Genomic DNA, 57,119 nt, shown 5'->3' on the forward strand with positions numbered 1-57,119 from the left:
GGGGGGGGGGGGGGGGGGCGGGGCCCCCGGGGGGGGGGGTTTCTGCGCCGGCCCGCCGGCCCGCCGGCCGCCGGGCCGGGCGGCACGGCCGCGGGGGGGGCCCCCGCCGGGCGGGGGGGCCCCCGCCACCGCGGCCCTGGCTCGGGACTGCGCATCCACGCGCGGCACCGAGCCGTCGGGCCGGGCGGGCGAGTGCGTCGGTGAGCAGCGTTTCGAGTTCCTCGGCGACACGGTCGAGCGGCCGCATGCTGTGCTTGGCGCGGCACGGGGCGATGGCTCGCTCGACGGCCGCCACGACGACGGCCGCGAGCCCGGGCGCCCGGTCGGGATCCGCGCCGTGCGCCGTCAGTGCCTCGGTCAGGAGCCGCTCCCAGTCCTCGAACGCCTCGGCGGCGGCGACCAGGGCCGGCCAGATCTCCTCGGACGGCGGCTCCTGGCACCGCACCTCAAGGCCAGCCCCGGGGACCGCGTCCTGGTCGTCGCGCGCGGCGGCATCGGGCCCTGTACGTCTGTGACATCGCCCGTGCGCTCGGTGCCTCCGAGGTCCTGTACGTCCACCCCGACCCGGAGCACCGTGAGATCGCGCGCGCTTACGGTGCCGCCACCGCCGAGACCCTCGAGCCCGTCCGGCACGGTTTCGACATCGCCGTGGCGGCGACCGGCCGTGTCGGCCAGTCGGCGCCGGCCGTCAAGTCGCCCGTGCCGGAGGGCATCTGCGCGGCAGCGGGCAACCACGGTGTCTGGTCGCCCACGACGACCAGGGCAACGCTGTGGCGGCGGTGACCGTGTGGTCGGCCGGACCGGGGAAACCCGGGTTGCTCGAGCCCATGGGCGTGCACCGGGCACATCGCGGTCACGGCTACGGCACGGCGATCACCGTCGCCGCGGCGGCCGCACTCCGGGAGCTGGGCTCGTCGAGCGCGATCGTCTGCACCCCGAGCTCCAACGTCGGCGCCGTCGCCACCTACACCTCGGCCGGCTTCCAGCCGCTCCCCGAGGTCCGGGACCGCCGCCGCGACGGCTGGGCCGTGCACCCCCGTTCCTAGGGCCGCGCGGGCCGGGCCTGGATGCCGGGGCGGAACTTCGGGACGCGGAGGGTGATCTTCGTGCCCGCTCCGACCCCGGTCTCGATGACGAGGCCGTGGTCGTCGCCGTAGACCTGGCGGAGCCGGCGGTCGACGTTGTTCAGGCCGATGCCGGTGGCGGGGCCGGCCGTGCCGCGCAGGATCGCGCGCAGGCGTTCCGGTTCCATGCCGATGCCGTCGTCCTCGATGACGACCCGGGCCTCGGTGCCCTCGTCCTCGGCGACGATCGTGACGCCGATGCGCTCCACGGCCCCCTCCAGGCCGTGTTTGAGGGCGTTCTCGACGAGGGGCTGCAGGCAGAGGAAGGGCAGCGTCACGGGCAGCACCTCGGGGGCGATGCGCAGGGTGACCTTCAGGCGGCGGCCGAAGCGGGCGCGGGCGAGTTCCAGGTACTGCTCGATGGACCGCAACTCCTCGGCGAGGGTGGTGAAGTCGCCGCCGCGGCGGAAGGAGTAGCGGGTGAAGTCGGCGAATTCCTGCAGGAGTTCGCGGGCACGCTCGGGGTCGGTGCGGACGAAGGAGGCGATGCTCGCGAGCGAGTTGTAGATGAAGTGCGGGGAGATCTGGGCGCGCAGGGCCCGGAACTCGGCCTCGTGGGCGCTGGTGCGGGCCCGGTCCAGGCCCGCGAGCTCGAGTTCCAGGGAGAGCCGGCGGGCCGCTTCCCCGCCGGCCCGGACGACAGCGGTCGACTCGTCGGCGGCGAACACGACGAGGGCGCCGGGCGCGCTGCCGTCGGCGGTGAGCGGCAGCAGGGCTCCCCAGCGGACGGGGCAGCCGGTGTAGTCGCAGGGCAGCGGGAAGGTCCGGGCGCTGGGCGGGTCGGCGAGCCGTGCCGACACCTGCGAGCGGTGGTGTTCGCCGGCGCCGTCCCAGGCGAGCACGGCGGTGTCGTCGGTGAGGGCGACGGCAGGGGTGCCGAGCAGGGGGCGCAGCCTGCGGACCGTCTTACGGGCGGTGTCCGGGGTGAGCCCGGCACGCAGGGGTGCCGCGGCGAGCGCAGCGGTGTGCAGCCCATGGGCGAAGGCGCGCGCGTCGTCGCGATCGGCCGAGTGCTCCTGTTGCCGGCGCGCCGCCCCGTGCCCGAGAGCAGCACCGAGCACGAACAGCCCGAGCCCCGCGAGAACGAGCGCCGCGGTACCGAGGACGGTCATGGGCGGCGCGGGTTCGGGCCGACGGGGTGCGTGCCGCTGGAGCGCCCGGGGGCGCCGCCGACCCTCGGGTGCCTGGACCGCCCGGGGGCTCCTCGGTACGGTCCAGGGCCGGGGGCTTGGCGGTGCCGGCGAGCGACGCCAACGGCCGCGTGCCCGGACCGCCCACAGCCTCCTCGGTACCGTCCAGCGCCGGGGGCTTGGCGGTGCCGGCGAGCGGCGCGGTCTTGCCGGTGCCGGTGAGCGTCGGGATGCAGTTGGTGACGCCCGGCGTCAGCATCCTGCCCTTGGCAGCCGGCGTCGGGGCCTTGCCGGTACCGGCCGGTGTCAGGCACCTCCCCATACCGCCCCGCGTCACGGTCATGCCGGTGTTGCGGAGTGGCGCGGTCTTGCCGGGCCGGGTGCCGCTCGTGCTCTCCTCCGTCCCGGCGACCGGCATGTGTGTCGGCGCCGCCGTCGGGGCGGCCGTCGGGTGTCCCGGCTCGTCCGGCTGTGTCGCTGGTCTGCACAACGGCTCCTCGGTCAAGTCGTCGCCGGTCCGGGGCGGGTGGGGACCGGGGGTTCGGGGAGGTGGAGGCGGGCCATGGTGGCGGCGGTGCCGGGTGGGACGCGGCTGCGGGTGGCCAGGGAGATCAGGACCATCGCGGTGAAGCCCACGGGGACGGACCACACCGCGGGCCAGGCCAGCAGGGTGTGCAGCCAGCCGGAGCGGGCGCCGCCGACGATGGTGGCCGTCACCGCGGTGAGCGCCGAGCCGCCGCCGAGGACGAGCCCGGCGATCGCGCCCGCCGGGGTCAGGCCGCGCCACCAGATGCCGAGGACGAGCAGCGGAGCGAACGAGGACGCGGAGACGGCGAAGGCGAGGCCGACAGCGTCGGCCACGGGCAGATCGCTGACCACGGCAGCCGCAGCCGTCGGCACCGCGATCGCGGGCAGCGTGGCGAGCCGGAAGTGGCGGACGCCGAGCGTGGGCAGCACGTCCTGGGCGAGGACGCCCGCGACGGACATGGTGAGCCCGGACGCCGTGGAGAGGAACGCCGCGCAGGCGCCCCCGGCGACCAGCGCGCCGAGCAGGTCCCCGCCGACCCCGCCGAGCAGCCGCTGCGGCAGGACGAGGACCGCGGCGTCGGTGTCGCCGGTCATGAGCAGGTCGGGGGCGTACAGGCGGCCGAGCATGCCGTACAGGGGGATGAGGAGGTAGAACGCGCCGAGCAGGCCGAGCACGCTCACGGTGGTGCGGCGGGCGGCGCGGCCGTCGGGGTTGGTGTAGAAGCGGACGACGACGTGCGGCAGGCCCATGGTGCCCAGGAAGGTGGCGAGGATCAGCCCGTAGGTGGCGTACAGGCCGTGCTGTTCGCGGTCCGAGGACAGCGGCATGGCCCAGCTGGAGGGCACGGCGCGGTCGGCCGCCCGGTCCGGCAGGGGGACGCGGGCGCCTGCCGGGAAGCGCAGGGCGGTCTCCGCGCCGATCCGGTGCCGGCCCTCGCCGAGCCGCAGCGAAACCCCGTGCACCGCGCGCCCGTCGACGGTGCCGGACGCGGTGACCCGGACCGGTTCGCGCACGGTGAGGGTGAGTTGCCGGTCGACGCGCACCTCGGTGGAGCGGTGGAAGACGGGCCGGTCGTCCCAGGCGGGTGCCGGGGCGTTGTCGCCGCGCCAGGCGAGCAGCAGGAACGCAACGGGCACCAGCAGGGCGGTGAGTTTCAGCCAGTACTGGAAGGCCTGGACGAAGGTGATGCTGCGCATCCCGCCGGCGGCGACGGCCGCGGTCACCACGGCGGCGACGACGAGACCGCCGAGCCAGCCGGGCGCGCCGGTGAGCAGCCGCAGGGTGAGGCTGGCGCCGCGCAGTTGGGGCAGCAGATACAGCCAGCCGATGCCGACGACCAGCACACCGGCGACCCGCCGCACCGCCCGGGATTCCAGCCGGGCCTCGGCGAAGTCGGGCAGGGTGTAGGCGCCGGAGCGGCGCAGCGGGGCGGCGACGAAGGCCAGCAGGACCAGGAAGCCTGCGGTGTAGCCGATGGGGAACCACAGCATGTCGACGCCCTGGGCGAGGACGAGTCCGGCGACGCCGAGGAAGGAGGCGGCGGACAGGTACTCGCCGCTGACCGCGCAGGCGTTGAGGCGGGGGGCGACGGTGCGTGAGGCGACGTAGAAGTCGGACGTGGTGCGGGAGATGCGCAGGCCGAGCGCGCCGACGAGGACCGTGGCGAGGATCACGGCCGTCACGCCCACGATGCCGTACGTCTGGTTCACCGGCCGGCCCCGGCGATAGGTCGGCGCATGGTCAGGGGTGTTCCGCGGGAGCGCCGGCGGCCGCGTCGGTCTCGTTGCGCTCGGCGCGGCGGACGTACCAGGCGCCGATGGCCAGCAGGGCGGGGTACGGCGCCACGCCCAGGACGAGCCATACGGCCAGGGGGACGCGGGGTGCGGCGTCGGCGAGCGGCAGGATGCGCAGGAGGACGGGGAGCAGGCCGAGCGGGAGGGCGAGGAGGGCCGTGGTGATGAGAGCGGCCTTCAGCTGACGCCGTATCAGCTTCTCTGGTAACACCTCGGACCCGGGGTACGGCGAGAGTGCCGGGCGGGGTGTGGTCGTACCACCGGCGGGGCGCGGCCGTCCGGTGACCACCTCTCTGCGAGGGACGGATTCCGCACCCATGACGCACTCCCCGACGCAGCGGTGATCACCTTTGTGCTGCGGCGAGTGTACGCAGCGGGCCGGGGGCGAGACAGCGGGTGGACGAGAATCGCCACAGGTCCGTCACCCGGCAACCGCTTGCCGTGCTCAACGGGCCCGGCCCGCCGCGTGTCTGGCCAGCAGGTCCCGCAGTTCCCGGGCGTTGCGCCGGCTCACGGCGAGGACGCGGTCGCCGATCCGTACGGTCACGTTGCCGCCGTCCAGGCGGAGTTCCTCGATGCGGCCGAGTGCGACGAGCCGGCTGCGGTGGATGCGCACGAACCCGCGTGCGCGCCACTGTTCCTCCAGGGTGGACAGCGCGACGCGCACCAGGTGACTGCCGTGCGGGGTGTGCAGTCGCGCGTAATCGCCCTGGGCCTCGACATAGGTGATGTCGGCGACGGGCACGAACCGGGTCACCCCGCCCAGTTCGACGCGGACCTGATCACCGAAGGCGGGCGCCTGCTCGGGCGCGGTCGCGGCGGGGGCGACGGCCGGCCGGGGGCCCTGCCCGGCCCGTACCAGCTCGGCGACCCGGCGTACGGCCTCGGCGAAGCGCTCCTTGCGGAGGGGCTTGAGCAGGTAGTCGACGGCCTTGAGGTCGAAGGCGCGGACGGCGAAGTCGTCGTGGGCGGTGACGAAGACGATCAGCGGCGGCGCGGTGAACCCGCCCAGCAGCCGGGCGAGTTCGAGGCCGTCGAGTCCCGGCATGTTGATGTCGAGGAAGACGACGTCGATGCCGTGCTCGCCGTCCGACCCGTCCGCCCCGGCCCGGCCGAGCCGGCGCAGCGCCTCGGTGGGTCCCGCCGCGGGCACCACGGCACCGACCCGGGGATCCCGCTCCAGGAGGTACAACAGCTCCTCGAGCGCGGGCTCCTCGTCGTCCACCGCCAGCACACGCAAAGGAGCGTCGCTCGCGCTCATCCCCACTGGCTCCTTCCCCTTTCAACCACTTACCCGGTGCATGGTGGCCTTCCCGGCCGTCCGCGTCGATACGCGGACGCCGGTGGTGTACGACGGCCGGCACCGGGCGAGGATCCCGAAGTCCACGGAGACGAGCGGTCCGAGGAGGCCCGGTGGCATACGTGAAGCGTGAGGAGTGGGACGCGCACTACGCAGGCGGCGGCCGGTTCGGGGAGCTCGGCGACGGTGAGCGGCGGCTGTTGGCGGAGCACGTTCCGGCGCCGGCCGGCGGGATCGCGCTGGACCTCGGCTGCGGGCTGGGCGAACTCGCCCGCCATCTGGCCGGATCCGGCTATCGGGTGGACGCCGTCGACTGGTCGGAGGCGGCGCTCGCGGAGGCCCGGAGCACCGGCGAGGCGGGCGTGACGTACCGACGCCTGGACATCGAGCGGGACGACCTGAGTCAACTGCCGCACCCTGCCTACGACTTGATCACGATCCGGCTCGGCTGGGCCTTCGTCCGCGACCGCACCCGGGTGCTGAACCGGCTGCGCGAGCGGCTGCGTCCGGGCGGGGCGCTGTGCGTGATCACGCCGGTCGCGGACGCGGTACCGGACGACCGGCGCGACATCGCCCTGGACGAGCGGGAGATCGGCCTGCTCCGCACGGGCTGGGCCTTCGCCGACCGGTACGACGCCGACGGCCTGGCGATGTTCATCTTGCGCGGCCCCTCCCCCACCGCGCCCGGGTACGCCGGCAGGGGCCGCCCCTGTCCGCACGCCCTGACCGGCGCCGGAGTCGTCGTCACCGACCGCGCGGGTCGGGTACTGCTGGGCTGGTCGGTTCGGGGAGTCTGGGAGTTGCCCGGCGGCAAGAACGACGCGGACGAGGACTTCGCCGCGGCGGCCGTCCGCGAACTGCAGGAGGAGACGTCCTTGACGGCCGACCCGGCCGGTGCGCGGGTGCGGGCGATCCTGATGGACTCGGTGCACGGCATCCCCCGGGTGACGGCCGCCGTCCGGGTGACCGCCTTCACCGGCGAACCCGTGGTCACCGAGCCGCGGCTGATCCACCGCTGGGAGTGGCACGAGGTCGAGGACCTGCCCTGGCTCGGCGGGCCGCTGTTCACGCCGAGCGCCCACGTCCTGGACGTCATGTGGCCCGGTCTGCTGCCGGGGCTCCCGGCCGTGCACCGGTACCCGGTGGCGGACGGCTGAGTGTCACTCCGGGACCACCAGCCGTGCCGCCTCCCCCGGGCCCACCGGAACCACCCGGTCGCGCAGGCAGACGTCGATGGGGGCGCGGTCGGAGTCCGGTACGGCGATCTCCAGCAGGCCGCTGCGCAGGTGCAGATGGACGCCCCAGTGGCCGTGGTAGCGGATGGCGAAGCCGTAGGAGGAGAGTTCGGGCAGTGGGACCGGGTCCAGGCACAGGGCGCCGTTGCGGGTCTCCAGGCCGGTCAGTCCGCGCTGGACGAGGTCGAGGGTGCCGGCCATGGCGCCGAGGTGGATGCCCTCGCCGGTGGTGCCGCCCTGCAGGTCGGCGATGTCGCCGCGCAGCGCCTCCTGGACGAAGGCCCAGGCGTCGGCGCGGCGGGCGCGGGTGAGGACCCAGCCGTGGACCAGTCCGCTCAGGGTTGAGCCGTGGCTGGTGCGGTGCAGGTAGTGGTCGACGGTCGCGGTCCAGGTCCGTTCGTCCAGGCAATAGCCCAGTCGGTCGAAGAGGGTCTTGAGTTCGGCGGCGGAGAAGAGGTAGCCGAGCATCAGCACGTCGGCCTGCTTGGAGGCCTTGTAGCGGTTGACGGTGTCGCCCTCGGCCTCCAGGATCCGGTCGAGGCGGCGGATGTCGTCGTACCGCTTGCGGTAGTCGTCCCAGTCGAGTTCGGCGAGGTCGCCGTAGCCCTCGAACTGGCTGATCACCCCGTCGTGGAAGGGGATGTGGAGGGTGCGGGAGACCTCCTCCCAGCGGGCGGGCTCGTCCTCGTCCAGGCCGATGCTCTCGCTGAGCTCGCGGCGGCGCGGCTCGGGCAGGAGGTTCAGCAGGTCGAGGGTGCGGGCGAGCACCCAGGCGGCGGTGACGTTGGTGTACGCGTTGTCGTCCAGGCCCGGCAGGGCCGCGCCGGGGTAGGCGTCGTGGTACTCGTCGGGGCCCATCACCCCGCGGATGCGATAGCGGCCGAGGCGGTCGTCGTAGCGGGCGGAGTCCGCCCAGAAGCGGGCGATCTGCAGCAGCATCTCGGCGCCCTCGCCGTGCAGGAAGTCGGTGTCCGCGGTGGCCTCGCAGTACTGCCAGATGTTGTAGGCCACCGCCGAGCCGACGTGGTGCTGGAGCCGGGAGTGGTCCGGCAGCCAGCGGCCGGAGCGGGGGTTGAGGTGGAGTTCCTGGGCCTCCTCGCGGCCGTCGCTGCCGCTCTGCCACGGGTAGAGCGCGCCGCGCCGGCCGAGTTCCCGGGCCGCATGACAGCCGGCGTCCAGGCGCCGGTGCCGGTAGTGGAGCAGGGCGCGGGAGACCTCGGGGAGGTGCAGGTTGAGGTAGGGCAGGACGAAGAGTTCGTCCCAGAAGACATGGCCTCGGTAGGCCTCGCCGTGCAGTCCGCGCGCGGGGACACCGGCGTCGAGGTCGGCCGTGTGCGGTGACAGCGTCTGCAGCACGTGGAACAGGTGCAGGCGCAGGATGCTGCCCGCCTCGCCGGGCACCTCCAGCGCGGTGCGCCGCCACAGCTGTTCCCAGGCCGTGGCGTGCGTCTCCAGCAGTGCGTCGAAGTCGGGGGCGGCGCCGACGCGGTCGACGGCCGCGTCCAGCGGGTCACCGATGGCGGGGTCGTGCGAGGTGTGCAGGGCGACCGTCTTGTCGACGGTGACGGTACGGCCGGGTGCCAGGCGCAGCCGCACGTGCTGGACGGCGCGCAGGGCCTCGTGCGCCGTCGCCACCGGCGCGTCGGCGGACAGCCGGGCCGCGAGGACGCATTCGATACGGGAGGTGCGGGTGTGGCAGCGCAGCCACATCGCGCCGTGTGCGGCGAGGCCGGTCCGGATCTGGGTGAGGTGCCGGCCGTCCAGGTCCCGGTAGCGGGCCACGCCGGCATTGGTGACGCGTCCGTCGAGGGCTGCCTCGACCTCCAGGTCGGTCCCGTTGCCCTCGACGGTGAACTCCGTGCGCAGCGCGCCGATATGACGGTCCGCCAGATGGACCAGGCGCAGCTGGCGCACGTGGAGTGTGGCGCCGCCGTCGAGGCCGTAGCTGGTGCGGCGTTCCAGCAGGCCGGGCTCGAGATGGATGGTCAGGTGGTGCTCGGTGACGGGGGCGGAGTCCGGGCTGAGCCAGGCGCGGCCCGCCGGGCGGAAGCGCAACGGCAGCCAGTTTGGGAGGTTGACCATGTCCTCGTTCTCGACCCGGCGTCCGGCGACCTCGGAGGTGAGCCGGTCGTAGCAGCCGGCCACGTAGGTTCCCGGGTAGTGGATGTCGTCCGCGGTGCACTCGGGCAGTGCCCCGCGGGTGGCGAAGTACCCGTTGCCCAGGGTGCACAGCGACTCCCGCAGGCGTTCCTCCTCCGGCCGGTAGCCCTCGTACTCCCAGGTCGGCCCCGTCACGGTCACCCCTCGGACAGCAGGCCGGCGAGGATCCGGTCGGGGGTGAGCGGCAGGTCGCGGAAGCGGATGCCGGTGGCGTGGTGCACGGCGTTGCCGATGGCGGCCGCGGTGCCGACGATGCCGATCTCGCCGATGCCCTTGCTGCCCATGGGGTTGAGGTGCGGGTCGTCCTCGGCGATCCAGTCGGCCTCGATGGCGGGCACGTCGGCGTGCGCGGGCACGTGGTAGGAGGCGAGGTCCGCCTCGGTGAAGTCGCCGAACGCACGGTCCAGGGTGCTGTGTTCGGTGAGGGCCATGCCGAGGCCCATGGTCATGCCGCCGGTGAACTGGGAGCGGGCGGTACGGGAGTTCAGGATCCGCCCGGCGGCGAAGATCCCGAGCAGCCGCCGTACCCGGGTCTCGCCGGTGACGATGTCGACGGCGACCTCGGCGAAGTGGGCCCCGAAGGCGTGCCGGGAGTAGGGGCTGTCGGCGTCGGCCTGCCCGGCGGTGTCGGCGTGGGTCTCGATGCCGTCGGCGGGCAGCGCTCCGGTGTGCGCGGCGAGCCGGGAGGCCAGCTCGGTACAGGCCTCGTGCACGGCCCAGCCCCAGGAGGCGGTGCCCATGGAGCCGCCGGCCAGCCAGGCGGACGGCAGGTCGCTGTGGCCGATCTCGGTGCGGACCCGGTCGAGGGGCGCGCCGAGGGCGTCGGCGGCGATCTGGGCGAGGACGGTACGGGCCCCGGTGCCGATGTCGGTCGCGTTGATCCGCACGATGAAGGTGCCGTCGGGCAGGGCCCTGGCGGTCGCGGTGGCCGGGACGGCCGCGGCCGGGTAGGTGGCCGCGGCCACGCCGGTGCCGATGAGCAGCGGGCCCTCGCGGCGGCTGCCCGGGCGTGGGTCACGCTCGGCCCAGCCGAAGCGGCGGGCGCCCTCGCGCAGGCACTCCACCAGGTGCCGGCTGCTGAAGGGTTTGCCGCTGTCCGGCTCGCGCTCGGGTTCGTTGCGGACGCGCAGCTCCACCGGGTCCGTGCCGAGGGCGCGGGCAAGTTCGTCCACGGCCGACTCCAGGGCGTACATGCCGGGCGCCTCGCCGGGGGCACGCATCCAGGACGGGCTGGGCACGTCGAGCGGGACCACCCGGTGGGAGCTGAGCAGGGCCGGGGTGGCGTACATGATGCGTGAGGGCACCGCGGCCTGCTCGACGAACTCCTTCACCCGGGAGGTGTGGGTGGTCGCCTCGTGCAGCACGGCGGTGAGCCGGCCGTCCGCGCTCGCGCCGAGGCGGAGGCGCTGCACGGTGGGGGCGCGGTGGCCGACGGTGGTGGGCAGGTAGCGGCGGGGGTAGGCGAGGGTGACGGGCCGGCCGGTGCGCCGGGCTGCCATGGCGGCGAGGACGACGTCGGGGCGCGGGGTGCCCTTGGAGCCGAAGCCGCCGCCGACGTGCTCGGTGACGACGGTGACGTGGTCCTCGGACAGCTCGAACAGCTGGGCGAGGATCTCCCGCACGGTCGTACCGCCCTGGCTGGAGGTGTACACGGTGAGCCGGTCCCCGTCCCAGTGGGCCGTGCTGGTGTGCGGCTCCATGGGGTGATTGTGCAGCGGCGGCACCCGGTAGGTGACGTCGACACGGACCTCGGCGGCGGCGTAGGCGGCCTCCGGGTCGCCGTGCTCGACGCGGCCCGGATAGCCGGCGTTGGCCTCCTCGGGCTCGTAGGCGTCCCGGTGCTCCGGATCGAGATCGGCGTGGTGGGGTTCGGCCGTGTAGGTGACCCGTACCGCCCCGGCGGCCGCGCGGGCCGTCTCCAGGGTGTCGGCGACGGCCAGGGCCACGCACCAGCCCCGGTGCGGCACGTGCGGGCCCTGCAGCACGGCGAGCGTGGCGTCCTCGGGTACGGCGAGACGTGGGGCGTCGTCGGGGGTGAGGACGGCGAGGACACCGGGCAGCGCGAGGGCGGCCGAGGCGTCGACGGCCGTGACCCGGCCCCGGGCGATCGCGGCGGGCACGGGCCAGGCGTGGGCACGGCCGGGCAGGGCGTACTCACCGGCGTAACGGGCCGTGCCGGTGACCTTCGCCCGCCCTTCCCGACGCTCGGCGGGGGCACCCAGGGCGCTGCCGGGGGCCGGCTGCCCTCCCGGCCGGGGCTCGCCGGAAGCCCCGGTGGGCGTAGCGGGGGCTGTGTTCCGTACGTCCGGGCGCTCTTCGGGCGCACCCAGGGCGCTACCAGGGCCCGGGTGCCCTCCTGGCCGACGCTCGCCGAAAGCGCCAGTGGGGATAGTGGCGGTCCGATTCCGTGCGTCCCGGCGCTCTTCGGGCGCACCCGAGCCGCTGCCGGGGCGCGGCCGCCCTCCCGGCCGGGGCTCGGCGAAAGGCCCGGTGGTGGCGGGGGTCGTGGGCCGTGCGGGGTCTTCGGGGGTGCCCGGGGAGTTGGCGGTCATGGGTTCCTCCTGCTCTGCTCGCTCCTGCCGTGCCGGCTCAGGCCACCGCCGGGGCCGGGGCGAGGCGGTTCAGGACGTCCAGGGCGAGGTTGCGGGCGAGGGGCACCTTGTAGGCGTTGTCCCGCAGCGGCTCGGCGTGCGCGAGTTCCAGCGCCACGGCTCCCTCGAAGGCGTCGGGCGTCGCGGGGGCGCCCAGCAGGGCCAGCTCGGTGTGCCGGGCCCGCCAGGGCCGGTGGGCGAGCCCGCCGAAGGCGATCCCCACGTGGTCGATGACGCCGTCCGCCACCCGCAGCACGACCGCCACGGAGGCGAGGGCGAAGGCGTACGACGCCCGGTCCCGGGCCTTGCGGTAGGCGGACGGGACGCCGGCGGCCGCGGCCGGGAGCAGCACACCGGTGATCAGTTCGCCGGGGCTGATCCAGGTGTCCCGGTCGGGATGCTCACCCGGCAGCCGGTGGAACTCGGCCGCCGGAAGGCGCCGGGCGCCCTCGGTGCCGTACAGCTCGACCTGGGCGTCCAGCGCGGCGAGGGCGACGGCCATGTCGGACGGGTTGGTGGCGATGCAGTGCTCCGAGTGCCCGAGGACGGCGTGGTCGCGGTGGACGCCCTCCCGGGCGCCGCAGCCGCTGCCGGGCTCGCGTTTGTTGCAGGGTTTGTCCAGGTCCTGGAAGTAGGGGCAGCGGGTGCGCTGCAGCAGGTTGCCGCCGGTGGTGGCGGCGTTGCGCAGCTGCCCGGAGGCGCCCGAAAGCAGCGCCTGGGACAGCACGGGGTAGCGGTCGCGGACGCGGGCGTCGGCTGCCAGGTCGCTGTTGCGGACGGTGGCGCCGACGCGCAGGGAGCCGTCGGGCAGCTCCTCGATGGTGCCCAGCGGCAGCCGGCCGACGTCGACGAGCAGCGCGGGGCGCTCGACGCCGAGTTTCATCAGGTCGACCAGGTTGGTGCCGCCGGCCAGATAGCGGGCGCCGGGGTGGGCGGCGTACGCCTCGACGGCCTCCTGGAGGCTGCCGGGCCTGAGGTATCCGAAGCCGTTCACCGGATCACGTCCTCCACCGCCTCGACGATGCGCGGGTAGGCGCCGCAGCGGCACAGATTGCCGCTCAGGCGTTCGCGGATCTCGGCCCGGTCCAGCGGGACGGGCCGGCCGGAGGGGGCCGCGGGGTCGGTGACGTGGGAGGGGTGGCCGGCCGCTGCCTCGGCGATCATGCCGATGGCCGAGCAGATCTGCCCGGGCGTGCAGTAGCCGCACTGGAAGGCGTCGCGGTCGAGGAAGGCCCGCTGCAGCGGGTGCGGCTCCTCGCCGTCCCCGCCGAGGCCCTCGACGGTGGTGATCTCACTGCCGTCGAGGGCGACCGCGAGCAGCAGGCAGCTGTTGACGCGGCGGCCGTCGGCCAGCACGGTGCAGGCACCGCACTGGCCGTGGTCGCAGCCCTTCTTCGACCCGGTGAGGCCGAGGTCCTCGCGGAGCAGGTCCAGCAGGACACGCCGGTGGTCGACGTGCAGGGTGTGGGGCTTCCCGTTGACCCGGAGGGTGATCTCCGACTCGGGAGAGAGCTGGTTTTCTCTGGTCATGGCAGGGGTGGCCTTCCGGACGGGCCCTGGTGTCCGTCCAGTCCGCGTATCCACGCGGCGGTGCCTCACACGTCAGGGAGGACGCCCCCTTCACTCACGGGTAGCGGGCCAGGTCCGCCACGTTGGACGAGGAGTTCGACGGTCCTCCCGTGTTGTTGATGACATGACCGATGGTGCCGGTGCCGCCGAGGGAGACGGTGACCAGGCTGGTGAAACGGACGCCCGGGGTGTCCGGCACCTCGAAGGCGCGGTCGGCCGTCACACTGGGGTTGGCGCTGAAGTAGCAGTAGCTGCCCACGCCGTACGCCTCGTGGCTGGTGACGGAGTCGGCGACCTTGTAGGCGGCGTAGCCGCGCGTGGAGCCGTTCGTCCAGGCGGACTGGTTCGGGGGGTCGTAGGGCATCTCGTTCTGGAAGAAGTAGGTGCGGCCGCCGTTGCCGTTCCAGAGCACCTGGTACTTCTGGAAGTGCTCCACGAACAGGCCGTACATCGTCACGTCGTCGCCGTTGACGACGAGCCCGGTGTCGGCGGTGTTGCTGGTCCAGCCGACGCCGCTGCCGTGGTCGGCCCGCCAGATCCACATGTGGTCGCCGATGACGTTGTCGCTGTTGACGACGAGGCTGGTGGCCGCCTTGCCGACGCCCGCGCCGCCGATGCGGAAGTAGACGTCGTGCAGGGAGGTCGGGTCGGCCGCGTGGGAGGCGGTGGAGCCGGCCGGCCCGACCTCGAGCAGGGTCTTCGAGCTGGTGGTGCCGGCGTCGAAGAGCAGGCCCGCGATCTTGACGCCGTCGACGTCGGCGACGGTCATCGCGGTGATGCCGTTGTCCGGGACGAAGGTGGCGAGCCCGAGGCCGAGGACGACGGTGTCGGGGCGGGTCACCTTCAGGGTCTGGTCGAGGTGGTAGACGCCGGGGGTGACGAGCAGGTTCTGTCCTGCCGCGAGGGCCGCGTTGATCTGTGCGGCGGTGGCGCCGGGCTTGACGACGTAGAATCGGCTCAGCGGCAGGGCGGTGCCCGACGGGCTGCCGCTCGCCCAGCTGGTGGCCGTCGAGTTGGAGCGCACCGACGGCACGAACACCTGGTAGTTCCCGGAGCCGTCGACGTACAGGAACGGCTTCTCGCGGGTCACCGGGCTCTGGGCGACGGTGGTGTACGGCGGGTTGGGGAAGCTGGTGGCCGGGACGCCCTGGCTGCCGACGAACACCATGTTCCAGTTGGACCCGGTCCAGCTGCCGAGCTGGGAGTTGCGGGTCAGCCACTGCTGCTGGGTGCCGGAGTCGACCTGTCCGTCGACCTTGCTGTCGGCGAGATAGCCGCCGGAGGACCAGCCGCCGTCGTCCAGGGCGAGGTTGCCGCGCAGATGCATCCGGCGGTACGGCGCGGCCTGCGAGACCGCCCAACGGTCGTTGCCGTTCGCCGGGTTGACCGAGAGGTTCTCGGCGCCGCGCCAGAAGTTCTGCGTGGCGTTGCCCTGGAACCAGTCGGCCTCGGCGTGCACGGCGCCGTTGACGGAGACCGCGTCCGGGGTCAGGCCGAGGCCGAGCACCTGGGTGTAGAAGCCGACGTTGACGTCCGCGCTGTAGGCGCCGGGCTTGAACAGGACCGCGTAGCGCTGGGAGCCGAACTGGTTGGTATCCTGCTGCTTGAAGATGCTGTCCAGCTTGCTCTGGATGGCGGAGGACGACATCGACGGGTCGAAGACGACGACGTTCGGACCGAGGTCCGGGTTCGTGGCCGACTGGGTCACGGGCACCACCTGGAAGCGCTGGGCGGCGGTGCCGTTGCAGGTGTACTGCTGGAGCTGCACGCTGTCGGCGGTCGAGGCGCCGGGGTCGTCCAGGCACTTGCCGCTGTTCCTGTTGACGAAGTGGAAGGCGCCGCCGCCGTCGTCCACGGCCTGCCACTGCTGGTTGGCGCCGCCGCCGTAACTCCACAGGTGCACAAGCGCGTTGTCGGCCGTGGACACGTCGCTGACGTCGACGGCCTGGTTGGTGTCGTTGCGGTTGTCGATGTGGACGTAGCCGTTGCCGGCGTCGGTGAGACTCCATTGCTGGGCGGTGGTGCCGTTGCAGGCGTACTGCTGGACGGCGGTTCCGTTGGCGGTGGCCGCGGCCTTGGCGTCAAGGCACTTGCCGCTCGCGGCGTTGATGACGGTTGCGAAGCCGGTGGGCAGGGCGGCGGCCTGGGCGGTGGCGGCGTGCGCGGGCCCGGCGCCGAGCAGGGGCGTGGGCGCGGCGGTGAGCAGGGCGGCGGCCGCTGCCGCGACGAGGGCGACGGCCGCCGGTCTGCGGCGTGGACGAGGAAACACGGGTTCTCCTGGTGGGGGGTGGCGGGGTCAGCCGGTGTAGGCGGCGAAGACGCGGGTGTAGTCCCAGTCGGACTGGGCGACGCCGGAGCAGCTGTCGGCGGGGCCGCCGGTGCACGGCCGGTCGCGGTTGGCGGACCAGAAGGTGAGCCGGGCGAGGTGGTGCGCCTGCGCGTAGGCCAGGATGGTCCGGAAGTCGTTCACCGTGACGGTCTCGTTGTTGTCGGTGACCCCGTTCATGGACGAGATGCCCATGTCCCGGTAGGCCTGGTCGTCGCTGTAGCCGTACGCGTTCTTCAGCGCGGTCTTGAGTCCCTCGGCCGCCTGGGTGGTCAGGTTGCCCATGTTCTGCCCGGCGCCGCCGAAGTCGAACGGCATGATGGCCCAGGCGTCCACGGTCAGCCCGGAGGACGCGGCCCGGTTGATGAGGCTGGTGTCGGGGCCGCTCTGCCCGGTGCCGATGGTGATGTACACCTTCAGACCCGGGTTGCCGGCCTTGACGGTCTTCAGCGCGTCCACGGTGCGCTGCTGCACGGTGGCGTTGCTGTAGGCGTCGGCCTCGATGTCGATGTCGATCGCCTTCAGGCCGTAGGCGTTGATGACCTTCTGGTAGGCGCCGGCGAGTTCACCGGCGCTGGAGCAGGAGCTCTCCAGCTTGTTGCCGCTGTAGCCGCCGAAGGACGGGATCACGTCTCCGCCGCCCGCCCGCACGGTGTTGACCGTCTGCTGGTCGACCCCGCCGGTCAGCGGGCGGCTGCCGTCCCACTGCGGGTTGCAGTAGCCGTTGCTGAGCACGAAGGCGAGGGTGAACCACTGCACGCCGGTGGCCTGGGTGATGGTGGTCGGGTCGGGCGGGCTGCCCCAGCCGTTGTAGAGGTACGGCGCGACGGCCATCGGCGCGGTGGGGGTGCTGTCGCCGGCCGCGGGCGCGTTCCACTTCTGGTTGGCGCCGCCGCTGCAGCTCCAGATCTGTGTCCGGGTGCCGTTGGCGGAGTTGTTGTCGGTGACGTCCAGGCACTTGTTCGCCTGGGGGTTGACGATGTCGTGGGCTGCGGTGACGGTCCACTTCTGGTTGGCGCCGCCGGTACAGCTCCACAGCTGCACCTTGGCGCCGTCGGCGGTCGAATTGCCGGTCACGTCCAGGCACTTGCCGAGGGCGCGGATGGTGCCGTCGGTGCCGACCGTCCACTGCTGGGCGTTCGTGCCGTTGCAGTCGTAGAGCTGGACGGGGGTGCCGTCGGCCGAGTTGGCCCCGGCGACGTCGAGGCACTTGCCGGCGAGCCCGGTGATGGCGCCGGTGGCGGCCTGCGCCGGGGAAGCGGTGAGCAGTCCGGTGGAGAGCGCGAGTACGGCGACGGAGACTGCCGCGGGCAGAGGTCTGGCCATGCGAGGGGCGGCCCTTCGTGTGGGGGGTGCGGCCCAACGCCAGTGGGAAGAATGGGCGTTGAGGCGTCCGCAGGCTTTGTTTAAGGCGTGAAACTAAAGGTACGGACCACTGGCGTCAAGTGATGTGACAGACGTTCACCACCGTGGGCCGCCGTGTCGCCCATCTCGCCCTACGTCAGGGCCGGTTGGCGCGCGACCCCGTCGATCCGCGGAAGATCGACGAGGTCCGGGGCGGTGGCCGGCCGTCTAGGTGGCGCCTTCTGCGGCACCACCGAGGTCTGCAGCGGCCTGGAGGGCAGACTCAACCGACCGCCACTTCGGCGTCCGGCTCCGCACGACCCGCGAACTGGGTCCGGTACAGCTCCGCGTACCGGCCCTCCCCCGCCAGCAGTTCCTCGTGCGTGCCGCGCTCCACGATCAGGCCGGACTCCACGACGAGGATCAGGTCGGCGGCCCGGACCGTGGACAGGCGGTGGGCGATGACCACGGCGGTGCGGCCCTCCAGGGCCTCGGTGAGGGCCTCCTGGACGGCCGCCTCGGAGGTGTTGTCCAGGTGGGCGGTGGCCTCGTCCAGGATGACCACGCGCTGGCGGGCCAGCAGCAGCCGGGCGATGGTCATCCGCTGGCGCTCGCCGCCGGAGAGCCGGTAGCCGCGCTCACCGACCACCGTGTCCAGGCCGTCGGGCAGGGACCGTACGACGTCGGCCAGCCGGGCGCGGCCGAGGGCGGCCCAGAGCTCCTCGTCCGTGGCGTCGGGGCGGGCGAGGAGGAGGTTGGCGCGCACCGTGTCGTGGAAGAGGTGGCCGTCCTGGGTGACCATGCCGAGCGTGCCGCGCAGGGAGGCGGCCGTCAGGTCGCGGACGTCGACGCCGCCGATGCGGACGGCGCCCGCGTCGACGTCGTACAGGCGCGGCAGCAGCTGGGCGATGGTGGACTTGCCGGCGCCGGAGGAGCCGACGAGGGCGACGGTCCGGCCGGGTTCGGCGCGGAAGGAGATGCCGTGCAGGACCTCGGAGCCGCCGCGGGTGTCGAGGGCGGCGACCTCCTCCAGGGAGGCGAGGGAGACCTGGTCGGCGGCGGGGTAGGAGAAGCGGACGGCGTCGAACTCGACGGCGACCGGTCCCTCGGGGACGTCCCGGGCGTCCGGCTTTTCCTCGATCAGCGGCTGAAGGTCCAGCACCTCGAAGACCCGCTCGAAGCTGACGAGCGCGCTCATCACCTCGACCCGGGCGCCGGCGAGCGCGGTGAGCGGGGCGTACAGGCGGGTCAGCAGCAGGGCGAGGGAGACGACCGCGCCCGCCTGCAGGGTGCCGTCCAGCGCGAACCAGCCGCCGAGGCCGTAGACGAGGGCCAGCGCGAGGGAGGAGACCAGGGTGAGGGAGGTGATGAACACCGACTGGGCCGTGGCCGTGCGCACACCGATGTCCCGCACCCTCGCGGCGCGGGCCGCGAATTCCGCCGACTCCTCCTCCGGGCGGCCGAACAGCTTGACCAGGGTGGCTCCGGGCGCGGAGAAGCGCTCGGTCATCCGGGTGCCCATGGCCGCGTTCAGCGCCGCCGCCTCGCGCTGCATGCGGGCCATCCGGGTGCCCATGCGGCGGGCCGGCAGCACGAACACCGGCAGCAGCACCAGCGCGAGCAGGGTGATCTGCCAGGACAGGGTGAGCATGACCGCGAGGGTGAGCAGCAGGGTGACCAGGTTGCTGACCACGCCGGACAGGGTGTTGGCGAACGCCCGCTGGGCGCCGATCACGTCGTTGTTGAGTCGGCTGACCAGCGCTCCCGTACGAGTCCGTGTGAAGAACGCGACGGGCATGCGCTGCACATGATCGAACACAGCCGTTCTGAGGTCGAGGATGAGTCCCTCTCCGAGCGTCGCCGAAAGGCGCCGGCCGAGGATGCCGAGCCCCGCCTCCGCGAGGGCGACGAGCGCGATGAGCAGGGACAGCCGGACCACCGTGCCGGAGTCGTGCCCCGCCACGATCGCGTCGACGACGCGGCCGGCGAGCACGGGGGTGGCCACGGCGAGCAGCGCGGTCACCACCCCGAGCACCACGAACCGGACGATGCCCGCGCGGCGGGGGCGGGCGAAGGCGGCGATACGGCGCAGCGTGGCGCGGGCGAACGGCCGGCGCTCGTCCTGCGCGTTCATGACACTATGCAGCTGCATCCATGCGGTGGTCTCCATGCTCATGGAAGAGAACGTAGAACCTCAAGCCTCGTTGAGGTCAATGTTCCCGCCTTTTCACCCGCCGTTGGGACGGCCCGGAGAACCTCTGCGGATGTGACTGCCGTCCCGCTGTCCCCGCCTCCCCGGGGACGACTCCCCCGTCGCGTCCCCGTCCGCCAGGTGCTGTGCCTGGTGCCGCTCCTGCTCGTCGCCGTGGTCGCCGTGCGGAACCGCTCCCTGCTCGCCGAGGGCTTCGGCCAGCTGCGCAGCGCCTCCTGGCCGTGGCTGCTCGCGGCGGCCGGCGCCACCTGTCTGACCTGGGTGGCCGCCGCGTTCACCCGCCAGGGCGCGGTGGTGCAGCCGCTGCCCAAGGGGCGGCTGCTGGCCACCCAGTTCGCGGCGGCCTCGGCCAACCACCTGCTGCCCACCGGGCTGGGCGCGGGCGCGGTGAACCTGCGCTTCATGACCGTGTGCGGGGTGCCGCTCGCCCGCTCCTCGGCCGCGCTCGCCCTGTATCTGCTGGCCGAGTCCGTCGGCCGGCTCGGTCTGCTGTCCGTGCTGCTGCTGGCCTTCCCCGACGCGCTGCAGCTCGGCCCCCTGCTGCCGGACGGTTCGGCCCTGCCGCTGCTGCTGGGCGCGGGCGGCCTGCTGGTGGTGGCGGCGGCCGCGGTGGCCCTCGTACGACCGCTGCGCACCCGCTTGTGCGCCTTCGTCCGGGACGCCCTCGGCGAGGCCCGTTCGGTGCACACCCGGCCGGCCCGCGCCCTGGCGCTGTGGGGCGGCTCGCTGGCGTTCCCCGCACTGCAGGCGGCCGGTCTCGCCGCGGTCGGCCAGGCGCTCAGGCTGCCGGTGCCGGTGGCGCACATGGCGCTCGCCTACCTCGCGGCGACCGTCGCGGTGGCGCTGGTGCCCACACCGGGCGGGCTCGGCTCGGTCGAGGCCGCCCTGATCGTGGCCCTGGTCGCCGTGGGCGGTCCGGCCGCGGTGGCCACGGCGGTGGTGCTCGCCTACCGCATCATCACCGTGTGGGTGCCGCTGCTGCCGGGGGCGCTGACGCTGGGTGCGCTGGTACGGTTCAAGGTCATCTGAGGCAGAGTGGCCTTCCGAACCAGAAACCGGAACAAGGAGAACCTCCCATGCCGGTCCGCGTGGAGCGCACGGAGTACGTCACCACGGTCGTCCTCTCCCGGCCGGCGGCCCGCAACGCGGTGGACGGTCCCACGGCCGCCGGACTCGCCGACGCCTTCCGGGAGTTCGAGGCGGACGACCGGGCCCGGGTCGCGGTGCTCTGGGGTGAGGGCGGCACGTTCTGCGCGGGGGCGGACCTGAAGGCGATCGGCAGCGAGCGCGGCAACCGTGTGGCCGAGGACGGTGACGGCCCGATGGGGCCGACCCGGATGCGGCTGTCGAAGCCCGTGATCGCGGCGGTGGCCGGGCACGCGGTCGCGGGCGGCCTCGAACTCGCCCTCTGGTGCGATCTGCGGGTCGCGGAGGAGGACGCCGTGTTCGGGGTGTACTGCCGCCGCTGGGGCGTGCCGCTGATCGACGGCGGCACGGTACGGCTGCCCCGGCTGATCGGCACCAGCCGGGCCATGGACATGATCCTCACCGGCCGTCCCGTACCGGCCCGTGAGGCCTATGAGATCGGGCTCGCCAACCGCGTGGTGCCGACGGGACGCGCCCGCGCCGAGGCCGAGGCGCTGGCCGCGGACATGGCCCGCTTCCCGCAGGCGTGCCTGCGCAGCGACCGCGTGTCGGTCCTCGACCAGGAGGGGCTGGACGAGGAGGCGGCGTTGCGGAGTGAACTCCGCTACGGCATGGGCGTGTTGGCCCACAGCGCGGAGGGCGCGGCCCGGTTCGCGTCAGGATCCGGGCGGCACGGTTCGTTCACCGATCTATGACGGGTCGCGCACGGCACCGGCAAGCCGGCCCGCTCAGCCCACGCTCACCCGCACCTCTCCGCCCTTCGGGTCGACCCGGCCCGTCCAGCGGGCCGTGAGGGTCAGGGTGTGGTTGGGCAGTGCGGTGCCGAGGCCCGGGCGCGCACGGTGCAGGAGGCGGCCGTCCTGGTGGACCCGGAGGACCGGGCGGGTCAGCGGGGCGTTGGTGCGCAGGACGTAACGGGCGGGCGGATCGACGGGGTTGACGCGGTTCGGGGCGATCCAGCGCAGCGGGGCCTCGACGACGAGCGGGACTCCCGGGCCCGGCCAGGGGGCACCCGCCAGGAAGTCCAGCACGGTACCGGCCACCCGAGCACCCTCGGCGGCCGCGGTGCCGGCGCGCTCGACGGCGTGCAGGACGTTGCCGGCGGCGAAGACTCCGGGGCGCGAGGTGTGCAGGCCGCCGTCGACGGCTGGGCCGCGGGTGCCGGGATCCAGGGCGAGGGCGCCGCGGCGGGCGAGTTCGTGATCGGGGACGAAGTCGCCCGTGAAGACGACGGTGTCGCAGGCCAGAACGGCCGTACGCCCGTCGCTTCGGCGGACGCGGACCCCGGACAGACGGCCGTGGCCGAGGAGTTCGGCGACCGTGGTGTGCGTCAGCAGCGGAATGCGGTCGCGCAGGCGGGCAGCCTGGGCGCGCGCCCGTCCGGTCTGGGCCCGCGGGTGTTCCGTGACCAGGGCGACGACCTCCGCGCCGGCCGCGCACACGGTGGCGGCCGCCGCGTACGAGACGTCCTCGGCGCCGACGACGACCGCGCGGGTGCCGATGTACTGCCCGAACAGGTGGACGGCCTGCTGGAGTTCACCGGTGGTGTAGACACCGGCGGGACGGGTGCCGGGCACCAGCCGGGCGGTGCGCGGGCGTTCACGGGCACCGGTGGCCAGCACGACGGCCCGCGCCTCAATGATCTCCGGCCCACCGGGTCCGACGGCGGTGAGTACGGTGCCCGGCCCCGCCTCGGACGCTGCGGCCGGCCCCGGGTCCGGGGCGTCCCCGGACGCCGGCAGCTCTGCGGCCGCCCAGTCCAGGACCGTCACCCCGGTTCGGACCACCGCTCCCGCCCGCACGGCGGCCCGTGTCAGAAGGCGGGCGTAGGCGGGGCCGGTCAGCGGATGCGTCCACGTGCCGAAGCCGCCGTGGGCGCAGTGCCGCGGGACTCCGCCCGCCTCGGTCTCCCGCTCCAGCACCTCCGCGTGCCCCGCCCCGGCGGCGGCCAGCCGTGCGGCGGCAGCGAGTCCGGCGGGGCCGGCACCGACGACGAGGACGTCGACCCGGCGATGGTCCGTCATGACCGCCCCCTGCCGAACCGCTCCCGTCGCCACTCCCGCTCCCCAGCACACGGCTCCCGCCGCACCGCCCCCTCACCGGCCGGCTCCTGCCCCCACTCCCGCTCCCCGGCGGAGACCTCCCGCCGCACCGTCTCCTCGCCCGCCGGCTTCCGTGTCGCCCCCTCGCCCTCCGCACGGCCCCGTTCGAACAGCTCCCGTACCGTCGCCCCGCAGTAGAAGCCCTGGCAGCGGCCTGCCCGGGCCCGGGTGCGGCGGCGCAGGCCCTCCAGGGTGCGGGGCGGGATCGTTCCGGCGAGGGCGTCCCGGATCTCGCCGCGGGATACGCGCTCGCAGTGGCACACGAGGGTGCCGTACTCGGGGTCGGCGGCGATGAGTTCGGGCCGCTGGTAGGGGCGCGGGAAGGCCTCGCCGAGGTCGGGCACGGTCACCGGCTCCGGCTCGCGCACCGGGCCGAGGTCGAGTCCGGTCCCGGCCAGCAGGCCGACGACATGGTCGGCGATGGCCAGGGACGCGGTCAGGCCGGTGGAGCGGATGCCGCCGACGGTGACGTACGCCTGCTCGGGGTGGGCGGCGATGCGATAGTCCTCCTGCCCGGTGGCCGCGCGCAGCCCGGCGTAGACGGCGGTGACCTCCTCGTCCAGGAGGGCCGGCAGGATGCGGCGGCCCTTGGACCGCAGTCCGGCCAGGCCGTCGGTGGTGGAGCCGGTGGCCCGCTTGTCGTCCAGGTCCTCGGCGGTCGGGCCGAGCAGCACGTTGCCGTAGACCGTCGGCGCGACCAGGACGCCCTTGCCGAGCGCGGTCGGTACGGGCAGCAGGATGTGCCGGAGAAGCGGGCGGGCGAACTTGTCGTACACGAGGAGCTGGCCGCGGCGCGGGGTGACCGTGAAGTCCTCGTGGCCGAGCAGCCGGTCGACGGTGTCGGCGTGCAGTCCGGCCACGTTGACCAGGTGACGGGCGTGCAGGGTCCCACGGGAGGTGAGCAGGCGGTGGCCGTCCCGCCAGCCGGCTTGCTCCACCTCGGTGTTCAGGTGCAGGTCCACTCCGGCGCGGACCGCCTGGGTGGCGTAGGCCAGGGTCGTCGTCCAGGGGCAGATGATGCTCTCGCCGGGCACGTGCAGGGCGCCGAGCGCGCCGGGGCCGAGGTGGGGCTCGCGGGCGTACAGCTCGTCGGGGCCGAGCAGGCGCGTCTCGTGGCAGCCGTTGCGCTCGGCCTTCCCGGCCAGCCGGGGCAGGGCGGCGAGCTGCTCCTCGTCCCAGGCGACCAGCAGGGCGCCGACGCGTTCGACGGGGATGCCGCAGTCGGCCGCGTAGGCGCCGAGCCGGTCGTAGCCCTCGCGGACCAGCCGGGCCTCCAGGGTGCCGGGGGCCGCGTCGAAACCGGTGTGCAGGATCGCCGTGTTGGCCTTGGAGGTGCCCTGCCCGATGTCGTCCTGGGCCTCGACCAGGGCGACGCGCAGGCGGGGGTGGCGCGCGAGTTCCCGGGCGATGGCGCAGCCGACGACCCCGGCGCCGACGATCGCGACGTCGTACGACGTCGTGGGCAGCGGGCCTTCCGCGGTGACGGTCATGAGCCGAGCAGTGCCGCGACGGCGGCCCGGAAGCCGGCGCGGCGTTCGGCGGCCTGGTCGGCGGTGATGCGGGGTTCGTACACGGCGGCGGGCTTCCAGTCGGGCAGGGCCTGTGCGACGCCCAGGGTACGGTCCGCGCCCAGGCGGGCGAGGGCGGCCGCGCCGAGTGCGGTGGCGTCGGGCAGCGCCGAGACCTCGACGGGGCGCTGCAGCAGGTCGGCCTGCGTCTGCATGAGCAGGGCCGAGCGGGTCAGGCCGCCGTCGACGCGGAGCGTGTCGAGCGGGCCACCGAGGTCGGCGGCGGCCGCGTCGGCGAGTTCGGCGACCTGGGCGGCGATGCCTTCGCACAGGGCGCGCACCAGATGGCCGGGGCCGGTGTCGAGGCCGAGTCCGGTGAGCGAGCCGCGCAGGTCGCCGCGCCACCAGGGGGCGGCGAGTCCGGCGAGGGCGGGGACGAAGGTGACGCCGCCGCTGTCGGGGACGGCGCCGCCGACGGGATCGAGGTCGGCTGCGCAGGAGATGACCCCGAGGTCGCGGAGCCAGCGGACGGCGGAGGCCGCGGTGTAGACCTGGCCGTCGAGGCAGTAGCTGGTCGCGCCGGCCAGCCGCCAGGCCACGCAGCTCACCAGGCCGGAGGTGCCGCGCCGGGGCCGGTCGCCGGTGTGCGCGAGCAGGAACGCGCCGGTCCCGTAGGTGCACTTGGCGGTGCCGGGTGCGGTGACGCGCTGGGCGAGCAGGGCGGCCTGCTGGTCGACGATCAGTCCGGTGAGCGGGATCTCGCGGCCGAACGCCGTTGTCGTGCCGATGTGTTGGGCGTTGTCGGCCGGGTGCGGGAGCCGTTCGTCCGCGAGGCCGTACATCTCCAGCGCCCTCGGCGACCACTGCGTGCGGTCCAGGTCGAGGAGCTGGGTACGGCCGGCGGTGGCGGCGTCGGTGGCGAAGGCGCCGGTGAGGCGGTGGACCAGCCAGGCGTCGGAGGTGGTGACGGCGCCCTCGCGGGTGAGGTGGCGGCGGATCCAGGCCATCTTGGGGGCGGCGAAGTACGGGTCGAGGGGCAGCCCCGTCAGTTCACGCAACTCCTCGGCGTGCCCGGCGAGTTCGGTGCACACGGTCTCGGCGCGCCGGTCCTGCCACACCAGGGCGTCGGTGAGCGGGCGGCCGTCGGACGGGTCCCAGGCGAGGACGGTCTCGCCCTGGTTGGCCAGGCCCAGCGCCACGACGTCCTCGCCGGCCTCGGCGAGCGCCTGCCGGCCGGCGTCGACCACGGAGTCGTACAGCTCGGCCGGGTCGGCCTCGACGAGCCCGCCGGGCAGGTACCGGGGGCGGACCTCCGCGAACCCGGAGCCGAGTACGCCGCGCTCCGGACAGACCACGAGGGCCTTGGTGCCGGACGTGCCCTGGTCGACGGCGAGCACCGGACCCGTCATCGCGCCTTACCCCGCTCCGCACCGAAGATCACCGCGCCAGCCTGCCGCCGCCCCGGGACGGCGTCAAGCGCCCCTCGACCGCCAACTGGCCGAATGCTTGGTTGAGTTGGTAACAATGGCACGGCGGAACCCACGCCTCTATAGTGACCGCCGACCAGCGCCCCACACCTCCGTCCGCCCGCAGGAGGGCTGTTGCCACGCCACCCCGCCAGCTCACCCGCGCCCCAGTGGCCCGGGGCAGTCGGCTGATGGCCAGAGAAGGACCCCGTCCCTCCTACGATCCCGCCGGCCCCGACCACGCCCTGCGCTCCGCACTCCAGGACCTGCGCACCGGCCGCTGGATGGCCATGCGCACGCTGCTCGCGGACACCCCACCCGGAGGGCGGTGGACCCAGCGCACCCAGGTCCTCGCGGCGGCCGCCGCCGGCACCGACGTGGTGCGCGCCTGGCTCACGGAGGAGCCGGACAGCGTCCACGCCGCGGTGATGCGGGCGCGGGTCGGGGTGGAACGGGCACTGCGCGCCCGGCGCGAGAAGCACCGCCGTACCCACGAGTTGTGGATCGAGGCCTGGGACGCCGCCCAGTCCGCCGCCGGGGTAGCCCCGCGGGACCCGGTGCCCTGGGTGTGTCTGCTGGCGCTGGCCCAGCTGGATCCGGAGCAGCGCTGGGAGGAGCACCGGGTGCCCGCGCCCGAGCCGATGCTGCCGCCGGGACCCTGGGGGCTGCTGGCGGAGGCCCACGCGCGCGATCCGTACAACCGCGAGGCCCACCACCGGATGCTCCAGTTCCTGTACGTGCGTGGCGGCTCGGGCCGGCTCGCACAGGCCGCGGGCTTCGCCCAGTGGGCCGCCGGGCAGGCGCCGCCCGGCTCGGCGCTGCACCTGCTGCCGCTGTACGTCCGTGTCGAGCGCTACCGGCGCGACAGCGGGCACGACGCGGCGCTCGACCTGCACTGGGTGGCGGAGGACGCGGCCCGCGAGGCGCGGCACGCCCTGCGCTCCTGGTTCGAGCACACCCGGCGCGACGAGTGCTCGCTGCCGGACCTCAACCACCTGGCCCACGCCCTGTGGGGGTCGCTCCGGTTCCCCGACGCGGCAAGGGTGTTCGACGCCATCGGACCGTACTTCACACCCCCGCCCTGGATGTACCGCACGCCCGACCGCGACCGTGCCGTGGAGGTCTTCACCCAGGCCCGGGACCGCTGCCGGGCGGCCGCGGACGGCTCGCGCACCTGAACGGCCCCTGTCCTCACCCCTCTTGACCCGGAGGTCCCCCGCATGTCCCCCACCCCCGAGCCCATGCCCTCGCCGGGCCTGCGCCAGCAGGACGAGGAGCAGCGGCTGCGCGAACTCGGCTACCGGCCGGTGCTGGCCCGCCGCATGGGCGGCTTCGGCAACTTCGCGATCAGCTTCTCGGTGATCTCGGTCCTGTCCGGCTGCATGACCCTGTACGGCTTCGGCCTGAACACCGGCGGCCCGGCCGTGATGCTGTGGGGCTGGGCGGGCGTCGGCCTGTTCGTGCTGTGCGTCGGCCTCGCGCTCGCCGAGGTCACCAGCGCCTACCCGACCTCCGGCGCGCTGTACTACATGGCGGACCGGCTCGGCGGCCGACGCTGGGGCTGGTACACGGGCTGGCTGAATCTGCTCGGTCTGCTCGGCGCGATCGCCGGTATCGACTACGGCGCCGCCCTGTTCACCGGCGCGTTCGCGAACCTCCAGTGGGGCTTCACGCCGACGCCCGGCAAGACGATGCTCATCTTCTGCGCCATCCTGCTGCTGCACGCGGTGCTGAACCTGTTCGGTGTCCGTCTGGTCAGCCTGCTGAACTCGGTGAGTGTGTGGTGGCATCTGGCGGGTGTCGCGCTCATCGTCGGCGCGCTCGCGATCGTCCCCGACCACCACCGGTCGGTGTCCTTCGTGTTCACGAAGTTCGTCAACGAGACCGGCTGGCACAACCCGCTCTACGTGGCGGCGATCGGCCTGCTGCTCGCCCAGTACACGTTCTCCGGCTACGACGCCTCCGCGCACCTGTCGGAGGAGACCTCGCAGGCCTCGGTGTCCGCGGCGCGCGGCATCGTGCGGTCCATCTGGGCGTCCTGGATCGCCGGCTTCGTGCTGCTCGCCGGTCTGACCTTCGCCATCCAGGACTACGACGCCACGCGCAACACCGCCACGGGTGTGCCGCCCGCGCAGATCCTGCTCGACGGCCTGGGCACCGGCGGCGCGAGCGCGCTGCTGCTGGTGGTGATCGTCGCCCAGCTGTTCTGCGGCAACGCCGAGGTCGCAGCGGCCAGCCGGATGGTGTTCGCGTTCAGCCGCGACGGCGCGCTGCCCGGCTCGCAGCTGTGGCGCAAGGTGAGCGGCCGCACCCAGACACCGGTCGCCGCCGTGTGGCTGTCCGTCGTCGTGGCGGGTGTCCTCGCCCTGCCGTCGCTGTACTCGGCGACGGCGTACAACGCGGTGACCGCCATCAACGTCATCGGCATCACCCCCGCCTACGCCATCCCGGTGCTGCTGCGGCTGCGCGCGGGCGACCGTTTCCGGCCGGGGCCGTGGCAGCTGGGCCGCTGGAGCCGGCCGATCGGCTGGATCGCGGTGATCTGGGTGGCCTGTGTGACCGTGCTGTTCTGCCTGCCGCAGGCCTCGCCGGTCACCGTCGACACGATGAACTACGCGTCGGTGGCGCTCGCCGTCGTCCTGGTCCTCGCGACCATCTGGTGGTACATCGCCCGCCGCTCGTACGGCACGCCCACCGCCGCCGCGTACGGCAGCGACCGCGACCAGGCCGAGCTCGCGGAGGGCATCGTCTGAGCCACCTGCCCGAAGAGCGCCGGTCCGGGTGCGAACCGGCGTTCCGGATACGGCAGGATGAGCGATCGCGCCGGTCACCGGGGTTTCTCCGGCCGGCGCGATCGCACATCCCGCACATCGAGCAGGTGACAACGTGACGAGACTTCACAACTCCGCAGCAGGCGCGCGCACCGGAGGTGACCGGTGAACCGCGCGCTGACCCTGGACGACCTCGTCCTCGCCGGTATCGCGGTGGCGGCGGGCCTGGTGCTCGCCCTCATGTCCCGCACCCTGCTGCGCTGGCTGGCGGGGCACGCCAAGCGGACCCGCTGGAGCGGCGACGACGTCATCGTGGACGCGCTGCGCTCGGTCGTGCCGTGGGCGGCGATCGCGGGCGGTGCAGCGGCGGCCGCGGCCGTGCTGCCGCTCACGCGGACCGTGCACCACCACACCAACCAGCTCCTGGAGGTGTGGCTGATCTTCGTGGTGACCCTGTCCGCGGCCCGGGTGATCGCGGGTCTGGTCAGCACGGTCACCCAGTCCCGCTCGGGCGTGGCGGGCTCGGCGACCATCTTCGTCAACATCACCCGGGTTCTGGTCCTCGCCATCGGCTTCCTGGTGGTCCTGCAGACCCTCGGCATCTCCATCGCGCCCCTGCTGACCGCCCTGGGTGTCGGCGGTCTGGCAGTCGCACTCGCCCTGCAGGACACCCTCGCCAACCTCTTCGCGGGCATCCACATCCTGGCCTCCAAGACGGTCCAGCCGGGCGACTACATCCGGCTCGGCAGCGGCGAGGAGGGCTACGTCGTCGACATCAACTGGCGCCAGACGACGGTCCGCCAGCTGTCCAACAACCTGGTGGTCATCCCCAACGGCCAGCTCGCCAAGGCCAACATGACCAACTACACGCATCCCGAGCAGCGGTTGACGGTGCCGGTGCAGGTCGGGGTGGGCTACGACGCCGACCTGGAGCACGTGGAGCGCGTGACCGCGGAGGTCGTCGCGGAGACCATGCGTGAGGTCGAGGGCGCGGTCCCGGAACACGAGCCCGCCATCCGCTTCCACACCTTCGGCGACTCCCGCATCGGCTTCACGGTGATCCTCGGCGTCGGCGAGTTCAGCGACCAGTACCGCATCAAGCACGAGTTCATCAAGCGCCTCCACCGCCGCTACCGCGCAGAGGGCATCAGCATCCCCGCCCCCACCCGCACGGTGACCCTCCAGCAGGGTGCGGCGGTGATCCCGCAGCAGCGCACCGGGGAGACGGCCGTCCCGGGCCCCGCCCGGGACGACCAACACCTCCGCTGAACAACCGGGCGCTGCCGGGGGCGGCCCTGCCGACGGCACGACACACCCGCTCGGCCCCGCGCGGTGACGCTCCGGCAAGGGCCGGCGGCCGCAGCGGCAGCGATGCCGTGGGCGTACTCCGGGCGCGCGGCCGGGACAGACAGCCGGAAGCGCCGACACACCCCGCCTCCTCGGCAGCGTCGGGGAGGGACAGGGCGGGCGGTGACGTCGCCGACCGGCGGTCACCTCACGTTCGCCGTCCAGCAGCGAGGCGTGGACGCCGGGCGGGTCGAAGCGCGGGGTGCACCGCCGGTCGGCGGTCGTGCCGGACGGCGCTGGAGCCGCGGTGCGGCTACGGGCTCTTGGCGGATTCCTGGCCCTGGACCACGCACAGGGCCCAGATGACGAAGCCGGAGACGGCGATCATCACGACGGACCACACCGGGTAGTACGGCAGGGACAGGAAGTTGGCGATGATCACCAGGCCGGCGATGGCAACTCCGGCGACGCGTGCCCACATCGACGGTCCGAACAGGCCGAAGCTGACGACCACGGCGATCGCGCCCAGGACCAGATGGATCCATCCCCAGCTCGTCAGGTCGAACTTGAAGACGTAGTTGGGCGTCGTGACGAAGACGTTGTCCTGGGCGATCGCCATGATGCCCCGGAACACGCCGAGCAGCCCGGCGATCATCAGCATGACGCCCGCGAAGGACGTCAGGCCGCCCGCCCATGCCTGCTTGGTGCTGCGGGTGTGGGCGCGGGAGGGGGTCGTGGTCATGGGTGGCCTCGATTCGTTCTCGTGGGCGCCACTCAGCGCCCGGTGGAGGTGTGTACGGTGTCGCCGCTCCGGGCCGGGCCGGCACCGCTGAGGACCAGCTCCTTCGCCCTGCGGAACTCGTCGTCGGTGATCTCACCCCGGGAGCGCATGGCGGAGAGCTTGGTGAGCTCGTCGGCGCTGCTGGTGCCGGTCGCACCCTGCGCGGTCTGCCGCACGTAGGAGTCGAAGGCCTCCTGCTGGGCGCGCGCCTGCGCCACTTCCCGCCGCCCCATGCCCTTGCCGCGGGCGATCAGGTAGACGAAGACGCCCAGGAAGGGCAGCGCGATCACGAAGAACGTCCAGCCGGCCTTGCCCCAGCCGCCCATGTCGTCGTCGCGGAAGATGTCGACGATGACCCGGAACAGCAGGACGAACCACATGATCCACAGGAAGAACACCAGCATGGTCATGAAGGCACCCAGCACCGGGTAGTCGTACGCGAGATATGTCTGCGCGCTCATGTCTTTCCTCCGTCCGGGGCACCGGCTCGCCGAGCCGGTCTCTGCCGTTCTCACCGTGCACACGACGAGGCGAGGGCGTCCTCACCCGATGCGGGTGATCGTGCCGGGGATCAGTCCGCGGAGTCGGGTACGCCCGGCGGCATGCCGCTCCGGCGCAGCGCGGCCCGCCACGCGAAGGCGGTCACCAGTTCGGCCAGGCCCAGCAGCACGAGCCAGAGACCGAGCAGCCGGGTCAGCGCCCGCGCCGACTCCGCGGGCAGCGCCAGCACCACGATCCCGGCGACGATGCCGAGCAGCGCGGCGCCCAGGACGACCCCGCGGTGCGGCAGGTCTTTGGCGGCGATCGCCGGGTAGAGGGTGAGGACGCCGGACGCCAGCCACACGAGCCCGACGATCAGCGACAGCGCGGTGATGGTCTGCAGCGGATGGCGCAGGCAGAGCACGCCCGCCAGGACGTACAGCACCGCGACCAGCAGAACTGTGAGGCGGTCTGCGTGATCCTCCCGCGCGAACGCCGTCCCGAACCGCATCGCGCCGATGAGCAGCAGGTAGAGGCCGATGAGCACGGCGAGGACGTGCAGTGTCTCGTCCGGCCAGACGAGGATCAGCACCCCCGGTACGAGCGTCACGATCGCCGCCCCGAGGATCCAGGTCCAGGAGCGGGCGATCGCCGTCATGGCCTGTGCGGGGCCGGTGGCCGCCTCGCCGGGCAGATACGACAGTCCGGCCCGCTGCGCCTGTCCACGCGGTTCGGTCATGGCTCCTCCTCGCGCGATGGGATCAGGCCGCTCACGGACTGTCGGCAAGGCGGCCCGCGGCCCCTCGAGCGGACAGCCTGCCCGGTGCGGCCGCCACGCCGGATCACCCGCCGCGGGTGATCCTTCCGCCCGGCCCGGGCGGTGGGGTGGACCCGACGGGTGCACAGCCCGTGTTCCTGCGCCCCGCGCGAGCCCGGTTCCGGCGGCGGACGACGGGCCGCAGGACCAGGAGAGTGGACCATGGCCGCACCCAGTGCCGTCACCGTCTCGTCGTCACCGGCCGACCGGGCGGCCCACGGCAGGCAGGCCCGCAGGCGCGCCCCGCGCACGGGCCACGGGGAGTTCGAACCCGCGCCGCACCGGCCGGACGTCGTCGACGTACTGGAGCACCAAGCGGCCGACCGGCTGCCGGAGTTGGTGCCGATCCGCTACGGCCGCATGCTCGCGTCCCCGTTCCGCTTCTACCGTGGTGCGGCGGCGGTCATGGCGACGGACCTGGGCACGCTGCCGGACACCGGGCTCCAGGTCCAGTTGTGCGGGGACGCGCAGTTGCTGAACTTCGGGTTGCTGGCCTCTCCCGAACGTCATCTGGTCTTCGACATCAACGACTTCGACGAGACGTTCCCGGGTCCGTTCGAATGGGACGTGAAACGGCTGGCGGCGAGTTTCGTCATCGCGGGGCGGGCCAACGGCTTCACGCAGCGGGAGCAGAACGACGCGGCGGGCACCTGCGTACGGGCGTACCGGGAGCGGATGCGGGAGTTCGCCGGCATGCGCACCCTGGACGTCTGGTACGCCCAGGACGACGCCGACGCGATGCGCGAGTTGCTGGCCTCCTCGATGGGCAGGGAGACCAGGCGTCGTACGGCCGAGGCGGCCTCGCGCGCCCGTGCCCGGACACATCTGCGGGCGTACGCCAAGCTCACCCGGCTCACGCCGGAGGGCCGGCGGATCGCGCCGGACCCGCCGCTGATCACCCCGCTGTGCGAGCTGCGCGGCGAGTCCTCCCGCGGGGAGGAGGACAAGGAGCTCCAGACCCTGCTGGAGGCGTACGCGCGAACCCTGCCGCCGGACCGGCGGCACCTGCTGCGTCACTTCCGGCTGGTGGACATGGCCCGGAAGGTGGTCGGGGTCGGCAGCGTCGGCACCCGGTGCTGGGTCCTGCTGCTGCTCGGCCGCGACGACGACGATCCGCTGCTGCTGCAGGCCAAGGAGGCACAGGAGTCGGTGCTGGCGGCGCACTCCGGCGGCGAACGGTACGACAACCAGGGCCGCAGGGTGGTGAACGGGCAGCGGCTGCTCCAGGCGGCCGGTGACATCCTCCTGGGGTGGACGCACGTCGTGGGTTTCGACGGGCGCGGCCGGGACTTCTACGTACGGCAGTTGTGGGACTGGAAGGGCAGCTTCCGGCCGGAGAACTGCGACCCGGATCTGCTGCGGCTGTTCGCCCGGACGTGCGGGGCGTCCCTGGCCCGGGCCCACGCCCGGTCCGGCGATCCCGTCGCCATCTCCGCCTACCTCGGGGACAAGGACCGCTTCGACCGTGCGCTGGCCCGGTTCGCGCAGGCCTACGCGGACCGCAACGAGCGGGACTTCGAGGCACTGGGCGAGGCCGCACGCTCGGGGCGGATCGTGACGGCCGACCGCTGAGAGACCGTGCGGTGAGCGGCGCTCACTCCGGCAGCTGCCGCATCTCCACGACCCGCAGGCCGAGCGACTGGCAGCGGTTCAGCAGCCCGTACAGGTGTGCCTCGTCGACGACGGGGCCGAACAGCACCGTCTGACCGGACATCTTCACGTGATCCAACTCCGGGAAGGCCTCGGTGAGGGTCTCCGACATGTGTCCATCGACGCGGATCTCGTAGCGCATGGGCCGTACTCCCGCCGCGGGCCGCTGCGGTCTTCCTGCGGACTTGCTGCGATCCTGCTCCGCCCGGCCGCGTCGGGCCTCACCCGGCACAGGTGATCCGGGGCGCCGGGCTTCAGTGGCTCAGCGCGATCTTGAACATGATGATCGCCAGGCCGAGCAGCAGATTGACCGCGGCGGTGCCCGCCACCAGGCGCCACGACGCTCCCGCCTGCCGTGCGCCTGCCGCGGACCAGCCCACCTGGCCGGCCACCGCGACGGCGACCGCCAGCCAGACCGCGCCGGCGACGTCCAGGCCGAGCAGCGGGCTGAGGGCGACGGCGAGGGCGGGCGGGACGGCCGCCTCGACGATCGGCCACTCCTCGCGGCACACCCGCAGGACCGTCGGCCGGTCCAGTGCCCGTTGCGCGAGCCGGGCCCCGAACAGCTGGGCGTGGACGTGGCCGACCCAGAAGACGAGGCTGGTGAGCAACAGCAGCATCACCAGTTGCAGGCGGGGAAAATGTCCCAGGCCGCCGGCACCGATCACCACCGACGCCGCCAGCATCGATCCGTACACCGCACCGGTGTAGTCGGCGTGGGCGCGTCGCTCGGTACGGCGTACCCGTGCCGTGGTGCCGCCGGTCGAGGACATCGCCGTGGCCTTCACGCTCACTCCCTGGCGCCGGCGACGCCGGCCGGTGCGCCACCCTGCGACGGCTGCGGGCGGCGGCCGGACGCGGTCGGCAGGTGCCGGGTGACGAGGAAGCTCGCCAGGGTGATGCCGCCGGTGGCGAGGATCGCCGACTTCAGGCCGTCGAGCTGTGCCGAGGCGTACGAGCCGGTGAGGGCGTCGACCTCGGACGGCGGCAGTCCGGCGTGCTGGGCGGCCGAGCGCACCTGATCGGTGGGCACGAAGCTGACCCCGGCCTCCAGGTGGACGCTGGTCTGCTGCCGGGCCTGGGCCGACAGCTGGGGGTTGCTCTCCACCTCCGTGCTGAACGCGCTCACCAGCGCGCCGATGAGCACCGAACCGATGAGCGCGGTACCCAGCGCCGAGCCGAGGTTCTGCGCGGTGAACTGCAGGCCGCCGACCTCGCTGCGTTCCGCCTCGCCGACGCTGGACTGGACGACGTTGCCCAGTTGGGAGGCGAGCAGCCCCATGCCGATGCCGAGCACCGCCATGGCGCCGGCGAACTGGGCGTCGTCGATCTGCGGTTCGATGGTGGCGAGCAGCCACACGATGGCCGCGGCCAGCGTCAGCAAGCCGATCCGGACGACCCGGCGCGGCCCGATGGCGCGGCCCGCCCGGGCCGCGCCGAGGGAGGTGACGAGCATGGTCACGGACACCGGAAGCAGCCTGAGCCCCGTCTGGAAGGCGTCGAAGCCCTGCACCACCTGCAGGTACAGCGGGATGGTGAAGAACAGGCCCAGCAGGATCAGGTTCTGGCTCAGCAGGGTGAGCAGGCCGGAGCGCAGGGGCGGCACACCGAACAGGGACAGGTGCACCAGGGGGTCGGCGCCCGCGGCCTCCCGCCCGCGGTCCCAGCGCACGAACAGGGCCAGTACGGCCACCCCGGCGGCGACGACGAAGAGGGTGGGCGCGAAGCCGAGGACGGTGAAGGGCGGGTTGCGCGGCTGGACCCAGCCCCAGGTGCTGCTCTGCAGCACGCCGAGCACGCCCAGCCCGAGTCCGCCCGCCGAGAGGACCGCGCCGACCGCGTCCAGCCGGGGCGGCGGTCCGGTCCGCGGGGCCTCCTTGATGACCCGATGGCACAACAGGACGACGAGGACCACCACGACCTCGCCCGCGAAGACCAGCCGCCAGGTCAGATACGTCGTCACCCAGCCGCCCAGCAGCGGACCCACGGCGATGCCGGCACCCGCCAGTCCGCCGATCACGCCGTAGGCGACGGCCCGGTCCCTGCCCCGGTAGGACTCGGCGACCAGGGCCGCCATGGCGGGCAGCACCATCGCGGCGCCGAGCCCCTCGATCACCGACCAGCCCAGGGCGAGCACCCACAGGGTGGGCGCCAGGGCGGTGAGGGCCGAACCGGTGCCGTAGACGATCAGGCCCAGCAGGAACAGCCGACGGCGGCCGTGGATGTCGCCGAGCCTGCCGCCGACGATCATGAACGCGGCCATGACCAGCGCGTACAGCGTGATGACGGCCTGGATGGCGGTGACCTCGGTGTGGAAGTCCTCGACCAGTTGGCTGATGGAGACGTTCATGACGGACGTGTCCAGGACCATCAGGAACTGGGCCGTGCCGAGCACCATCAGAGCGCGCCAATGTCCCACGGTGTCCACCACCTCGCCCGGGTGCTCCCGGCCGCTCGCGCGGTCCCGTGGCGACCGCCCCGGCCTGCCCGGCCGCCACCCTCATCGCAGCGGGGGCTGCCGTGTCCGCGCCTCACCCGTCACGGGCGAACCGGCCGGGCAGGGGTCAGATCAGCCCTTGGTCACGGGCCCGGCGCACCGCCTCGGCGCGCCCGTTCACCCCGAGTTTCCGGTAGGCGCTCTTGAGGTGGGTCTTCACCGTGTTGACCGAGACGTACAGGTCGGCGGCGATCTCCTCCGTGGACATCAGCTCGGCCAGCCTGCCCACGACCTCGCGCTCGCGTCCGCTCAGCTCCTCGACGACCAGGCAGGAGCCGTCTCCGGCCGCCCCCGGGCCGCCGGGCGGGGCGGGGTGGCCCGAGGTGAGCCAGCCCGCGGCCAGATCCTGCAGAGGAGGCGAGTCCAGCAGGTGCCGGATGCGCGGTCCGGCTTCGAGGAAGGGGCGCCGCAGCCGCTCCCGCCGGGCCTGCAGCAAGGCGCCGGCGAGCAGTTTGCGCGCGGCGGCGACGTCCGTCTCCTGGGCGGCCCCGGCACGCACCAGCGCGCACTGGACGGCCGCCCTCGGGCCGGTGTGCCGGTGCGTCCGTATGCTGTCGAGCAGTTCGAGCGCGGTTTCCTGGTTCCCCGCGGCGAACCGGGCCCAGGCCAGCTCCGCCGCCCACGCGGGCTCACCGTCCGAGGAGAGGTCGTCGAGCACCTTCAGGGCACTGTCCGTGCGGCCCTCGGCCAGATGGGCGGCGGAGGCGACGAGCGCCGTCTGGACCTCTGCCCACGGGGAGTCGACCAGGGCCCGCACGTCGAGGTCGGCCGCCGCCGCGGCGGCCCGTGGCTCCCCCCGCGACAGCAGCAGCCGGGACGTCGCGAGGGAGCGGCCGGCGGCCGTCACCGGATCTCGCGGGACGCCCGAGGCCGCCGCCGCCTCGTCCAACAGGGCCCGGGCCGCCCGCAGTTCGTCGCGGTCGACGGCCACGGCCGCCAGCACCAGCTGCCCGAGGCCCGCACCGGGGAAGCCGGGGTCGCGCAGGCCGAAGCGCTCCGTCTCCCTGAGGGCCGCCTGGGCCTTGCGTTCCGCCCGGCAGAGCCAGCCGTTCAGGTAGTCGATCAGCGCGAGCTGGCCGAGGGAGTCCTCGCGTGGCAGCGCCGTCGAGACGCCGCCGGGGCATCCGGCCACCGTGGACAGGGCGGCGCGCGCGTCGTCGAAGCGCCCGGCCCACAGCCGGGCCGACCCCACGTGGGTCAGCAGCAGGGCGCTGAACTCGGGGTGGCTGTCCAGCAACTCGGCAGGGACCTCGCCCCACAGTCGCTCCGCCGTCGCCACGGCCTGCTCGGCCATGCCGGGCGAGCCGGTCAGCCGGGCCGCCAGGGACTGCAGCAGCACAAGGCTCAGCCGGGTCGCGGCGTCCGGCCGGGCATCCAGGCGCTCCTCGGCCCGGCGCAACTGGATCAGGCCGCGTTCCACGTCGCCCCGGGACAGTTCGCGCGCGGCGCGCACCAGGTCCGCGGCCGCGCTCGTGGCCTCGGGGCCCATCCGGGAGAACAGCTCGGTGAGGTCGTTCGCGCGCAGGCCGGTGAAGAGCTGGCCGATCGCCAGGTCGTCGACGAGGGTCCGGGTGGTGAAGTTCCAGTCGCCGGCGGCCGCGCCGTGCGCCAGCGCCTCGGGCAGCGCGCCGGAGGCGTGCAGCCACTGCGCGGCACGGCGGTGCAGTTCGGTCTCCAGTCCCGGCGAACGGAACCGCAGGTGTGCCCGGAGTATTTCACCGAAGAGGGGGTGCAGGCGGTACCAGGAGTGCCCGAGGTCCTCCACGAACGCGTTCTGGCTGTGCAGTGCGGCGAGGATCGGCTCGGTGCCGCCGCGGCCGGTCAGCTCCGCGACCAGTTCGGGGGAGAAGCGCTCCACGACGCTGACCCGCAGCAGGAGGTCCTGCACCCGTACCGGCTGACGTTTGAGCACCTCCGTGAGCAGGAAGTCGGCGATCGTGCTCCGGCCCGCCTCGAAGTCCCGCAGATACGCCGACGGGTCCGGGCTCTGCCGGGCGGCCAGGGCGCACAGGCGCAGCCCGGCGGCCCAGCCCCCGGTGCGCTCCACCAGTGCGCGGACGGCGGCCGTGGGAAGGCGCAGTCCGTGCAGTTCCAGGAGCGCGGCGGCCTCCTCGACGGTGAAGGCCAGCTCGGCGCCCCGGATCTCGGTCATGGCCCCGGCCGCCCGGTAGCGGTGCAGCGGCAGCAGCGGCTCGGTGCGGGTGACGACGACCAGGAGCAGCCCCCGTCCGGCGTGGTGCAGGACGAACTCCAGCTGTTCCGCGATCCGTGCGGAGGTCACCCGGTCGAACTCGTCCAGCACGAGGATGACGGGCCGCTCCAGCCCGTTCAGTTCGTGCGCGAGACGGGAGAGCAGCCCGTGGTCCACGCGGCTCGCGTCGCCGGGGCAACCGATGTCGGAGGGCAGCGGTACTCCGGCGGCGCGCAGGGCCTCGAGCACATACGCCCAGAACACTCCGCAGCCCTGGTCCCCCGCCTCCGTGGTGAACCAGGCGACCGGTTGCCGCTGCCGGGCGGCCCAGTCCGCGACCAGCAGGGTCTTGCCCGCGCCGGCCGAGCCGTTGACCATCGTCAGCGGTGTTCCGAAGGCCTGGTCGAGGTGTTCGTCGAGCCGCGGGCGGCGCAGGAACACGGCCGGCCTGGCCGGCAGGGCGAACCGGGTCCGGAGAAAGGGTTCGCCCAGCGGATCGACGTGTGCGACGGCCGATCGCCTCGGGGTCTTCTGCCGCGTGGTCACAGGGTCACCGCCCTGTCGTCGGGCTTGCGGAGCGGGCTCCACCCGCTCAGGATCCCAGTTTTTCGGCCCCCGCGCAGGTCGGACAGGGCCGGTCGGCCCATCCATGGATCCCCGCAGCTCACATGTCCCCGCAGGCCGGGTGCTCGCGCCGGGGGCGCGCGTGGGCCGGCTCCGTGGAATGCCTCTGTCAGCGCTCGTCCCCGGCCGGCCGCGGCTCCCCGCGTGCCGCGTTCAACTGGACGCGCCCGGCGGCCGCCAGCAGGGCGAGCAGGGCCAGGACGCCGAGCAGCACGAGGACCAGCAACAGGACGGTGAGCACGGTCGGATGGTTCCAGAGCGCGAAGACGAGCGCGATGATCAACAGGACGAGGAGCGTGACGGCCCGGCGGTAGGCCAGCGCCCACGCGCCGACGCGCCCGGCGCCGACGTGATGGCCGGCCGCCCAGCGCGCCGCGGAGTCCGCCGTGTGGTCGGAGTAGCCCCGGACGGCCACGGGCAGCCGTCCCGGCCCGACGAAGTAGGCACCCAGCGCGATGACCACGCCGAGGACGACGGCCGTACGCAGGCTGACCCTCAGGAAGCGGAGCAGGGTGTCGAAGACGGCCCCGGCGGCGGCCTTGGACTGCACCTGGGGCGGCAGGTGGTCGAGGTAGTAGGTCCGCGCCACGACCAGGCCGATGGCCACGACCAGGCAGGCGAAGGCGGCGCCCAGCGCGGTGCGCGCCAGGGCCCGGCGCCGGTGGTGGGCCAGGAACACCCCGGCGGCGCCGAGGAGCACGACGATCACGGGGAACCAGTTCCCGACGATGTCGAGGAGGCGGGCGCCCTTGCGGAACTTGGCGAGCTGGTCGGAGTGGAACAGCACGAGTTGCTTGTTCACCTGCGGGATCTTTTCGGCGGGTTTGAGGCCGGCGTCGACCAGTTCCTTCTTGACCCGGTCGACGGCCGTACCGACGTCCAGGGTGACCGTGCCGTCGCTGACTCCGAACGCGCCGCGTCCCTTGCCGGTCAGCGCGTGCACGACCGCGTTGTGGGCGGCGCGGTTGGCATGGCGCCACACCGTCGCGAACGCGTCGCTGTGGACGACACGGGTGGCGATCTTGGTCACGGCCGAGTCCACGGCGGAGTCGATCTGCGGTCCGAGCCGGCTGACCGCGTCGGCGGCGATCGGCGGCAGGCCCTGGGACTGCAGCCAGGAGGCGATGTCCCCCGCGACCCGCTTGCCGTCCACGTGGGCGCCGACGGCGTCGGTGATCCGGTTCACCGCCGCGTCCTGGACGGCGGGTTCGGTGGCCAGCGGCTCGACAGTGGCCACATAGCGGTCGGTGTCGAGCGCGATGTCGTGCACCCAGGTGGCCAGCAGCGCGACGGGTACGAGGATGCAGGTCAGCACGATGAGCACGGCCGAGGCGGTGTTACGCGCGATCCGCCCCGCGGCGGACCCTGCCCCCGCGGAACGGCCCCCGGGCGGGCCCGCCTGCCCACCACCGGCCGGCACTCCCTGCCCACCACCACCGGCCGGCACTCCCTGCCCACCACCGGAGGGGCCTGCCTGCCCACCACCGGACGGTCCTGCTTGACCACCGCCGGGCGGCTTCCCCCGCCCTCCTCCGGAGGGGCCCGGCCGGCCACCACCGGGCGGCATTCCCTGTTCGCCGCCGGAGGGGCCCAGCTGGCCAGCACCGGGCGGCATTCCCTGCCCGCCACCGGACGGCATTCCAAACCCACCGCCGGAGGGGCTCGCCTGAGCATCGTCGGCCGGCTTTCCCTCCCCACCGCCGCCGGTGCTCGCCCGGCCGCCGCCGTTGGAGATCGGCTGCCCAGCGCCGCTCATGCCCGCGCGGTCCGGCGGATCCGGGAGCGGGTCGGGTCGACGCGCCTCCCGGGTCGGCCGATCCGCCTCGCCGCCCTGTGGGTTCGCGCCCGGATCCAGCGGACGTGCGGCCCGGTCCTGCCCGTGTGCCTCAGTCGGCCGGTGCGGGTCCGGCTCCGGTGACTGCGGGGCGGGCGGCCTGGTCATGGAACCTCCGGCGTGGTGGTTGCCTGGACAGCACCATTGGGTCAGCCCCACGGACGCTCCGCGCGCCGGGCGGTCCGGACGGGCGAACCCGGCCCCGGCCCCGGCGCGGCTTCACCGGCCGCCCGCTTGACGGTCGCGCAGTGGGGGCGGACTGCCGAGGCGTGCCGCCAGGAAGGGCTCCTGCGCCAGTACGGCGCCCACGCTGACGGCGACGGCCGCGGCGACGCACACCACGATCAGCCACGACAGGACCACGAACACGGACCCCACGGAACCGTAACTGGCCAGGGCGCGGTCGAGGGCCCGAGGCATGTACAGACGCGCGGTCACCGCCAGCGTGGTGAGCACGGTCGCCGTGACCACGGCAGCCGGCAGCAGGGGCTTCCAGCCGACCAGGCCGCCGAGCAGCAGATGCTGGGTCCACCACCACAGGCCCACCTGGCTGACCCAGGTGAGGGGGATGCCCAGCCAGACACCGGCTCCGAAGCCGTCACGCAACGGGCCCTGGAGCACCAGGACACCGATCCACAGGCCCAGCCAGGCCAGCCACCGCCAGGGGGCGATCCGGGTGCCGGCGCGCGGGATCTCCCAGGCTCGCTTGCACAGGCGTTGCATCGCCCGGCTGACAGCGGTGGCCGACAGCAGCACCATCAGTCCGCCCACCACGCCCGTGGTCTGCTTCAGGTCGTCGGACGTGGGCTGCAGCAGCTGCTCCAGCTGCGCCCGCGCCGCGCCGGTCAGCCCGAAGACCCCTGTCACGGATGCGACCAGCTCACGGCGCACCGCCGCCGGAGCGTACGCCGCGACGACGAACAGCAGCGGGACCGCCGTCAGAAAGCACTGCGCCGCGATGCGCGTACCGGAATCGAAGATGTTCACGGACACCATGCGGTCCGCGACGTGCGTGACCACGGGGAACCGGCTCTCCGCCCGCTGATGCACCGATTTCGCCCAGGCGATCAGCCGATGCGCGCGTCCTGCCGTCGCCATCAGGGCCCCAGGGGGGAACGCTGCGGGTACGCCCGCTCCCCGCCTGCTGACGGCACCCCGACGGTCGGCATGACCTCGCTCCCTTCGCTGCGTCCAGGGTGGAGGGCCGGGCGCCCCGCGGCACTTCCGGAGTCGTCCGGTGAGCCGCCGGCCCCGCTCGCCACCCGCAGCCGCCCACCACCACCGCCGCCCGCCCGATGTGCGGGCCCTCGCACCGCGTGGTGGACTGGAGGCGGGCCGGGCGAGCGGTCCCGATTCCCATGCGTCTCGCGAGGAGAAGTCATGGACGGCGTCGAAGAGATGGGGCCCGTCGACTACCTGGTCATCGAGTTCCCCGGCAACCGGATGACGGGAGAGGCGTTCCCGCTGCTGGTCGATCTCGTCGACCGCGGCATCGTCCGGATCATCGACCTGGCCTTCGTCCGCAAGGAGACCGACGGTTCGGTCGTCGGGCTGGAGGTGCAGGACCTCGGCGACGAAACCGATCTGACGGTCTTCGAGGGAGCGTCGGCGGGCGTGCTGGACCAAAGTGACCTGGACGAGGCGGCCAACGCGCTGGAGCCGGGCAACTCGGCCGCGGTGCTGGTGTACGAGAACCTGTGGGCCGCTCCCCTGGCCGCCGCGCTCAGGCGCAGCGGGGCCCAGCTCGTCGCGAGCGGCCGTATCCCGGTGCAGGCGCTGCTGGCGGCGCTGGACGCCACGGAGGAGACTGTGCCGCCCGGCGGCTCCACGGCGGCTTGACCGGCACCGCACCGGTCCCCTGCCGATCCCGTACCGATGCCATGGGAGATGACCGAACATGCCCGGACTGCTTCGCGGCGTCGCCCGCACAGCCGTGGTCGCCGGAACCGCCACCGCCGTGTCCAACCGTGTCTCGCGGCGGCAGGCCGGCCGGTGGGCGCAGCAGGACTACGAACAGCAGCAACAACAGTACGAGCAGCAGCAGTACGCACAGCCGCAGTACGCGCAACCGCAACAAGCGGCGCCGGCCGCGGCACCCGACGAGATGACCGAGAAGATCGACCAGCTCAAGCAGCTGGCCGATCTGAAGGCCCAGGGGGTCCTCACCGAGGAGGAGTTCCAGGCCCAGAAGCGCCTGCTGCTGGGCTGAGTCGCGTCGGGACGGCGTACGTTCCCACGTCGGGACGACGTACGCTCACCGCAGCATGACCACCTCGCCGGACCCCTCTGCCCTGGACGAGCGGCTGAACGCGCTCGCACTCCAGCCGTTCCGGGCGCGGTTCCACCTGCGCGGACGGGACCGGGCGACCGCGGAGCTCAAGGGGCCGGCGACGATCCGGTGGCACGCCTACGACCTGATCGCCAAGCGGCTGGCGCCGGCCGAGCCGTACAAGGACGGCAAGCAGACGCCGTACCGCGGCCATCCGGTCTTCGTCGCGCAGCACGCGACCGCCACGTGCTGCCGGGGCTGTCTGGAGCGCTGGCACGGCATTCCCGAGGGGCGGGAGCTGACCCGTGCCGAGCATGTGTACGTGGTCGACGTGATCTGCCGGTGGATCGAGCGGGAGATGACGGGCGGGGCAGGGAGCGGTCCCGGCCCCGCCCGCAGGGGCTGATCAGAGCGTGGCCGAATTCTCGTGCCAGTGGCCGCCGCGCCTGCTGTGCGGGGCCATGAGGGACGAGCTGACCGGGGTCACGGTCCAGTCGGGGTGGCCCGGCATGCGCGGGGTCCTCGTGCCGTACAGCCAGTCCCGCAGGAAGCCGGACAGGTCCTGGCCGGAGACCTCCGAGGCGACCGCGATGTAGTCCTCCGTCGACGCCGAGGAGTTCCGGTACCGGTCCAGGAAGCCGCGCTCGACGGCGTGGAAGACGTCCTCGCCGACGACCTGCCGCAGCGCGTACAGGACCAGGACGCCGCCGGTGTAGCGCTGGCTGTCGAAGAGGTTGACGGCGTTCGGGGCGGCGACCGGGCCCGAGTCGTGGCGCCACTGGTCGCCGAGGCCGTAGGTGTACTTCATACGGTCCTCGAAGGTGCTGTAGCCGAGTGAGTCGGTCCAGCCTCGCTCGTAGCGGTACAGCAGCCCGTAGTAGTCGGCGTGGCCCTCGTTCAGCCACAGGTCGGCCCAGGTGGCGGGGCTGACCAGGTTGCCGAACCAGGAGTGGACCAGCTCGTGCATCATGTGCGAGCCGATCTTCTTCTCCTCCTGGAGCAGGAAGTTCGGCTTGTACAGGGTGAGGGTCTGGGTCTCCAGGCCGGTGAAGTCGAAGGCCTTCGGGTCGTCGGAGTTGCACGGCAGCAGTCCGTACGTCTCGAAGGGGAACGCCCCGAGCCGCTGCTCGATCCAGTCCACCAGTCCGGGGGTCAGCGCGAGCGCCGGTTCGAGGGCGGCGGCGCGGGCGGTCGGGACGACGTCGCGCAGCGGCAGCCCGTGCGGGCCCTGGCGGTCCTTGACGACATAGTCCCCGACCGTGATCTGCACCAGCTCGGTGGCCATCGGCTCCCGGGACTCGTAGGTGTACGCGGTCCGGCCGCCGTCGAGGCTCTCCGTGCCGGTGAGGAGGCCGTTGGCCACCGCGCGGAGCCCGTCCGGGACCGTGAGGCGGAAGGTGAAACGGGCCTTGTCCGACGGGTGGTCGTTGCACGGGAAGACGGTGTGCGCGGAGTTCGGCTGCGGGCAGATCGCGAAGCCGTCCGGGGTGGGCACCCAGGCCGTGTGTGCGAGCGTGCGGTGCGGGTCGGCCGAGTAGGTGACACAGACGGTGGCCGCCGCGTCCGCCGGGAGCGGCCGGGCGGGGGTGATCCGCAGTTTCTCGTCCGCCTGCTCCCAGCCGGCCGTCCGGCCGCAGACGGACACGGAGCGTATGTCCAGGCCGAGCGCGTCGAGGGAGAACCCGGTCAGCGCCCCGGTGGTGCGGATCCGCAGGGTGGCGGTGGCATCCACCCGCTGGGCCGTGGGGTCGTAGGCGAGGTCGAGGTGGTACGACGACACACGGTAGCCGTCATTGCCGAGGGCCGGGAAGACCGGGTCGCCGAGGGTCTCCGGGCCCGGCTCCCCCGTCCGCCTCACCGTGCCGGCCGCCCACGCCGGGGAGCCGACGGTCAGCGCCGCGGCCGTGCCGATCAGGGCGGCCGCCGGGGCCGTCACTCTGCTGCGATATCTCATGGTCCGCCTCCGCTCGGGCGGCCGGGTGGTCGGTCCGGCCGCCGGTCGTTGACGATCACCGTGGTCGGTGGTGATCGCTTGTCATGACCACTAAAGGCGGCTGCCGGTTGCACCGGCGCGGCACCTTTTCCGGCCAGGACCCCTGTCGAGCGGATCCCGATCACGAGATATCTTGATGTCGAGCAATGTTGCAGACGTGGAGCGGAGCACCCGGTGACTGACTCGACCATCATCTACACCTACACAGACGAGGCCCCGGCCCTGGCGACGCATTCGTTCCTGCCGGTGATCCAGGCGTACGCCTCGCAGGCCGGCGTGCCCGTGACCACCCGGGACATCTCGCTGGCCGGACGCATCATCGCCCACTTCCCGGAGTACCTGAACGAGGACCAGCGCATCCCGGACGCGCTGGCCGAGCTGGGTGACCTGGCCAAGACGCCCGCCGCCAACATCGTCAAGCTGCCGAACATCTCGGCGTCCATCCCGCAGCTGCGCGCCGCCGTCGCCGAGCTGCAGGGCAAGGGCTACGCGCTGCCGGACTACCCGGACGACCCGAAGACCGACGAGGAGCGCGAGATCCGCGCCCGCTACGACAAGGTCAAGGGCTCCGCCGTCAACCCGGTCCTGCGTGAGGGCAACTCCGACCGCCGTGCCCCGGCCTCGGTGAAGAACTACGCCAAGACCCACCCGCACCGCATGGGCGCCTGGACCCCCGAGTCCAAGACCAACGTGGCGACCATGGGCGAGAACGACTTCCGCTCCACCGAGAAGTCCGTCGTCGTAGCCGAGGACGGCGCGCTGAGGATCGAGCTGGTCGGCGAGGACGGCACCACCACCGTGCTGCGCGAGTCCGTGCCGGTGCTCAAGGACGAGGTCGTCGACGCCTCCGTCATGCACGTGGCCGAGCTGGAGCAGTTCCTCGCCGCGCAGGTCGCCCGGGCCAAGCAGGAGGGCGTCCTGTTCTCGGTGCACCTGAAGGCCACGATGATGAAGGTCTCCGACCCGATCATCTTCGGTCACGTGGTGCGCGCCTTCTTCCCGAAGACGTTCGCGAAGTACGGCGAGACCCTCAAGGCGGCCGGCCTCACCCCGAACGACGGCCTCGGCGGCATCCTCAAGGGCCTGGAGAACCTGCCCGAGGGCGCCGAGATCAAGGCCTCCTTCGACGCCGAGATCGCCGAGGGCCCGGCCCTGGCGATGGTCGACTCCGACAAGGGCATCACCAATCTGCACGTGCCCTCGGACGTCATCGTCGACGCCTCCATGCCGGCGATGATCCGCACCTCCGGCCACATGTGGGGCCCGGACGGCCAGGAGGCCGACACCCTCGCCGTCATCCCGGACTCCTCCTACGCCGGTGTCTACCAGGCCGCCATCGAGGACTGCCGGGCCAACGGCGCCTACGACCCGTCCACCATGGGCTCGGTCCCGAACGTCGGCCTGATGGCGCAGAAGGCCGAGGAGTACGGCTCCCACGACAAGACCTTCGAGATCCCGGCCGCGGGCACCGTCCGCCTGGTCGACCAGGCCGGCACCGTGCTCATCGAGCAGCCGGTCGCGCAGGGCGACATCTTCCGCGCCTGCCAGACCAAGGACGCCCCGATCCGCGACTGGGTCAAGCTGGCCGTGACCCGCGCCCGCGCCACCGGCGACCCGGCGGTGTTCTGGCTGGACGAGAACCGCGCCCACGACGCGCAGCTCATCGCGAAGGTCAGGCAGTACCTGCCGGAGCACGACACCGAGGGCCTGGACATCAAGATCCTGTCCCCGGTCGAGGCCACCAAGCTGTCGGTGGAGCGCATCCGCCGCGGCGAGAACACCATCTCCGTGACGGGCAACGTCCTGCGCGACTACCTGACCGACCTCTTCCCCATCCTGGAGCTGGGCACCAGCGCCAAGATGCTGTCGGTCGTCCCGCTGATGGCGGGCGGCGGCCTGTTCGAGACGGGCGCCGGCGGCTCCGCGCCGAAGCACGTCCAGCAGCTGGTCAAGGAGAACTACCTGCGCTGGGACTCCCTCGGTGAGTTCTTCGCGCTGGTCCCCTCCCTCGAGCAGTACGCGGCGGCCACGGGCAACACCCGCGCCAAGGTCCTCGCCGACACCCTCGACCGCGCCACGGCGACCTTCCTCAACGAGGACAAGTCCCCGACCCGGCGCGTCGGCGGCATCGACAACCGCGGCAGCCACTTCTACCTGTCCCTGTACTGGGCGCAGGAACTGGCCCGGCAGACCGACGACGCCGACCTGGCCAAGGCCTTCGCCCCGCTCGCCGAGACCCTCACCGCGAACGAGCAGACGATCGTGGACGAGCTGATCACCGTCCAGGGCAAGCCGGCCGACATCGGCGGCTACTACCAGGTCGACAAGGCCAAGGCGGACGCGGTCATGCGCCCGTCGGCCACCTGGAACGAGGCGCTGGCGTCCCTGGGCTAGTGCCTGCGGCGCCAGTGCCTGCGGCGCCTGAACCGCTCACCCGAGTGACCTCCGCCCCGGCCGGTATCCCCGCCGGGGCGGAGGCATGTCCGGGCACCGCCCCCGTGCAGGAGAGCGGACGGGCCGTCATCACTCGCGGGTGGCGATCAGCTCCTCCGCGTCCGCTTCCCCGAAGCCGTAGGCCCGCGCGACGAACCGGAAGTCGCCGCCTATCTCCTCGCGGGCCACCGTCCCGATCCCGCTCCCGGCGGCCTCGAACTCCGCCTCCAGTGCGTTGAACTCCTCGGTGGCGGCCTGCGTCAGCCGGTACAGCGCGGTCAGGTCGGCGGGCCGCTCGGCCTCGATCCGCGCACACAGGGCGAGCAGGATCGCCCGGCCCTCGTCCACGACGTGGTCCGGGAAGTACCCGTCCCGGTACAGCCCGTCCAGGAAGGCGTGCTGCGCCACCTGGGGATTGCTGATCGGCATGCTCCGGCCCCGCCCCTCGACCGGTGTCGTCGTGACACCTTGATCCTGCACCAGACCACTGACAACGCCCCCGGAGCCACCTGTGTCCTCCTTCGAACTCCTCCCCGGTGCCCCCGCCTCCCCCGTCCTGCTGCACGTGCCGCACTCGGCCCGGGCGATTCCGCAGGACGCGCGCCGCGGGATCGTGCTGGACGACGCCGCGCTGGAACGGGAGTTGGACCACATCACGGACGCCCACACGGCCGAGCTCGCCGAGCGGGCCGGGGATCTGGCCGCCGTCACGCCCTGGCGGTTCGTGAACCGGCTGTCCCGGCTGGTCGTGGACCCGGAGCGGTTCCCGGACGAGCGCGAGGAGATGACGGCCGTCGGCATGGGCGCCGTGTACACCCGGACCACGCACCGGAGCGAACTACGGTCCGCGGACACCGATCCGGAGCCGCTGCTGGCGCGGTACTTCCGGCCGTACGCGCAAGCCATGAGCGAGGCGGTCGCCGGACGGCTGGCGGCGGCCGGGCGGGCCGTGGTGATCGACGTGCACTCCTACCCGGCCGAGCCGCTCCCCTACGAGCTCCACGGCACCGGGCCACGTCCGCCGGTGTGCCTGGGGACGGACTCCTTCCACACCCCGGAAGGGCTCACGGAAGCGGCCCGTGAGGCCTTCGCGGGCGTCGGGGGGACGAGGCTGGACAGCCCGTTCGCCGGGACGTACGTACCGCTGGAGTTCTACGGCACCGACGCCCGGGTCACCGCCCTGATGGTGGAGATCCGCCGGGACACCTACATGGCGGAGCCGGGCGGACCGGCCGGGCCGGGCCTCGACCGCCTGGCCACAGCATTGGCCGCTCTGGTCAACGCGGCCTGAGCGCCCCGAGGGCGCGGGGCCGTATCAATGTGCGGCTCCGCCGCGTGGGCGCGACCAACCGCGAACGGCGCCGCACACGACCGACGCCCCGGAGCGGCACCCCGGTAGGCGCAAAGCCCTCCACCTGGACTACTCCGACGAGACAGCCGCCGCTGCCCGTACCAGGGTGGTGCGCATGACCGAGGAGACCACGCTCACCGGCCACGCCCCGCCGCCCGTACGGGACTGGCCCACCCCCGACCTGGACGGAACCGACTTCGACCCGGTCCTCGCCGGCCTGATGTGCGAGGGTCCGCTGACCCGGATCCGGCTGCCGTTCGGCGAGGGCTGGGCATGGCTGGCGACCCGCCACGACGACGTGAAGCTGATCACCAACGACCCGCGGTTCACCCGTACGGAGGTGACCCGCCGTCAGGTGACCCGGATGGCACCGAACTTCGCGCCCCGACCCGGCTCGCTCGCCTGGGCCGACCAGCCCGACCACAACCGGCTGCGCAAGCCGGTCGCGGGCGCCTTCACGGTGAGCGCCATGAAGCGGCTGCGGCCCCGTGCGCAGGAGATCCTGGACGAGCTGGTGGACGGTGTCGTACGGGACGGGCCGCCGGCCGATCTGATCGAGCGGGTGCTGGAGCCGTTCCCGCTCACCGTGGTCAGCGAGGTGATGGGCGTGGCCGCCGCAGACCGGGCGCAGGTGCACGCCTGGACCCGGGAGATCATCTCCACCAACGGGGCCGAGGCGGCCGGACGGGCCAAGGAGGGCCTGTACGGGTGGATCACCACGACCGTCCGGGCCCGGGCAGAGAGCCGGGGCGAGGACGTCTACTCGATGCTGGGCGGGGCCGTGGCGCGCGGGGAGATCAGCGAGGAGGAGGCCGTCGGGCTGGCCGGACCGCTGCAGATCGGCGGCGAGGCCGTCACGCACAACTGCGGGCAGATGCTGTACCTGATGCTGACCCGGCCGGAGCTGATGGAGCGGATGCGGGCGCGCCCCGAGGCCCGCGGCCCCGTGCTGGACGAGCTGTTCCGGTGGATCCCGCACCGCAGCTCGGTCGGGCTCGCCCGGATCGCGCTGGAGGACGTGGAGATCGCCGGCCACCGGATCGCCGCGGGCGAGCCGGTCTACGTCTCCTACCTCGCCGCCAACCGTGACCCGGCCGTCTTCCCGGACCCGGACCGCATCGACCCCGACCGTGATCCGAACCCGCACGTGGCCTTCGGCAACGGCCCGCACTTCTGCACCGGCACGCTGCTCGCCCGGCTGCAGACCGAGCTGCTGGTGGACAGCCTGCTGGACCGGCTGCCCGGGCTGCGGCTCGCGGTGCCGGCCGAGGAGGTGCGCTGGCGGCACCGGACGATGATCCGCGGGCCGCGGACGCTGCCCGTGACCTGGCTCGCCTGAGCGGGTCACGCCCGCAGCCACTCCGTGACGATCACCTCCGCGCCGGTCCGCAGCCTGAGGGCGAACGGGCCGGCCGGTGGTGTGTCACTGGTGAAGCGGCCGAGGGTGTCGGCCGTGACCGGGCGGGCGGTCTGCGGGCCGCCGAGCACCTCGATGCGCGCGGACTGCGGCGGCAGCACCTGGCCGATCAGCCCGTCCTCGGTGACCTCGACGTCGACGGTGACCTCGCCCGCGCTGAACGTCAGCATCCGCGGGGCGTCCGGCACGCCCCTGACCGGCAGCGCGTCCACGAGCGAGTCGAAGGTCAGCTCGGCGATTCTCGCGTCCAGGTCGTGCAACGCGTAGGCGTCCAGGGCAAGTTGGAGCAGAACGTCCGGTACCGGGTCGAGGACCGCGGCCGTCTGGCGCAGCTCCTCCTCCAGCAGGGAGTCCGTCAACTCCTCGTCCGTCGCGCCCGGTTCCGGGAACCGATGGTCGTCGTTCACGCCGCACCCCGTGCGTCCATCCGGGCCCGCAGCCGGCGCAGACAGCGCTGGCGCAGCGGTCCGATGCTGCCGACCGCGATACCGAGCGCGGCCGAGATCTCGCCGTAGCTGGGCGGTGGGGAGGCCACCAGCACACGCAGCAGCTGCCGGCAGCGCTCCCCCATTCCGTCCAGCTCCTGCCACAGGCGGCGTAACCGCTCGGCCCGGTCCGCCGCCTCCTCCGAATCGATCACCGACTCCTCCGGGGTCCGGTCGTCGCTGGCCCGGTCCAGCACCCGCGGATCGTCCGTCAGGGTCAGCCGGGTCAGGCTCTTGAGCACTTTCAGGCACTCGTGGCGGGCCGTACTGGCCAGCCAGGCACCCGCTTTGTCGGGCTCGCGGATCCGGCCGAGGTGCTGGGCGAAGCGGAACCACACGGTCTGGTAGACCTCGTGCCCGTCGGCATCGGAGAGCCGGTGTGCGCGCACGACCGACCACACCAGCGGACTCATCCCTTCCACCAGCGCCTTCCAGGCCGCGGCGTCCCCGTCGACGGCGGACCGGACCAGCGCGCCGACCTCTGTTCGGTCCACGGCTCCACCCCTCGTGTACGGCACGTCATCGTACGCCGCGGAGTGGAGCGTTCCGCACCTCATGCGGGCACGGCCGGGGCCACGACCGGGACCGGGCGCCAGGTGGCCGGCCGGAGCGCCGGGACGAGCGCCCCGCGCACCTCGGCGGTGTCCGTCGTGGCCGCGAGCAGCCGGGTGAGCGCGGTACGCGGGTCGCGCTCCCCGTGCGCCGCCATCCGGGCGGCGACGACGCCCGCGGCGACCGGGGTGGCGAAGGAGGTGCCGCTCCACTGCGCGAGGCCGTCGAACATCACCTGGTCCGGCTTGGCCCCGGTGCTCTCCCGGTCCTCGCTCAACACGCCGGTGTGGCGCGGGAACTGGCAGGTGCACGGGTAGTCGAAGCCGAACCGGCAGGCGTCGTAGGTGGAGTGCTGGTAGACGTACGGCACGGGTGTGTCGAAGCCGGTGAGGGCGCTGGTGAGGCGCTCGCCGGGGGCGTGGACCCGCACCCAGGGGCCGTGGTTGCTGAAGCAGGCCTCGCCGTCGCCGTCCGCGCGCAGCGCGCCGACCGACAGCACGCTGTCGGCGTACTCGGGCAGCGCGGCGTAGGCGGCGGGCCAGAACGGCGTGTCGCTGGCGTTGTTCCCGGCGGCGGCCACCAGCAGGGTGCGCTGCTCGCGCAGTTCGCGCATGAAGGCGTCCAGGCCGATCGGTCCGTCGCCGCTCCCGGTCGTGGTGCCGGCGGAGAGGCTGATGATGTCGGGCCAGCCGCCCTGGTCGACCGCATCGAGGAGCCGGGCGCCGAACTCGGACTCCAGGATCGCCCCGGCGTCGTTCAGGGTGCCGCGGACGGTGATGTCGGTGCTGGGCGCGACGGCCGCGAGGATTCCGGCGATGAACGTGCCGTGGCCGACGTACTGGCGCAGCACTCCGTCGGCGTCGGTCTCGGCCGTCTGGGCGTCGCCCGTGGTGTGGGCGAGCAGCGGGTAGGAGCGGTGGTCGTGGACCAGGCCGGTGTCGATCACGAGGACACGGACGGCGGCGTCGGCGTCGTAACCGCCGTCGGCGGCGGCCGGGTTGGCCGACCGGGTGCGCGCGACGGGCACCGGCTCGTCGCCGGGGCAGGCGTTGACCGCGATGTGCACCACGTGGTTGCGGCCCACCAGCCGGCGGCCCCGGCGGTCCTCGGCCTCCCGCAGGGCGCGCAGCGCGTGCGGGACGGTGTCGTCGCCGGAACCCGGGTCGCCGGTGCGGATGCGGGTGACGCCGGTGCGGTTGCTCTCCGGGCCGTCCCGCCGCACGTGCGCGGGGTCCAGGCCCTCGGTAGCAGTGAAGTGGGCGCGCACGGCGTCCTCGACGACCCGGGCCTCCGCGCCGTCCCGGGCCAGGACGACGCCCTTCTCGTAGAGGAAGTGGGTGTCCTCCTCCGGCCCCATGGCCAGGGATACGTCCGGCATGGAGCGCTGGATGTGCTCGAACTGCTCGTGGAACCGCTGTGGAGCCATGACCTGTCCTCCCCCTGAAGACGGTGTTCGACAGTGAGAGCCGCGGGACCACCGTCTGATACAGCAGGCCACTACCATGCGAGACGTGACGGCGGGAAGCGAGTCGGTTCTCGAACTGCTGCCCCTGGTGTTCGCCGACCCGGGCGAGGCCCGGGCACGCGCGGAACAGGTGCTGGGGGCCTCTCCGCCGCCGCTGCACGCCAGCGTCGCCCACCAGGTGCTCGGCATCTGGCAGCGGGACTTCGGGGATCTGCGGATCGCGCTCAGGCATCTGCGCCGGGCCCGGGACCTGGCAGCGCGCGCCGAGTCGGCCGACCGCGAGGCGGACGTGCTCGCCACGCTCGGGGTCGCACTGGTGCACGCGGGGCGCACGCGACAGGGGCTCACCTCCTTCGAGCGCGGGGTCGCCCGGGGCAGCGGGCACACCCGGGCCCGGGTGCTGTACCGGCGGGCGTACGTGTGGTGGGTGCTGGGGCGTCACCGGGAGGCGCTGGAGGACGTACGGCGGGCGCTGCCGGTGCTGCGGCAGCTCGGCGACGACATCTGGACCGCGCGGGCGCTGACCCTGCGGGCCACCGTCCATCTGGCGCTCGGCGCGGTGGACCGGGCGGTCGCGGACTTCACGGCGGCGGAGGGGCTGTGGGACACCACCGGCCAGGAGCACGACAAGGCCGACGCCGTGGAGAGCCGCGGGCTTGCCGCGTTCCGGTCCGGGGACATCCCGGCGGCGCTGCGGCTGCTGGACGAGGCCGAGGAGCGGTACGCCAAACTCGGCACCCCCACCTACATGTTGTCCCTGCGCCGCTGCGAGGTGCTGATGGCGGCCGGGCTCGCCCCGGAGGCGCTGGCCGAGGCGGACGCGACGATCGCGCTGCTGGACCGGATCGGCGGGCAGTCCACCCGCAAGGCCGAGCTGCTGCTGGCCGCCGCGCGTGCCGCCCGCACGGTCGGGGACGCGCACACCGCCGTGGCCCGCGCCGCGGTCGCCGTACGGCTGTTCGCCGCGCAGCGCCGGATGTGGTGGGAGCAGCATGCCCGGCTGGTGCTGATCGAGGCGCGGGTGGCGGCCGGGCGCCGCTCGGGGCGGCTGGTGGCGGACGCGGCGGCGGTCGCCGGGAAGCTGGCCTCCTTCGGCTCGCCCGCCGCACCGGAGGCCTCCCTGCTCGCGGGCCGGATCGCGCTCGCGCTGGGCTGGACCGCCGACGCCGAACGGCATCTGGCGGTGGCCGCGCGCAGCCGGTACGGCGGCCCGCCGCCGGCCCGGGTGACGGGCTGGGCGGCACAGGCGCTCCGGGCGCGCGCGGCCGGGTCCCGGCGGGGCGTGCTGGAGGCATGCCGGCGCGGCCTGGAGGTGCTGGACGACCACCGGATGACGCTCGGCGCCCCGGAGTTGCGGGCGCACGCCACCGCGCAGGGCGCCGAACTGGCCGCGCTGGCCCAGGAGGTGAGCCTCGCGCACGGCTCACCGCGCCGGCTGCTGCAGTGGAGCGAGCGCTGGCGGGCGACCGTGCTGTCCGCGCCGCCCACCCGGCCGCCCGCCGATCCGGCGCTGCTCAGCGGCCTGACCGCCTACCGGGAGATCGCGGCCCGCGCCGAGGAGGCCCGGATGGAGGGCCGTCCGGTGCCCGCGCTGGAGCGCGAACAACGGCGCCTGGAACGGGCGATCCGCTCCCGCACCCACCACATACGCGGCTCCGCCCCGCACGAGGGCGACCGCTTCGACACGGCCCGGCTGCTGGACCGGCTCGGCGAGGCGCGCCTGGTCGAACTCGCCGTGGTCGACGGGCGGGTGCACGTCCTGCTGTGCGGGCAGGGCCGGGTACGGCGGTTCACCGGCGGCCCGCTGACCGAGGCGGTGGCGGAGGCCGAGTACGTGCAGGCCGGGCTGCGGCGCCTTGCCCACCCCGGCGCCGAGGCCCGGCTGCCGCTGGTGGAGGCCGCGGGCCTGCGCCTGCAGGAACTGCTGCTGGGCGGGGCCGTACCGCATCTGGGGTCGGGCCCGGTGGCGGTCGTGCCGCCGGGGGCGCTGCACCGGGTGCCGTGGGCACTGCTGCCGGCGCTGCGGGACCGGGTGCTCAGCGTGTCTCCGTCGGCGGGCAGCTGGCTGCGCGCCCGCGAGACCGAGCCGCCGCCGGGCGGCCGGCATGTGCTGGTGCGCGGACCGGGTCTCGCGTCCGGCGGCGCGGAGGTACCGGAACTGGCCGCCCACTACGGCGCGGCGACGATCCTGGAAGGCGACGACGCCCAGGTCCCGCGGGTCCTGGAACACCTCGACGGGGCGGCCCTCGCGCACCTCGCGGCCCACGGTACGTTCCGCGCCGACAGCCCCCTGTTCTCCGCCCTCCGCATGGCCGACGGCCCGCTGATCGTGCACGACTTCGAACGGCTCACCCGCAGCCCGTACCGGATCATCCTCTCCAGCTGCGACACGGCCCGCCTCGCCTCCGTCGGCGCCGACGAACTCCTCGGTCTGGTCACCGCGTTGCTGCCGCTCGGCACGGCCGGGGTGGTGGCGAGCAGCGCCCCCGTCAACGACGCGGCCGTGGTCCCCCTGATGCTCGCCCTGCACAAGGGCCTGGGCTCTGGACTGTCCTTGGCGGAGGCACTTCGGGACGCGCGCGCCACCCTGCCCGAGGACCCGGTCCACCAGGCGACGGGCTGGGCGTTCGCGGCGTTCGGGGCGGCGTAGGCCCTTACGCGGACTCGCACAGCCACGGCAGCGCTCCCCGGTCTCCCGTGCCGAGCCTGCTGTACGCGCTGTACAGGTGGTTCCCCACCGTCCGCACGGACAGGGTCAGCCGCTCGGCGATCTCCCGGTTGCTGAGCCCTGCCGCGGCCAGCGTCACGATCTGCCGCTGCCGGGCCGTCAGTTCACCGAGCACCAGCCCGGCCAGGGCGGGCGTCCGCGCCCCCTGGCACCGACGCGCGAGCGCGACCGCCCGGGTGCGGGACACCCGCACGGCCCGCGGATCCCGGTGGACCCGTACGGCCTGGGCGTACGCCTCGGCCGCGAACAGCCGGAAGCCACGCTCCGCCAGGCCCTCGGCGGCCCGGTCCAGTCCGGACCCGTCCTCCCGCGCCAGCGCTTCGGCGTGCCGCGCGAACACGCTGCCGGCGGGCAACTGCCCGGCGACCCGCTCGGGTTCACCGCGGCGTACGGCGGCGTAGCGGGTGTACGCATCATCGCCGCCCGTCTCCTCCACCTCGCCGCCGGCCAGTCGGAGCTCGGCAAGGCATCCCGGGTCTCCCGGCGCACCCCGCAGCCCCTCCCGAGCCCAGGCGGCGGCGTCGCGCACCTCTCCCCGCAGCCGGGCGAACCGGGCACGGACGGCGGCGTACCCGGCGGGGAGTGTGGCGCCCTCCCCGGCCAGCCACTCCCCCACCGGCGTCGGCACCGGCCGGACGTCCAGCCGCTCCATCCGCCCCACCAGGGCCTGCAGTTCGGCCTCCAGGGCCGGACCGTGGTCGTGAGGAGCGCTGGTCAACCGACGGGCGCGCAGGCGGCCGGCCGTGGCCCGCAGGGCCGGCCCGTGCAGGGGATCGGCGAGGGTGACGCCGCCCTGGTCGTCGACGTGGATCAGCCCGTCCGCCTCCAGGCGCTCCAGGACCTCCAGGTCGAGGTCTTCCCGCGACGGCGACAAGGGCAGCGGCTCGGCGAACGCCAGCCGTTCCAGCGTGTCCCGCTCTCCGGGGCCGGAGTGCTCCAGTACCGGGGCGAGTCGCTCCCGTACGGCCGCGGTGACCGGCAGCGGTCCCCGCCAGGCCCGCTCCTGCGTTCCCGGAACGGGAGCCAGCCGCCCGGCCGTGCCGAGCGCGGCGACCAGGTCGCGCAGCAGCCGCAGATCGCCCCGGCACATCCGGTGCAGGCGGCGGACGGTGAGCGGTTCCAGCCCGGCGGCGGCGAGCAGCTGGGCGACGTCCTCGCAGGGCAGCGGTTCGAGGGCCAGCCGGGGCAGGAGCTCCCCGGTCCACAGCCGGGACACCGCGCCGGGCGCGGGCACACCGTCCACCGCGGCCACGACCAGCCGGGTGCGGCCGTGCACGGCCAGCTGGTGGACGAGGGCGGCGGAGGCCTCGTCCAGCAGATGGGCGTCGTCCACGACCAGGAGCCGTACGCCGGACAGGATCCGCACCGCGCGGTGCAGCGAGACGGTGTCGGGCAGCAGGTGGGCGAACGCCGCGAAGGGCAGGCCCTGGACCTCGGGCGTGCCGGTGACCAGGGCGTGCTCCGTGCCCCGGACCGCCTCGGTGATCAGCCGGGTCTTGCCGTGGCCGGCCGGTGCGGTCACCACGATGCCGGGCCGGCCGCCGGCCGACGAGGCGCGCACCAGCTCCAGTTCGTCCTCCCGGCCGGTGAACGGCCAGGGCAGCTCCAGCGTCTTCGCGTCCTGCTCGTAGGTCCTCACATCATGCAGAGCGCGCGTACTCAGGTTTGATACAGGGCGACTTGAGTAGCCCCCGACTCAGGCGCCCGGCCGCGGTGGGCGGGCATGGTGGCCGCATGACCCGACGCCTCTGCTCGCTCCCGCGGCAGCCGGCCCCGTGCTTCGCACCGGGGCTGACCGCCGAACGGCTGGGCGCGCTGCTCGCCGGACGGCGGATGTGGGTCGGCGGCACGGTGCTGCACTACGCCTTCGCCGACGCGGGCGACGGTTCCGCGGCCTCGGTGATCCCGGTCCCGGGCACCGGTGAGCTGCGCCGGGTGCCCTGGGCCGGCGGCGAGGAG

General features: G+C 73.6%; 45 protein-coding genes and 2 pseudogenes (1 of these 47 only partly in view). 17 read left to right on the plus strand and 30 right to left on the minus strand.

The window, feature by feature from the left end; genetic code table 11:
• On the minus strand, positions 1–445 hold a 445-nt coding region (locus ACWGJ5_RS37155), incomplete at its 3' end, for an LmrA/YxaF family transcription factor (RefSeq protein ID WP_453314113.1).
• On the opposite strand from ACWGJ5_RS37155, the pseudogene ACWGJ5_RS37160 reads away from it, so the two are divergent.
• Positions 419–735: pseudogene (locus tag ACWGJ5_RS37160) on the plus strand (zinc-dependent alcohol dehydrogenase); the annotation flags it as partial. The gene ACWGJ5_RS37155 and the pseudogene ACWGJ5_RS37160 sit on opposite strands and share 27 nt — an antisense overlap.
• Positions 735–1,046, plus strand: a pseudogene (locus tag ACWGJ5_RS37165) (GNAT family N-acetyltransferase); the annotation flags it as partial. The pseudogenes ACWGJ5_RS37160 and ACWGJ5_RS37165, both read left to right, overlap by 1 nt.
• Here the strand turns inward: ACWGJ5_RS37165 and ACWGJ5_RS37170 are convergent.
• The 4 genes from ACWGJ5_RS37170 to ACWGJ5_RS37185 all read right to left on the minus strand — a co-directional run bounded on the left by ACWGJ5_RS37170 (position 1,043) and on the right by ACWGJ5_RS37185 (position 5,837).
• On the minus strand, positions 1,043–2,236 hold the full coding sequence (locus tag ACWGJ5_RS37170; protein ID WP_453314037.1) for a sensor histidine kinase: 1,194 nt from the start codon (positions 2,234–2,236) through the stop codon (positions 1,043–1,045). The pseudogene ACWGJ5_RS37165 and the gene ACWGJ5_RS37170 overlap by 4 nt on opposite strands.
• 519 nt (positions 2,237–2,755) lie before the next feature.
• Positions 2,756–4,492 (minus strand): sodium/solute symporter, encoded by a 1,737-nt coding sequence (locus ACWGJ5_RS37175; protein ID WP_453314038.1) that lies wholly within the window; start codon positions 4,490–4,492, stop codon positions 2,756–2,758.
• A 31-nt stretch (positions 4,493–4,523) separates the two neighbouring features.
• Complete coding sequence (locus ACWGJ5_RS37180; RefSeq protein ID WP_453314039.1) at positions 4,524–4,895, minus strand: hypothetical protein; 372 nt, start codon at positions 4,893–4,895, stop codon at positions 4,524–4,526.
• A gap of 126 nt (positions 4,896–5,021) precedes the next feature.
• A complete protein-coding gene (locus tag ACWGJ5_RS37185) occupies positions 5,022–5,837 on the minus strand; it encodes a LytR/AlgR family response regulator transcription factor (protein ID WP_453314040.1) in 816 nt (271 codons plus the stop codon).
• Between the two features lie 152 nt (positions 5,838–5,989).
• Between ACWGJ5_RS37185 and ACWGJ5_RS37190 the strand changes: the two genes are divergently transcribed.
• The gene (locus tag ACWGJ5_RS37190; protein WP_453314041.1) at positions 5,990–7,033 is read left to right on the plus strand and encodes a bifunctional class I SAM-dependent methyltransferase/NUDIX hydrolase; all 1,044 of its coding nucleotides are present in this window, start codon (positions 5,990–5,992) and stop codon (positions 7,031–7,033) included.
• Positions 7,034–7,036: 3 nt separating this feature from the next.
• Here the strand turns inward: ACWGJ5_RS37190 and ACWGJ5_RS37195 are convergent, their stop codons facing one another.
• The 7 genes from ACWGJ5_RS37195 to ACWGJ5_RS37225 all read right to left on the minus strand — a co-directional run bounded on the left by ACWGJ5_RS37195 (position 7,037) and on the right by ACWGJ5_RS37225 (position 19,271).
• Positions 7,037–9,406 carry a glycoside hydrolase family 65 protein gene (locus tag ACWGJ5_RS37195; protein ID WP_453314042.1) on the minus strand — a complete coding sequence of 790 codons (2,370 nt, stop codon included), beginning with the start codon at positions 9,404–9,406 and terminating at the stop codon, positions 7,037–7,039.
• A gap of 2 nt (positions 9,407–9,408) precedes the next feature.
• Positions 9,409–11,823 (minus strand): molybdopterin cofactor-binding domain-containing protein, encoded by a 2,415-nt coding sequence (locus ACWGJ5_RS37200; RefSeq protein ID WP_453314043.1) that lies wholly within the window; start codon positions 11,821–11,823, stop codon positions 9,409–9,411.
• A gap of 37 nt (positions 11,824–11,860) precedes the next feature.
• Positions 11,861–12,856, minus strand: a complete 996-nt coding sequence (locus ACWGJ5_RS37205) for an FAD binding domain-containing protein (protein ID WP_453314044.1) — start codon at positions 12,854–12,856, stop codon at positions 11,861–11,863.
• Positions 12,853–13,392 carry a (2Fe-2S)-binding protein gene (locus ACWGJ5_RS37210; RefSeq protein ID WP_453314045.1) on the minus strand — a complete coding sequence of 180 codons (540 nt, stop codon included), beginning with the start codon at positions 13,390–13,392 and terminating at the stop codon, positions 12,853–12,855. Before ACWGJ5_RS37210 ends, ACWGJ5_RS37205 begins: the two co-directional genes overlap by 4 nt.
• A gap of 94 nt (positions 13,393–13,486) precedes the next feature.
• Positions 13,487–15,700, minus strand: a complete 2,214-nt coding sequence (locus ACWGJ5_RS37215) for an RICIN domain-containing protein (RefSeq protein WP_453314046.1) — start codon at positions 15,698–15,700, stop codon at positions 13,487–13,489.
• A gap of 27 nt (positions 15,701–15,727) precedes the next feature.
• Positions 15,728–17,083: a lectin gene (locus tag ACWGJ5_RS37220; RefSeq protein WP_453314047.1), complete on the minus strand. Its 1,356-nt coding sequence runs from the start codon at positions 17,081–17,083 to the stop codon at positions 15,728–15,730.
• Positions 17,084–17,384: 301 nt separating this feature from the next.
• Positions 17,385–19,271 (minus strand): ABC transporter ATP-binding protein, encoded by a 1,887-nt coding sequence (locus ACWGJ5_RS37225; protein WP_453314114.1) that lies wholly within the window; start codon positions 19,269–19,271, stop codon positions 17,385–17,387.
• Between the two features lie 96 nt (positions 19,272–19,367).
• Here ACWGJ5_RS37225 and ACWGJ5_RS37230 point away from each other — a divergent pair, with 96 nt between their 5' ends.
• Together ACWGJ5_RS37230 and ACWGJ5_RS37235 are read left to right on the plus strand one after the other, a co-directional pair.
• Complete coding sequence (locus ACWGJ5_RS37230) at positions 19,368–20,342, plus strand: lysylphosphatidylglycerol synthase transmembrane domain-containing protein (RefSeq protein WP_453314048.1); 975 nt, start codon at positions 19,368–19,370, stop codon at positions 20,340–20,342.
• A gap of 47 nt (positions 20,343–20,389) precedes the next feature.
• Positions 20,390–21,154, plus strand: coding sequence for a crotonase/enoyl-CoA hydratase family protein (locus ACWGJ5_RS37235; protein WP_453314049.1), 765 nt, complete (start codon positions 20,390–20,392; stop codon positions 21,152–21,154).
• Between the two features lie 33 nt (positions 21,155–21,187).
• Here the strand turns inward: ACWGJ5_RS37235 and ACWGJ5_RS37240 are convergent, their stop codons facing one another.
• Genes ACWGJ5_RS37240 through ACWGJ5_RS37250 form a run of 3 tightly spaced genes read right to left on the minus strand, consistent with a single transcriptional unit; the run spans position 21,188 to position 25,478 of the window.
• Positions 21,188–22,483 (minus strand): FAD-dependent oxidoreductase, encoded by a 1,296-nt coding sequence (locus ACWGJ5_RS37240; protein ID WP_453314050.1) that lies wholly within the window; start codon positions 22,481–22,483, stop codon positions 21,188–21,190.
• The gene (locus ACWGJ5_RS37245) at positions 22,480–24,051 is read right to left on the minus strand and encodes an FAD-dependent oxidoreductase (protein WP_453314051.1); all 1,572 of its coding nucleotides are present in this window, start codon (positions 24,049–24,051) and stop codon (positions 22,480–22,482) included. The genes ACWGJ5_RS37240 and ACWGJ5_RS37245 overlap by 4 nt, the downstream gene beginning before the upstream one ends.
• Positions 24,048–25,478 (minus strand): FGGY family carbohydrate kinase, encoded by a 1,431-nt coding sequence (locus ACWGJ5_RS37250; RefSeq protein WP_453314052.1) that lies wholly within the window; start codon positions 25,476–25,478, stop codon positions 24,048–24,050. The genes ACWGJ5_RS37245 and ACWGJ5_RS37250 overlap by 4 nt, the downstream gene beginning before the upstream one ends.
• A gap of 248 nt (positions 25,479–25,726) precedes the next feature.
• Between ACWGJ5_RS37250 and ACWGJ5_RS37255 the strand changes: the two genes are divergently transcribed.
• From ACWGJ5_RS37255 to ACWGJ5_RS37265, 3 genes are all read left to right on the plus strand, one after another.
• Positions 25,727–26,713: a hypothetical protein gene (locus ACWGJ5_RS37255; RefSeq protein ID WP_453314053.1), complete on the plus strand. Its 987-nt coding sequence runs from the start codon at positions 25,727–25,729 to the stop codon at positions 26,711–26,713.
• Positions 26,714–26,755: 42 nt separating this feature from the next.
• Positions 26,756–28,288 carry an amino acid permease gene (locus tag ACWGJ5_RS37260; RefSeq protein ID WP_453314054.1) on the plus strand — a complete coding sequence of 511 codons (1,533 nt, stop codon included), beginning with the start codon at positions 26,756–26,758 and terminating at the stop codon, positions 28,286–28,288.
• A gap of 183 nt (positions 28,289–28,471) precedes the next feature.
• On the plus strand, positions 28,472–29,575 hold the full coding sequence (locus tag ACWGJ5_RS37265; protein WP_453314055.1) for a mechanosensitive ion channel family protein: 1,104 nt from the start codon (positions 28,472–28,474) through the stop codon (positions 29,573–29,575).
• A 331-nt stretch (positions 29,576–29,906) separates the two neighbouring features.
• Here ACWGJ5_RS37265 and ACWGJ5_RS37270 read toward each other — a convergent pair whose 3' ends face one another.
• The 3 genes from ACWGJ5_RS37270 to ACWGJ5_RS37280 form a co-directional block, all read right to left on the minus strand.
• Positions 29,907–30,335, minus strand: coding sequence for a DUF7144 family membrane protein (locus tag ACWGJ5_RS37270; protein WP_453314056.1), 429 nt, complete (start codon positions 30,333–30,335; stop codon positions 29,907–29,909).
• 32 nt (positions 30,336–30,367) lie between these two features.
• A complete protein-coding gene (locus tag ACWGJ5_RS37275) occupies positions 30,368–30,835 on the minus strand; it encodes an SHOCT domain-containing protein (RefSeq protein WP_453314057.1) in 468 nt (155 codons plus the stop codon).
• A gap of 110 nt (positions 30,836–30,945) precedes the next feature.
• A complete protein-coding gene (locus ACWGJ5_RS37280; RefSeq protein WP_453314058.1) occupies positions 30,946–31,593 on the minus strand; it encodes an HdeD family acid-resistance protein in 648 nt (215 codons plus the stop codon).
• Between the two features lie 240 nt (positions 31,594–31,833).
• Between ACWGJ5_RS37280 and ACWGJ5_RS37285 the strand changes: the two genes are divergently transcribed.
• On the plus strand, positions 31,834–33,243 hold the full coding sequence (locus tag ACWGJ5_RS37285) for a DUF2252 domain-containing protein (protein ID WP_453314059.1): 1,410 nt from the start codon (positions 31,834–31,836) through the stop codon (positions 33,241–33,243).
• 22 nt (positions 33,244–33,265) lie between these two features.
• Here the strand turns inward: ACWGJ5_RS37285 and ACWGJ5_RS37290 are convergent, their stop codons facing one another.
• The 6 genes from ACWGJ5_RS37290 to ACWGJ5_RS37315 form a co-directional block, all read right to left on the minus strand.
• The gene (locus ACWGJ5_RS37290) at positions 33,266–33,463 is read right to left on the minus strand and encodes a hypothetical protein (RefSeq protein ID WP_228619409.1); all 198 of its coding nucleotides are present in this window, start codon (positions 33,461–33,463) and stop codon (positions 33,266–33,268) included.
• Between the two features lie 112 nt (positions 33,464–33,575).
• Positions 33,576–34,094: a hypothetical protein gene (locus ACWGJ5_RS37295; RefSeq protein WP_453314115.1), complete on the minus strand. Its 519-nt coding sequence runs from the start codon at positions 34,092–34,094 to the stop codon at positions 33,576–33,578.
• 17 nt (positions 34,095–34,111) lie between these two features.
• On the minus strand, positions 34,112–35,749 hold the full coding sequence (locus ACWGJ5_RS37300; protein WP_453314116.1) for an MFS transporter: 1,638 nt from the start codon (positions 35,747–35,749) through the stop codon (positions 34,112–34,114).
• Between the two features lie 136 nt (positions 35,750–35,885).
• Positions 35,886–38,555, minus strand: coding sequence for a LuxR C-terminal-related transcriptional regulator (locus tag ACWGJ5_RS37305; protein ID WP_453314060.1), 2,670 nt, complete (start codon positions 38,553–38,555; stop codon positions 35,886–35,888).
• 187 nt (positions 38,556–38,742) lie between these two features.
• The gene (locus tag ACWGJ5_RS37310; protein ID WP_453314061.1) at positions 38,743–39,957 is read right to left on the minus strand and encodes a hypothetical protein; all 1,215 of its coding nucleotides are present in this window, start codon (positions 39,955–39,957) and stop codon (positions 38,743–38,745) included.
• A gap of 729 nt (positions 39,958–40,686) precedes the next feature.
• On the minus strand, positions 40,687–41,565 hold the full coding sequence (locus ACWGJ5_RS37315) for a YhjD/YihY/BrkB family envelope integrity protein (RefSeq protein WP_453314062.1): 879 nt from the start codon (positions 41,563–41,565) through the stop codon (positions 40,687–40,689).
• A 282-nt stretch (positions 41,566–41,847) separates the two neighbouring features.
• On the opposite strand from ACWGJ5_RS37315, the gene ACWGJ5_RS37320 reads away from it, so the two are divergent.
• The 3 genes from ACWGJ5_RS37320 to ACWGJ5_RS37330 are packed head-to-tail and all read left to right on the plus strand — an operon-like array spanning position 41,848 to position 43,142.
• The gene (locus ACWGJ5_RS37320) at positions 41,848–42,306 is read left to right on the plus strand and encodes a DUF6325 family protein (protein WP_453314063.1); all 459 of its coding nucleotides are present in this window, start codon (positions 41,848–41,850) and stop codon (positions 42,304–42,306) included.
• A 58-nt stretch (positions 42,307–42,364) separates the two neighbouring features.
• Positions 42,365–42,676 (plus strand): SHOCT domain-containing protein, encoded by a 312-nt coding sequence (locus ACWGJ5_RS37325; protein ID WP_453314064.1) that lies wholly within the window; start codon positions 42,365–42,367, stop codon positions 42,674–42,676.
• A gap of 55 nt (positions 42,677–42,731) precedes the next feature.
• A complete protein-coding gene (locus ACWGJ5_RS37330; protein WP_453314065.1) occupies positions 42,732–43,142 on the plus strand; it encodes a DUF4186 domain-containing protein in 411 nt (136 codons plus the stop codon).
• Here the strand turns inward: ACWGJ5_RS37330 and ACWGJ5_RS37335 are convergent, their stop codons facing one another.
• Positions 43,143–44,690: a M1 family metallopeptidase gene (locus tag ACWGJ5_RS37335; protein ID WP_453314066.1), complete on the minus strand. Its 1,548-nt coding sequence runs from the start codon at positions 44,688–44,690 to the stop codon at positions 43,143–43,145.
• A gap of 213 nt (positions 44,691–44,903) precedes the next feature.
• Here ACWGJ5_RS37335 and ACWGJ5_RS37340 point away from each other — a divergent pair, with 213 nt between their 5' ends.
• Positions 44,904–47,123, plus strand: coding sequence for an NADP-dependent isocitrate dehydrogenase (locus tag ACWGJ5_RS37340; RefSeq protein WP_453314067.1), 2,220 nt, complete (start codon positions 44,904–44,906; stop codon positions 47,121–47,123).
• Between the two features lie 129 nt (positions 47,124–47,252).
• Here the strand turns inward: ACWGJ5_RS37340 and ACWGJ5_RS37345 are convergent, their stop codons facing one another.
• Complete coding sequence (locus ACWGJ5_RS37345) at positions 47,253–47,591, minus strand: DUF5713 family protein (RefSeq protein ID WP_453314068.1); 339 nt, start codon at positions 47,589–47,591, stop codon at positions 47,253–47,255.
• An 82-nt stretch (positions 47,592–47,673) separates the two neighbouring features.
• On the opposite strand from ACWGJ5_RS37345, the gene ACWGJ5_RS37350 reads away from it, so the two are divergent.
• The gene (locus ACWGJ5_RS37350) at positions 47,674–48,453 is read left to right on the plus strand and encodes an N-formylglutamate amidohydrolase (RefSeq protein WP_453314069.1); all 780 of its coding nucleotides are present in this window, start codon (positions 47,674–47,676) and stop codon (positions 48,451–48,453) included.
• Positions 48,454–48,628: 175 nt separating this feature from the next.
• Positions 48,629–49,852 (plus strand): cytochrome P450, encoded by a 1,224-nt coding sequence (locus ACWGJ5_RS37355; protein ID WP_453314070.1) that lies wholly within the window; start codon positions 48,629–48,631, stop codon positions 49,850–49,852.
• Positions 49,853–49,857: 5 nt separating this feature from the next.
• Here the strand turns inward: ACWGJ5_RS37355 and ACWGJ5_RS37360 are convergent, their stop codons facing one another.
• The 3 genes from ACWGJ5_RS37360 to ACWGJ5_RS37370 are packed head-to-tail and all read right to left on the minus strand — an operon-like array spanning position 49,858 to position 52,393.
• On the minus strand, positions 49,858–50,337 hold the full coding sequence (locus ACWGJ5_RS37360; RefSeq protein ID WP_453314071.1) for a hypothetical protein: 480 nt from the start codon (positions 50,335–50,337) through the stop codon (positions 49,858–49,860).
• Entirely contained in the window at positions 50,334–50,972 is a 639-nt protein-coding gene (locus ACWGJ5_RS37365; protein WP_453314072.1) for an RNA polymerase sigma factor, read from the minus strand. Before ACWGJ5_RS37365 ends, ACWGJ5_RS37360 begins: the two co-directional genes overlap by 4 nt.
• Complete coding sequence (locus tag ACWGJ5_RS37370; protein WP_453314073.1) at positions 50,969–52,393, minus strand: S8 family peptidase; 1,425 nt, start codon at positions 52,391–52,393, stop codon at positions 50,969–50,971. The genes ACWGJ5_RS37365 and ACWGJ5_RS37370 overlap by 4 nt, the downstream gene beginning before the upstream one ends.
• 76 nt (positions 52,394–52,469) lie before the next feature.
• On the opposite strand from ACWGJ5_RS37370, the gene ACWGJ5_RS37375 reads away from it, so the two are divergent.
• Positions 52,470–55,082: a CHAT domain-containing protein gene (locus tag ACWGJ5_RS37375; RefSeq protein WP_453314074.1), complete on the plus strand. Its 2,613-nt coding sequence runs from the start codon at positions 52,470–52,472 to the stop codon at positions 55,080–55,082.
• A gap of 4 nt (positions 55,083–55,086) precedes the next feature.
• Here the strand turns inward: ACWGJ5_RS37375 and ACWGJ5_RS37380 are convergent, their stop codons facing one another.
• The gene (locus tag ACWGJ5_RS37380; protein ID WP_453314075.1) at positions 55,087–56,799 is read right to left on the minus strand and encodes a LuxR family transcriptional regulator AbsR2; all 1,713 of its coding nucleotides are present in this window, start codon (positions 56,797–56,799) and stop codon (positions 55,087–55,089) included.
• Positions 56,800–56,894: 95 nt separating this feature from the next.
• Between ACWGJ5_RS37380 and absR1 the strand changes: the two genes are divergently transcribed.
• Positions 56,895–57,119: the beginning of a beta-glucuronidase AbsR1 gene (absR1, locus tag ACWGJ5_RS37385; RefSeq protein WP_453314076.1), read on the plus strand. 867 nt of this gene lie beyond the right edge of the window; the window shows 225 of its 1,092 coding nt (coding positions 1–225); its start codon is at positions 56,895–56,897; its stop codon lies beyond the right edge, outside the window.

The sequence above is a fragment of the Streptomyces sp. NPDC054783 genome (assembly GCF_053611725.1).

What these genes read in the sequence shown, in the direction of transcription:
- ACWGJ5_RS37170 (WP_453314037.1), bottom strand. Translation starts at nt 2,236, where the DNA reads ATGACCGTCCTCGGTACCGCGGCGCTCGTTCTCGCGGGGCTCGGGCTG.
- ACWGJ5_RS37180 (WP_453314039.1), bottom strand. Translation starts at nt 4,895, where the DNA reads ATGGGTGCGGAATCCGTCCCTCGCAGAGAGGTGGTCACCGGACGGCCG.
- ACWGJ5_RS37185 (WP_453314040.1), bottom strand. Translation starts at nt 5,837, where the DNA reads ATGAGCGCGAGCGACGCTCCTTTGCGTGTGCTGGCGGTGGACGACGAG.
- ACWGJ5_RS37200 (WP_453314043.1), bottom strand. Translation starts at nt 11,823, where the DNA reads ATGACCGCCAACTCCCCGGGCACCCCCGAAGACCCCGCACGGCCCACG.
- ACWGJ5_RS37210 (WP_453314045.1), bottom strand. Translation starts at nt 13,392, where the DNA reads ATGACCAGAGAAAACCAGCTCTCTCCCGAGTCGGAGATCACCCTCCGG.
- ACWGJ5_RS37220 (WP_453314047.1), bottom strand. Translation starts at nt 17,083, where the DNA reads ATGGCCAGACCTCTGCCCGCGGCAGTCTCCGTCGCCGTACTCGCGCTC.
- ACWGJ5_RS37225 (WP_453314114.1), bottom strand. Translation starts at nt 19,271, where the DNA reads ATGGAGACCACCGCATGGATGCAGCTGCATAGTGTCATGAACGCGCAG.
- ACWGJ5_RS37235 (WP_453314049.1), top strand. Translation starts at nt 20,390, where the DNA reads ATGCCGGTCCGCGTGGAGCGCACGGAGTACGTCACCACGGTCGTCCTC.
- ACWGJ5_RS37240 (WP_453314050.1), bottom strand. Translation starts at nt 22,483, where the DNA reads ATGACGGACCATCGCCGGGTCGACGTCCTCGTCGTCGGTGCCGGCCCC.
- ACWGJ5_RS37245 (WP_453314051.1), bottom strand. Translation starts at nt 24,051, where the DNA reads ATGACCGTCACCGCGGAAGGCCCGCTGCCCACGACGTCGTACGACGTC.
- ACWGJ5_RS37250 (WP_453314052.1), bottom strand. Translation starts at nt 25,478, where the DNA reads ATGACGGGTCCGGTGCTCGCCGTCGACCAGGGCACGTCCGGCACCAAG.
- ACWGJ5_RS37255 (WP_453314053.1), top strand. Translation starts at nt 25,727, where the DNA reads ATGGCCAGAGAAGGACCCCGTCCCTCCTACGATCCCGCCGGCCCCGAC.
- ACWGJ5_RS37260 (WP_453314054.1), top strand. Translation starts at nt 26,756, where the DNA reads ATGTCCCCCACCCCCGAGCCCATGCCCTCGCCGGGCCTGCGCCAGCAG.
- ACWGJ5_RS37270 (WP_453314056.1), bottom strand. Translation starts at nt 30,335, where the DNA reads ATGACCACGACCCCCTCCCGCGCCCACACCCGCAGCACCAAGCAGGCA.
- ACWGJ5_RS37275 (WP_453314057.1), bottom strand. Translation starts at nt 30,835, where the DNA reads ATGAGCGCGCAGACATATCTCGCGTACGACTACCCGGTGCTGGGTGCC.
- ACWGJ5_RS37280 (WP_453314058.1), bottom strand. Translation starts at nt 31,593, where the DNA reads ATGACCGAACCGCGTGGACAGGCGCAGCGGGCCGGACTGTCGTATCTG.
- ACWGJ5_RS37285 (WP_453314059.1), top strand. Translation starts at nt 31,834, where the DNA reads ATGGCCGCACCCAGTGCCGTCACCGTCTCGTCGTCACCGGCCGACCGG.
- ACWGJ5_RS37290 (WP_228619409.1), bottom strand. Translation starts at nt 33,463, where the DNA reads ATGCGCTACGAGATCCGCGTCGATGGACACATGTCGGAGACCCTCACC.
- ACWGJ5_RS37295 (WP_453314115.1), bottom strand. Translation starts at nt 34,094, where the DNA reads ATGTCCTCGACCGGCGGCACCACGGCACGGGTACGCCGTACCGAGCGA.
- ACWGJ5_RS37315 (WP_453314062.1), bottom strand. Translation starts at nt 41,565, where the DNA reads ATGGCGACGGCAGGACGCGCGCATCGGCTGATCGCCTGGGCGAAATCG.
- ACWGJ5_RS37320 (WP_453314063.1), top strand. Translation starts at nt 41,848, where the DNA reads ATGGACGGCGTCGAAGAGATGGGGCCCGTCGACTACCTGGTCATCGAG.
- ACWGJ5_RS37325 (WP_453314064.1), top strand. Translation starts at nt 42,365, where the DNA reads ATGCCCGGACTGCTTCGCGGCGTCGCCCGCACAGCCGTGGTCGCCGGA.
- ACWGJ5_RS37330 (WP_453314065.1), top strand. Translation starts at nt 42,732, where the DNA reads ATGACCACCTCGCCGGACCCCTCTGCCCTGGACGAGCGGCTGAACGCG.
- ACWGJ5_RS37335 (WP_453314066.1), bottom strand. Translation starts at nt 44,690, where the DNA reads ATGAGATATCGCAGCAGAGTGACGGCCCCGGCGGCCGCCCTGATCGGC.
- ACWGJ5_RS37345 (WP_453314068.1), bottom strand. Translation starts at nt 47,591, where the DNA reads ATGCCGATCAGCAATCCCCAGGTGGCGCAGCACGCCTTCCTGGACGGG.
- ACWGJ5_RS37355 (WP_453314070.1), top strand. Translation starts at nt 48,629, where the DNA reads ATGACCGAGGAGACCACGCTCACCGGCCACGCCCCGCCGCCCGTACGG.
- ACWGJ5_RS37365 (WP_453314072.1), bottom strand. Translation starts at nt 50,972, where the DNA reads ATGAGGTGCGGAACGCTCCACTCCGCGGCGTACGATGACGTGCCGTAC.
- ACWGJ5_RS37370 (WP_453314073.1), bottom strand. Translation starts at nt 52,393, where the DNA reads ATGGCTCCACAGCGGTTCCACGAGCAGTTCGAGCACATCCAGCGCTCC.
- ACWGJ5_RS37375 (WP_453314074.1), top strand. Translation starts at nt 52,470, where the DNA reads ATGCGAGACGTGACGGCGGGAAGCGAGTCGGTTCTCGAACTGCTGCCC.